This window comes from Pseudomonas sp. MF09156, assembly GCF_059862305.1.
Map to the genome: position 1 here is coordinate 518,686 of NZ_JCBCUR010000003.1, position 49,651 is coordinate 568,336.

General features: G+C 60.3%; 47 protein-coding genes and 1 tRNA gene (1 of these 48 cut by a window edge). 21 read left to right on the forward strand and 27 right to left on the reverse strand.

The window, feature by feature from the left end; all coding sequences use genetic code 11:
* From AC19YY_RS11380 to AC19YY_RS11425, 10 genes are all read right to left on the reverse strand, one after another.
* Positions 1–666 carry the 5' portion of an amino acid ABC transporter ATP-binding protein gene (locus AC19YY_RS11380; RefSeq protein WP_169953926.1) on the reverse strand. It extends 111 nt beyond the left edge of the window, so 666 of the gene's 777 nt are visible here — the first part of the coding sequence; its start codon is at positions 664–666; its stop codon lies beyond the left edge, outside the window.
* Positions 663–1,322 carry an amino acid ABC transporter permease gene (locus AC19YY_RS11385; RefSeq protein ID WP_076962043.1) on the reverse strand — a complete coding sequence of 220 codons (660 nt, stop codon included), beginning with the start codon at positions 1,320–1,322 and terminating at the stop codon, positions 663–665. Before AC19YY_RS11385 ends, AC19YY_RS11380 begins: the two co-directional genes overlap by 4 nt.
* Positions 1,303–1,968: an amino acid ABC transporter permease gene (locus AC19YY_RS11390; RefSeq protein WP_169953927.1), complete on the reverse strand. Its 666-nt coding sequence runs from the start codon at positions 1,966–1,968 to the stop codon at positions 1,303–1,305. The genes AC19YY_RS11385 and AC19YY_RS11390 overlap by 20 nt, the downstream gene beginning before the upstream one ends.
* Positions 1,969–2,441: 473 nt before the next feature.
* Entirely contained in the window at positions 2,442–3,224 is a 783-nt protein-coding gene (locus tag AC19YY_RS11395; RefSeq protein WP_170058185.1) for a MetQ/NlpA family ABC transporter substrate-binding protein, read from the reverse strand.
* A 149-nt stretch (positions 3,225–3,373) separates the two neighbouring features.
* Positions 3,374–4,300, reverse strand: a complete 927-nt coding sequence (locus AC19YY_RS11400) for a sigma 54-interacting transcriptional regulator (protein WP_169953929.1) — start codon at positions 4,298–4,300, stop codon at positions 3,374–3,376.
* Between the two features lie 49 nt (positions 4,301–4,349).
* Positions 4,350–4,931, reverse strand: a complete 582-nt coding sequence (locus AC19YY_RS11405) for an alpha/beta hydrolase (RefSeq protein ID WP_032856553.1) — start codon at positions 4,929–4,931, stop codon at positions 4,350–4,352.
* A 298-nt stretch (positions 4,932–5,229) separates the two neighbouring features.
* Entirely contained in the window at positions 5,230–5,631 is a 402-nt protein-coding gene (locus AC19YY_RS11410) for an ExbD/TolR family protein (RefSeq protein ID WP_029299521.1), read from the reverse strand.
* Position 5,632: 1 nt separating this feature from the next.
* Positions 5,633–6,358, reverse strand: a complete 726-nt coding sequence (locus tag AC19YY_RS11415; protein WP_169953930.1) for a MotA/TolQ/ExbB proton channel family protein — start codon at positions 6,356–6,358, stop codon at positions 5,633–5,635.
* A 42-nt stretch (positions 6,359–6,400) separates the two neighbouring features.
* Positions 6,401–7,210 carry an energy transducer TonB gene (locus AC19YY_RS11420; protein WP_169953931.1) on the reverse strand — a complete coding sequence of 270 codons (810 nt, stop codon included), beginning with the start codon at positions 7,208–7,210 and terminating at the stop codon, positions 6,401–6,403.
* Between the two features lie 238 nt (positions 7,211–7,448).
* Positions 7,449–8,300 (reverse strand): LysR family transcriptional regulator, encoded by an 852-nt coding sequence (locus AC19YY_RS11425; protein ID WP_170042320.1) that lies wholly within the window; start codon positions 8,298–8,300, stop codon positions 7,449–7,451.
* Positions 8,301–8,404: 104 nt separating this feature from the next.
* On the opposite strand from AC19YY_RS11425, the gene AC19YY_RS11430 reads away from it, so the two are divergent.
* Together AC19YY_RS11430 and AC19YY_RS11435 are read left to right on the forward strand one after the other, a co-directional pair.
* Positions 8,405–8,866 (forward strand): nucleoside deaminase, encoded by a 462-nt coding sequence (locus AC19YY_RS11430; protein WP_170058187.1) that lies wholly within the window; start codon positions 8,405–8,407, stop codon positions 8,864–8,866.
* Positions 8,853–10,037 carry a CynX/NimT family MFS transporter gene (locus tag AC19YY_RS11435; RefSeq protein WP_172312424.1) on the forward strand — a complete coding sequence of 395 codons (1,185 nt, stop codon included), beginning with the start codon at positions 8,853–8,855 and terminating at the stop codon, positions 10,035–10,037. The genes AC19YY_RS11430 and AC19YY_RS11435 overlap by 14 nt, the downstream gene beginning before the upstream one ends.
* Positions 10,038–10,130: 93 nt before the next feature.
* On the opposite strand, the gene AC19YY_RS11440 is transcribed toward AC19YY_RS11435, so the two are convergent.
* A complete protein-coding gene (locus AC19YY_RS11440) occupies positions 10,131–12,479 on the reverse strand; it encodes a TonB-dependent receptor (RefSeq protein ID WP_500604189.1) in 2,349 nt (782 codons plus the stop codon).
* Positions 12,480–12,634: 155 nt separating this feature from the next.
* Here AC19YY_RS11440 and AC19YY_RS11445 point away from each other — a divergent pair, with 155 nt between their 5' ends.
* Both AC19YY_RS11445 and AC19YY_RS11450 read left to right on the forward strand, forming a co-directional pair.
* Positions 12,635–13,579 (forward strand): LysR family transcriptional regulator, encoded by a 945-nt coding sequence (locus tag AC19YY_RS11445; protein ID WP_170059488.1) that lies wholly within the window; start codon positions 12,635–12,637, stop codon positions 13,577–13,579.
* Between the two features lie 159 nt (positions 13,580–13,738).
* On the forward strand, positions 13,739–15,343 hold the full coding sequence (locus AC19YY_RS11450; protein ID WP_500604190.1) for an alkaline phosphatase family protein: 1,605 nt from the start codon (positions 13,739–13,741) through the stop codon (positions 15,341–15,343).
* 151 nt (positions 15,344–15,494) lie between these two features.
* Here AC19YY_RS11450 and AC19YY_RS11455 read toward each other — a convergent pair whose 3' ends face one another.
* Positions 15,495–16,400: a TauD/TfdA dioxygenase family protein gene (locus AC19YY_RS11455; protein ID WP_169953937.1), complete on the reverse strand. Its 906-nt coding sequence runs from the start codon at positions 16,398–16,400 to the stop codon at positions 15,495–15,497.
* Between the two features lie 181 nt (positions 16,401–16,581).
* On the opposite strand from AC19YY_RS11455, the gene AC19YY_RS11460 reads away from it, so the two are divergent.
* Positions 16,582–17,502, forward strand: coding sequence for a LysR family transcriptional regulator (locus AC19YY_RS11460; protein WP_169953938.1), 921 nt, complete (start codon positions 16,582–16,584; stop codon positions 17,500–17,502).
* Positions 17,503–17,700: 198 nt separating this feature from the next.
* On the opposite strand, the gene AC19YY_RS11465 is transcribed toward AC19YY_RS11460, so the two are convergent.
* Positions 17,701–18,702 (reverse strand): ABC transporter substrate-binding protein, encoded by a 1,002-nt coding sequence (locus tag AC19YY_RS11465; RefSeq protein ID WP_170042314.1) that lies wholly within the window; start codon positions 18,700–18,702, stop codon positions 17,701–17,703.
* A 286-nt stretch (positions 18,703–18,988) separates the two neighbouring features.
* Between AC19YY_RS11465 and AC19YY_RS11470 the strand changes: the two genes are divergently transcribed.
* From AC19YY_RS11470 to AC19YY_RS11480, 3 genes are read left to right on the forward strand one after another with little or no spacing between them, the layout of a single operon-like run.
* On the forward strand, positions 18,989–20,587 hold the full coding sequence (locus tag AC19YY_RS11470; protein WP_492633957.1) for an ABC transporter permease: 1,599 nt from the start codon (positions 18,989–18,991) through the stop codon (positions 20,585–20,587).
* Positions 20,584–21,399 (forward strand): ABC transporter ATP-binding protein, encoded by an 816-nt coding sequence (locus AC19YY_RS11475; protein WP_169953941.1) that lies wholly within the window; start codon positions 20,584–20,586, stop codon positions 21,397–21,399. Before AC19YY_RS11470 ends, AC19YY_RS11475 begins: the two co-directional genes overlap by 4 nt.
* 15 nt (positions 21,400–21,414) lie before the next feature.
* Positions 21,415–23,025, forward strand: a complete 1,611-nt coding sequence (locus AC19YY_RS11480; RefSeq protein WP_500604191.1) for an arylsulfatase — start codon at positions 21,415–21,417, stop codon at positions 23,023–23,025.
* 128 nt (positions 23,026–23,153) lie between these two features.
* Here the strand turns inward: AC19YY_RS11480 and AC19YY_RS11485 are convergent, their stop codons facing one another.
* Complete coding sequence (locus tag AC19YY_RS11485) at positions 23,154–23,840, reverse strand: Crp/Fnr family transcriptional regulator (protein ID WP_170058191.1); 687 nt, start codon at positions 23,838–23,840, stop codon at positions 23,154–23,156.
* 83 nt (positions 23,841–23,923) lie between these two features.
* Between AC19YY_RS11485 and AC19YY_RS11490 the strand changes: the two genes are divergently transcribed.
* A complete protein-coding gene (locus AC19YY_RS11490) occupies positions 23,924–24,448 on the forward strand; it encodes an Mpo1 family 2-hydroxy fatty acid dioxygenase (protein ID WP_169953944.1) in 525 nt (174 codons plus the stop codon).
* Positions 24,449–24,551: 103 nt separating this feature from the next.
* Here the strand turns inward: AC19YY_RS11490 and AC19YY_RS11495 are convergent, their stop codons facing one another.
* The 6 genes from AC19YY_RS11495 to dibA all read right to left on the reverse strand — a co-directional run bounded on the left by AC19YY_RS11495 (position 24,552) and on the right by dibA (position 30,867).
* Positions 24,552–25,532, reverse strand: a complete 981-nt coding sequence (locus tag AC19YY_RS11495; RefSeq protein WP_169953945.1) for a sulfate/molybdate ABC transporter ATP-binding protein — start codon at positions 25,530–25,532, stop codon at positions 24,552–24,554.
* A gap of 3 nt (positions 25,533–25,535) precedes the next feature.
* On the reverse strand, positions 25,536–26,408 hold the full coding sequence (gene cysW, locus AC19YY_RS11500) for a sulfate ABC transporter permease subunit CysW (RefSeq protein ID WP_029299486.1): 873 nt from the start codon (positions 26,406–26,408) through the stop codon (positions 25,536–25,538).
* 13 nt (positions 26,409–26,421) lie between these two features.
* Positions 26,422–27,240, reverse strand: a complete 819-nt coding sequence (gene cysT, locus AC19YY_RS11505) for a sulfate ABC transporter permease subunit CysT (RefSeq protein WP_029299485.1) — start codon at positions 27,238–27,240, stop codon at positions 26,422–26,424.
* 163 nt (positions 27,241–27,403) lie between these two features.
* Complete coding sequence (locus tag AC19YY_RS11510) at positions 27,404–28,414, reverse strand: sulfate ABC transporter substrate-binding protein (RefSeq protein ID WP_500604192.1); 1,011 nt, start codon at positions 28,412–28,414, stop codon at positions 27,404–27,406.
* A 75-nt stretch (positions 28,415–28,489) separates the two neighbouring features.
* A complete protein-coding gene (gene oscA / locus AC19YY_RS11515) occupies positions 28,490–28,672 on the reverse strand; it encodes a sulfur starvation response protein OscA (RefSeq protein WP_029299482.1) in 183 nt (60 codons plus the stop codon).
* Positions 28,673–28,956: 284 nt separating this feature from the next.
* The gene (gene dibA, locus AC19YY_RS11520) at positions 28,957–30,867 is read right to left on the reverse strand and encodes a phosphodiesterase DibA (RefSeq protein WP_170042310.1); all 1,911 of its coding nucleotides are present in this window, start codon (positions 30,865–30,867) and stop codon (positions 28,957–28,959) included.
* A 165-nt stretch (positions 30,868–31,032) separates the two neighbouring features.
* Here dibA and desA point away from each other — a divergent pair, with 165 nt between their 5' ends.
* Together desA and AC19YY_RS11530 are read left to right on the forward strand one after the other, a co-directional pair.
* On the forward strand, positions 31,033–32,214 hold the full coding sequence (gene desA / locus AC19YY_RS11525; protein WP_169953948.1) for a delta-9 fatty acid desaturase DesA: 1,182 nt from the start codon (positions 31,033–31,035) through the stop codon (positions 32,212–32,214).
* Positions 32,215–32,481: 267 nt separating this feature from the next.
* A complete protein-coding gene (locus tag AC19YY_RS11530) occupies positions 32,482–33,489 on the forward strand; it encodes a sensor domain-containing diguanylate cyclase (protein ID WP_169953949.1) in 1,008 nt (335 codons plus the stop codon).
* A 239-nt stretch (positions 33,490–33,728) separates the two neighbouring features.
* Here the strand turns inward: AC19YY_RS11530 and AC19YY_RS11535 are convergent, their stop codons facing one another.
* The 3 genes from AC19YY_RS11535 to gabD form a co-directional block, all read right to left on the reverse strand.
* Positions 33,729–34,940 carry an HDOD domain-containing protein gene (locus AC19YY_RS11535; protein WP_169953950.1) on the reverse strand — a complete coding sequence of 404 codons (1,212 nt, stop codon included), beginning with the start codon at positions 34,938–34,940 and terminating at the stop codon, positions 33,729–33,731.
* A gap of 138 nt (positions 34,941–35,078) precedes the next feature.
* A complete protein-coding gene (gene gabT, locus AC19YY_RS11540) occupies positions 35,079–36,359 on the reverse strand; it encodes a 4-aminobutyrate--2-oxoglutarate transaminase (protein WP_169953951.1) in 1,281 nt (426 codons plus the stop codon).
* Between the two features lie 180 nt (positions 36,360–36,539).
* On the reverse strand, positions 36,540–37,982 hold the full coding sequence (gene gabD, locus AC19YY_RS11545) for an NADP-dependent succinate-semialdehyde dehydrogenase (RefSeq protein ID WP_099170293.1): 1,443 nt from the start codon (positions 37,980–37,982) through the stop codon (positions 36,540–36,542).
* Positions 37,983–38,351: 369 nt separating this feature from the next.
* Here gabD and AC19YY_RS11550 point away from each other — a divergent pair.
* The 10 genes from AC19YY_RS11550 (at position 38,352) to AC19YY_RS11595 (ending at position 46,407) form a co-directional block, all read left to right on the forward strand.
* A tRNA-Arg gene (locus AC19YY_RS11550) sits at positions 38,352–38,428 on the forward strand.
* 167 nt (positions 38,429–38,595) lie between these two features.
* Positions 38,596–39,831, forward strand: coding sequence for a tyrosine-type recombinase/integrase (locus AC19YY_RS11555; RefSeq protein ID WP_500604193.1), 1,236 nt, complete (start codon positions 38,596–38,598; stop codon positions 39,829–39,831).
* A gap of 486 nt (positions 39,832–40,317) precedes the next feature.
* Positions 40,318–40,569 (forward strand): helix-turn-helix domain-containing protein, encoded by a 252-nt coding sequence (locus AC19YY_RS11560; protein WP_500604194.1) that lies wholly within the window; start codon positions 40,318–40,320, stop codon positions 40,567–40,569.
* Positions 40,566–40,919 (forward strand): helix-turn-helix transcriptional regulator, encoded by a 354-nt coding sequence (locus tag AC19YY_RS11565; protein WP_500604195.1) that lies wholly within the window; start codon positions 40,566–40,568, stop codon positions 40,917–40,919. Before AC19YY_RS11560 ends, AC19YY_RS11565 begins: the two co-directional genes overlap by 4 nt.
* Positions 40,916–41,221, forward strand: coding sequence for a hypothetical protein (locus tag AC19YY_RS11570; protein WP_500604196.1), 306 nt, complete (start codon positions 40,916–40,918; stop codon positions 41,219–41,221). The genes AC19YY_RS11565 and AC19YY_RS11570 overlap by 4 nt, the downstream gene beginning before the upstream one ends.
* A gap of 530 nt (positions 41,222–41,751) precedes the next feature.
* On the forward strand, positions 41,752–42,036 hold the full coding sequence (locus tag AC19YY_RS11575) for a hypothetical protein (protein WP_017846196.1): 285 nt from the start codon (positions 41,752–41,754) through the stop codon (positions 42,034–42,036).
* A complete protein-coding gene (locus AC19YY_RS11580; RefSeq protein WP_216312722.1) occupies positions 42,033–42,305 on the forward strand; it encodes a DUF3077 domain-containing protein in 273 nt (90 codons plus the stop codon). Before AC19YY_RS11575 ends, AC19YY_RS11580 begins: the two co-directional genes overlap by 4 nt.
* Positions 42,302–45,190, forward strand: coding sequence for a DUF927 domain-containing protein (locus AC19YY_RS11585; RefSeq protein ID WP_500604197.1), 2,889 nt, complete (start codon positions 42,302–42,304; stop codon positions 45,188–45,190). The genes AC19YY_RS11580 and AC19YY_RS11585 overlap by 4 nt, the downstream gene beginning before the upstream one ends.
* Before the next feature lie 98 nt (positions 45,191–45,288).
* On the forward strand, positions 45,289–46,131 hold the full coding sequence (locus AC19YY_RS11590) for a chromosome segregation protein SMC (RefSeq protein WP_500604198.1): 843 nt from the start codon (positions 45,289–45,291) through the stop codon (positions 46,129–46,131).
* A gap of 93 nt (positions 46,132–46,224) precedes the next feature.
* On the forward strand, positions 46,225–46,407 hold the full coding sequence (locus AC19YY_RS11595) for a hypothetical protein (protein ID WP_500604209.1): 183 nt from the start codon (positions 46,225–46,227) through the stop codon (positions 46,405–46,407).
* Positions 46,408–46,689: 282 nt separating this feature from the next.
* Here AC19YY_RS11595 and AC19YY_RS11600 read toward each other — a convergent pair whose 3' ends face one another.
* From AC19YY_RS11600 to AC19YY_RS11615, 4 genes are all read right to left on the reverse strand, one after another.
* Positions 46,690–47,340, reverse strand: coding sequence for a hypothetical protein (locus AC19YY_RS11600; RefSeq protein WP_112196272.1), 651 nt, complete (start codon positions 47,338–47,340; stop codon positions 46,690–46,692).
* A 202-nt stretch (positions 47,341–47,542) separates the two neighbouring features.
* Positions 47,543–48,292, reverse strand: coding sequence for a hypothetical protein (locus tag AC19YY_RS11605; RefSeq protein ID WP_500604199.1), 750 nt, complete (start codon positions 48,290–48,292; stop codon positions 47,543–47,545).
* Positions 48,285–49,115 (reverse strand): DUF7946 domain-containing protein, encoded by an 831-nt coding sequence (locus tag AC19YY_RS11610; RefSeq protein ID WP_500604200.1) that lies wholly within the window; start codon positions 49,113–49,115, stop codon positions 48,285–48,287. The genes AC19YY_RS11605 and AC19YY_RS11610 overlap by 8 nt, the downstream gene beginning before the upstream one ends.
* Positions 49,116–49,554: 439 nt before the next feature.
* The coding region (locus AC19YY_RS11615; RefSeq protein WP_339493108.1) for a transposase domain-containing protein at positions 49,555–49,651 on the reverse strand (97 nt) is incomplete at its 5' end.

Sequence of the window (49,651 nt, forward strand, 5' to 3'; positions counted from 1 at the left end):
GGTGTTGTGTTCGAGGATGCGGCCAGCCTCCATAAACACCACGCGGTCGGCGACGGCGCGGGCAAAGGCCATTTCGTGGGTGACGATCAGCAGGGTCATGCCATCGCGGGCCAGGTCCTGGATCACTTCCAGCACCTCCTTGACCATTTCCGGGTCGAGGGCGGCGGTGACTTCGTCAAACAGCATGACCTGGGGGTTCATGCACAGCGAACGGACGATGGCGATACGTTGCTGCTGGCCGCCCGAGAGCTGGCGCGGGAACGCATCGCGCTTGTCGGCGAGCCCTACCCGCTCCAGCAGTTTTTGCGCCTGTTCACGGGCTTCGCGAGGCTCGCGCTTTTGCACTTTGAGTGGGCCCAGCAGGATGTTGTCGAGCACGCTCATATGGGGGAACAGGTGGTAACTCTGGAACACCATGCCTACGTCCTGGCGCACCTGGCGCCAGTCGGTGTGTTTATCCAGCAGCTCTTTGCCGGCCAGCCGCAGGCTGCCGCTGTGGGCCACTTCCAGGCCATTGAGGCAGCGCAGCAAGGTGCTTTTACCGCAGCCGCTGGGGCCGAGGATCACCACCACTTCGCCGCTTTGCACCCTCAGGTCGATGCCATTGAGCACCTGCTGTTCGCCGAAGAATTTATTGAAACCCTGGAACTCGATCAGTGCGCTCATGCTTGGGCCCAGCGCCGTTCCAGCACCTTGGAGGCGGCCGACAACGGGTAGCAGATAAAGAAGAAAAACAGGAACAGCGCGCCGTAGATCAATACCGACTCGTAAGTGCGCTCGATGATTTGCTGGCCGACCTTGATCACGTCCACCACGCCGATCAGCACCGCCAGGGAGCTGGTCTTGATGATCCGCGTGTAGACGTTGATGGTCGGCGGCGTCATGCGCTTGAGCGCCTGGGGCAACAGCACGTAGCCGTAGAGCTGCGGCGCCGACAAGCCAATCGACAGCCCCGCCTCCCGCTGCCCGCGCGGCAGCGAATGCAAGGCCCCGCGCACCACTTCGCCCACTTCACTGGCGCCCCACAGCGACAGCACCAGCACCGCGCACCAGAAACTGGGGATGCTCAGGCCGGTGAAAATCGGCAGGCCAAAAAACAGCAGATACAGCCACACCAGCACCGGAATCGCGCGGAACAATTCCAGGTAAATGCGCAGCAGCAGGTTGATCGCCCGCACATTCAAAGTGCGCAGCACCCCATACACCACCCCGCCAATGGTGCTGAAGGCGATGCTCAAAAACGAAATCGACAGGGTTTGTGCAGCGCCCTTGCCCAGTTGCGGCAACGACACCCACAACAATTCAAGACCCGAACTGGCCATGCTGGAGCCTCCTTTCCAGGCGGCTGAGCAGCAGCGACAGCGGCAAGAACAACAGCACGCAAATCAGCGTGAGCACGGCGAGCATCTCGTAAGTCTTGTAGTAGAGGGCGATGTAACTTTTGGTGGTGTAGAGAATCTCTGGCACCGCCACCGCCGACACCACGGTGGTTTCCTTGAGCAGGAAAATGAAATTGGCGAACAGCGCCGGCAGGCTGAGGATCCCGGCCTGGGGCAGGATCACATGGCGCAGCAACTGCCAGTCGGACAGGCCGATGGACTTGCCCGACTCGATCTGCGCCAGCGGCACCGCTTCCACACCGGCGCGCAGCACTTCGGTGAGGTAGGCGCCGCCCAAAAAGGTCATGGTGATGATCGCCGCCCAGAACCCGGAGATATTCAAACCCAGGGCCGGCAAGGCGAAGTACACGAAGAACAGCTGGATCAGCAGCGGCGTGTTGCGCGCCAGCTCCACATACAGCGCTACCAGGCGCGACAGGTAGGGCGTGCGGAACACCAGCAGGGCCGAGTTGATCAGCGCCACCAGCAGCGAGGTGCCGATGGCGATCAAGCCTACTTGCAGGGTCACCCCCACGGCCTTGAGAAACGCCGGCAGGGTGCTGAGGATAAACGCGTAGTCGAAGGTCATTTCAAGTCCTGGGCGCCGCAGGGGTAATGCGGCGTAAACGCAGTCCGGTCCAGCGTGGGTAACGCCGGGAAGCGCTGACTTTAAAGGTATAAAAACCAAAATTTAAATACCGAAATAGAATATTGATATCACCCAAAAAGCTAACCGGCGGATTCGCCGGGTTGCCGGGTGACAGCTATTGTTCTGGGGGGTGTAGGAAGGGTCTTTTTTTCAGCGCTGAACCACAGGGAAGGACAGCGCGTGCCCAGACTGAGGGCCATTTAACAGCGAGGGAATGCCAGATGAGCGAGACAAAACCGATTGACCCGCAGGACTTGGTGAAATGGCTGGTGGCGCTGCGGCGGGCGATCAACCGCCGGGATTTGTAGCGCAGTGTGGGAGCGGCTCCCACATTTTTGATCCTCGTTGCCCAACAAAAAACGCCGACGCTGTATCAGCCGTCGGCGTTCAAACCTTGAAGGGGGTTTGGCAAATCAGAACGCCGGCAACACCGCGCCGCTGTATTTCTTCTCGATGAAGGCTTTGACTTCAGGGCTGGTCAGGGCCTTGGAGAGTTTCTGGATGGCGGCGCTGTCCTTGTTGTCTGGGCGGGCTACCAGATAGTTCACGTACGGCGAGTCGGCGCCTTCAATGATCAACGCATCCTTGGCCGGGTTCAGGCCGGCTTCCAGGGCGTAGTTGGTGTTGATCATGTCCAGGTCAACCTGGTCCAGGACGCGCGGCAGCAGGGCCGATTCCAGTTCCTTGAACTTCAGGTTCTTCGGGTTGCTGGCGATGTCCTTTGGCGTGGACAGGGCGTTTTTCGGGTCCTTGAGGGTAATCAGGCCGGCCTTCTGCAGCAGCAACAGGGCGCGACCACTGTTGGAGCCTTCGTTGGGAATAGCCACGGTGGCGCCGTCTTTCAGGTCTTCAAGCTTGGTGACTTTCTTCGAGTAGCCGCCAAACGGTTCAACGTGCACGCCAATCACGGTGACCAGGTTGGTGCCTTTACCCTTGTTGAAGTTTTCCAGGTACGGCAGGGTCTGGAAGTAGTTGGCATCCAGGCGCTTCTCGGCCACTTGCACGTTCGGTTGCACGTAGTCGGTGAAGACCTTGATTTCCAGGTCCACGCCTTCTTTGGCCAGGGTCGGCTTGATCAGCTCAAGGATCTCGGCGTGCGGCACCGGCGTGGCCGCGACCACCAGTTTTTCGTTGGCTTGAGCGATACCGGCAGTCAGGGCCGCCGCCAGGGCGGTGAACAACAGAACCTTTTTCATGCAGTGTCCTTAATCGAAAATCCGGGACGTCGGTGACGGCCGCTTCTTATGGGGGTGCCAGCGATGTGCTATCGCGGCGTGGAATGGACAATACCGATATTTTTTATTCCCGAACAATACCTTTTATTCACTTTGATATTCCATTTTGCTCATACAGAGCCCAAGCCCTGAAACAGACGCGTCAACGCTGCGCGCTCGACTTCGCTGCCGCTGCTCAGGATCTGTCGCACCTGATGCTCAATCTGCGCCACCGACGCCACCGGCAGGTTCAGATGCTCCGGCAAGATCTCATCGCCGCTGCTGACCAGCAGCGCAAAGTGGATCACGTTCTCCAGCTCCCGCGTATTGCCCGGCCAACTGTGCTGCTCCAGCACCCGCTGCGCGTCCTCGCTGATCAACGGCACCGGCAGGTCCAGGCGCTGGCTGTAGATCCCCAGGAAGTACTCGGCCAGGGACAGGATGTCGCCTACGCGCTCGCGCAGCGCCGGCAGTTCCAACTGGCCTTCGCTGAGGTAATGGAACAGGCGCTCATGGAATTTACCCACGGCCACCGCCTGGGCCAGGTCGATGCTGGTGGCAGCGACCAGGCGCACGTCCACCGGGCTCGGCTGATGGGCGCCGACGCGAGTGACTTCGTGGTTTTCCAGGGCGGCGAGCAGCTTGATCTGGATCGGCAGCGGCAAGTCACCGATCTCATCGAGGTACAAGGTGCCGCCGTTGGCCGAGCCGAACCAACCGGCCCGGCTGCTGGCCGCGCCGCTGTGGCTGCCGGCGGCATAGCCGAACAGTTCGGCATCGGCGTAAGTGGGGCTGATCGCACCGCAGTTGACCGACACAAACAGGCCGCTGCGGTCACTGCCACGATGGATATGGCGCGCCAGCAGCTCTTTGCCGCTGCCGGTTTCGCCGCGAATCAGTACGGGCAAGGCACGCGGGGCCAGGCTTTGGAGGTCTTCGCGCAGTTGCCGGGAACGGGGGTCGACAAACACCAGCGCCTTGGCGCGGATGCTCAAGGGGCTTTTTTCGGCATCGGGGAAGGTCAGCAGTGGCTGGCCAAAGGTTTCATGCAGGCTCATGGCAGGCTCCCGCCCCAATTCCACTTAAGGGACGGGGCGTTGAAAAGTATTAGGCGCGGCGCCGGGAGTGATGCTCCAGACGGTTTTGCAGGCGATAGAGGTAGGCGAAACCCTGCTCCCAGCGCTGGTGGCCGGACTTCACGTTGATATGCCCGGCGCCTGCGAGAATTCCGGCTTCAGCCCCCCAGTTCCGCGCCAGCTCCAGGGCCCGAGGGGCGCTGACCGCACTGTCGTTGTCGGAGCTGACGACCTGGCTGGGAAACGGCAACAGGTCGCGCGGAATCGGTGCAAAGTTGCGCAACGCCGGCGCACACGCGGGGCGCTCGACATCCGCCGGGGCCACCAGCAAGGCCCCGCGCACCTGACGCAGGAACTGCAATGGCGCGCTGGCCGCCCAGTGCGCCACGGTGATGCAACCCAGGCTGTGGGCGATGAGAATCACCGGAGTGCTGTCGGCCGCAATGGCTTCAGCCAGGGCCGCCACCCAGTCTTCGCGGCGCGGGGTCAACCAGTCGGCCTGCTCCACGCGGGCGCTGTTGGGCAGGCTGTTCTGCCAATGGGTTTGCCAATGATCTTCTGGCGATCCTTGCCAGCCCGGCACGATCAGGTAACGGATCAACTCGCTGTGCATGGGTGTGCCCTCCTGCAGCGTTTAACGTTGCTGACCAGTATAGGGACGGGGCATATATTCGTTAAGGAATAAGAAGCTATTTATTAATAACCAAAAACACAAAACCATTTCGCTCAAAATGTAGGCGCTGGCTTGCCAGCGATTGCGCCGTGTCCGCCGAAACATTCATCGACTGACTCACCGCTATCGCTGGCAAGCCAGCTCCTACAGGGGTTGGGCAGACGGCTTAAATCACAGGCAAAAAAAAAGGCCGCACCCTGCCAAGGAGACGGCCAAAAAATTGTCGAGGCTGTTGACACTAACGCGCAGTAATCACCGACAGCTTGGTAATTCCCGCTCGCTCAATCGACGCCATGGCCCGAGCCACTTCGCCATAGTTCACACCATCGTCAGCCTGCAGTTGTACCCGCACCTCTGGGTCCTTCGCCTTGGCGGCCTGCAGGTTGAATTCCAGCAGGTCCGGCTGGATTTCATCCTTGTTGATAAACACTTTGCCGGCGCCGTCGATGCTCACCACCAACGGGTCTTTCTGCTCCACCGGGGCCACGGCCTCGGTCTTGGGCAGGTTGATCGGGATCGCATTGGTCAACAGCGGGGCGGTGACGATAAACACCACCAGCAGTACCAGCATCACGTCCACCAGGGGCGTGACGTTGATCTCACTCAGTACCTCGTCGCTGTCTTGGGTGGAGAAGGCCATATCAGGACGCCTCCTTCACTTTTTGCGCGCTGCCCTGGGCGGCGTTTTTGTGCAGCGCCGGGTGGACCAGCACGCGGAACGAATTTTTCTGCGCCAGGCTGTAGAAGTCATGGGCGAAGTCATCCAGGTCGGCAGCTGTCAGCTTCAGGCGACGCAGAAAATAGTTGTAGACCAGTACCGCCGGTACGGCGACGGCGATCCCCACGCCGGTCGCGACCAGCGCCGCACCGATGGGCCCGGCCACGGTTTCGAGGCTGGCGGAGCCCGCGGCGCTGATCCCTTTCAACGCTTCCATGATCCCCCACACGGTGCCGAACAGCCCGATAAAGGGCGAGGTGCTGCCAATACTCGCGACCACGGCCAGGCCGGTTTCCAGGGAGCGCCGCTCACGCACGATCTGCTGGCGCAGGGCACGTTCGAGGCGGTCCTGGTGGTTGATCGCCTGGCTCAAGTCAGCGGCGTGCGGCGCATCACCGACCTGGATCGCGGCATAACCGGCCTGGGCCACACGGGCGGCGGCGCCGGGGTGGGTTTCGCTCAGTTCGGCGGCCGAATCGAGACTCGACGCTGCCCAGAACTGTTTGTGGAACTTGCGATCCTGGGCCTTGAGGCGGCCGAACTGCACGCCCTTGAGCAGGGCCAGGCCCCAGGTGGCGACGGAAAAAACCACCAGCAGCCAGATCACCGCGCTTTCGATGGATTCAAGTGGAGATGCCAGTAACGTCATGATGCGGTCCTCGGTGTAAGCGATAGAGTGTCGAGCAAAGGCTCAATGAATCTTGAAATCGATAGGTACGCTGACCCAGCCATCCTGGGCCACGTCGCCCTGCTTGGCGGGCACGAAGCTCCAGCGCTTCACGGCGCTGAGTGCGGCGTCGTCGAGTTGCTGGCGACCGCTGCTCTTTTGCACCTGGATTTCACCGGGCTTGCCGCTGGCCAATACATGCACCCGCAACAACACCGTGCCTTCCCAGCCACGGCGCTGGGCCAGTGATGGGTACTCGGGCGCCGGGTTCTTCAGGTACGCAGCGTTGGCCGAAGCAGGCGTCACCGGTGCCGGCGCAGGCGCAGCTGGCGTGGGCGCGGGGGGTGCCGGCTGGGGTGGCGCAGGCGGCTGTTCGACGGCTTTGGGCACCGGCTTGGGTTCGGGCTTGGGCACAGGTTTTGGCTTGGGCTTGGGAACCGGCTTGGGTGGCGCCGGCTTGGCCGCCAACTCATCCACGACCGGTGGCGGTGGTTCTACAACTGGCGGCGGTGGCGGTACAGGCGGCGGCGGTTCCACCACCGGCGGCGCCGGCTGGGAAAACTCGATGGTCATCGGTGGAATTTCCGGCGGCACAATCGGCAGCACCGGCACCGGTTTCTGGCTGACCCAGTAGATCACCGCGCCATGCAGCGCCAGCGCCAACAGGCCCAATAAAATGCCTTCACGGCGGCTCAAGATCCCCTTGGGGGTTTTCTGCAAACGCAACTGCCCCAAGGGCGCACGATGCGGCCGGCCAAGGTCGACCAACTCACCACTCGGTGCCTGGCGCCACTGCGCCTCATGTGCACTGGCGGCGGTCTGGACATTGCCCATTGATTCACTCCCTGCTGTCTTCAGCGAAAAAACCGACGGGCCTGCGGGGCGACCGTCGAGAGCTGAATCATCGGGGGCAGACGCTTATCTCTTAAAGTAATCTTTAAAGTTATACATAGACCAAACAGGAATATGAAAAATCAGCGCTTGGCCCAAAGCCACGCCCCACGGGGCCTGGCGGCGAGAGGCAAAATCATGATGCTTTGCGGGCATGCAAAATATTCCTCAAAGGCATGGCTCAGCGCGGGCTGGCCTCGCATAAATCCCACAATTGCCCCTGCAGGCTCTGCCCCGCCGCCCCCATCCCATTGCGCCCATACAGCGCCAGCCGCACGCCCTGCACCGCGGGCAAACCACTGTCGGCGCCGAGCACCACATGCCCGGCCTGCACCACCCGCTCAGGCAGCAGGCTGATGCCCAACCCCGCCGCCACCGCCGAACACACACTGGCCAAGCTCGCGCTGGAATAGCCAATGCGCCAGCGCCAGCCACCGACTTCCAGGTGCTGGAGCATTTCATTGCGGTACAGGCCGCCCACCGGGAACGCCACCAAGGGCAATGGGTCGCGGCCCAGGGCCGGCATGTGGCGGCTATCGACCCAGCACAACGGCTCCGGCCAGGAGGCCAGGCAGTCGTCGCTGTCGCCCATCTGCTTGACCAGCAACACATCGAACTCACCGCCGCGATACTGACGCAACAGCGCCGGCCCCAGGCCGCTGGTGACCTCCAGGCGCACCCGTGGGTAGGCCACGACAAACGCCGACAGCAACGGCATCAAGCGCTCGGCGGCAAAATCCTCGGGCACGCCCAGGCGCAGCACACCGTCGCTCTGCTGGTTGATCAGCACATCGGCGGCTTCTTCGTTGAGTGCCAGGATGCGCCGCGCATAGGCCAGCAGGCGTTCACCCTCGACCGTTGCCACCACCCGGCGCTGATCACGGTCGAGCAAGCGGCAGCCGACACTGTCTTCCAGGCGGCGCAATTGCTGGCTGACCGTGGATTGGGTGAGGTGCAGGCGTTCGGCGGCGCGGGTGAAATTCGCACAATCGACAACGGCGACAAAACTGCGCAACAGCACGGGATCGAACATGAACACCACCATCGGGTTTGCCACTGGTTGGCATGGTTATATTTAATTTCAGAATACCCCAGGCGGTGGCCATACTTCGCGTTCACCGAGAGGGGAGATTTTCCATGACTGACGATCAGCGTCATCTGCAACGCGCCGTTGCCCTGGCGCAGGACAACGTGGCCCGTGGCGGACGGCCGTTTGGCGCCGTCCTGGTCAAGCACGGCGAGGTGTTGGTGGAAGCGGTCAACCAGATCCACCTCGACCAGGACCCCACTGCCCATGCCGAGATGCTCGCCATTCGCCGCGCCAGCGAGCAACTGGGCCCACGCCTTGAAGGCTGTGTGATCTACGCCAGCGGCCAGCCGTGCCCGATGTGCCTGGGCGCGATGTATATGTGCGGCGTATCCCGCGTGGTGTTTGCCGCGAGCAATGAAATGGCCGCGCCTTTTGGCCTGTCGACCGCAGCGATTTACCAGCAGATGGGCCTGGCACTGAGCGCACAGCCCTTGCCCCTCGAGCACTTGCCTGTGCCGGCCATGCAAGCCCTTTACCGTCAATGGAAAACCCTGCATGACCCTGAATAAATCCCTCGCCGGCTGGGGCCTGCTGGTCGTACTGGGCCTCAACCTGCGGCCGATCCTCAGCTCTATCAGCCCGTTGCTCGGGGAAATCCGCCTGGCCACCGGCCTGAGTTTCCAGAGCAGTGCCTTGCTCACCAGCCTGCCGGTGGTGTGCATGGGGCTGGTGGCGCTAGTGGGCATCCGTGTCGAGGCGCAGCTGGGCGAACGACGCGGGATTGCCCTGGGCTTGATGATGATCCTGCTGGCGTGCCTGGCGCGCTGGCTGCTGGGCCAGGCACCGGCACTGCTGGCCACGGCGTTGCTGGGCGGCGCCGGGGTGGCGCTGATCCAGGCGCTGGTGCCGGCGATGATCAAGCGCCAGTTCCACCACCGGGTGCCACTGGCGATGGGGGTGTACTCAGCCTCGTTGATGGGTGGCGGTGGCTTGGCGGCGCTGCTCAGCCCGCTGGTGGCCAGCCATTTCCAGCACTGGCAGGCTGGCCTCGGCATCTGGCTGCTGCCGGCGCTCGGCGCGTTGCTGCTGTGGGCGTGGCTGCCGTTGGGCGCGGCGAAAAACCTGCAGGTGAGCGCGCCGCTCCAGGGCCTGCGCAATCGTCGCGCCTGGTTACTGGCGCTGTATTTCGGCCTGGTGAACTGCGGGTACATGAGCATGGTGGCGTGGCTGCCGGCGTACTACCAGCAACTGGGTTGGGGCGTGCTGCCCAGCGGCTCGCTGCTGGCGTTCATGACGATTTTCCAGGTAATTGCCGCGCTGTTGATGCCGGCGCTGGCGCAACGCGGTATCGACCGCCGGCCCTTGCTGACCATCAGCCTGCTGGCCCAGACCGTGGGCTACCTCGGCCTGCTGCTGGCGCCGCTGCAATACCCGCACCTGTGGGTGGCGCTGATCGGCTTCGGCCTGGGGGCATGTTTTGCCCTGAGCCTGCTGTTGACCCTGGACCATCGCCGCGACCCACGGGAAGCCGGGCAACTGGCGGCATTCGTGCAGGGCGTGGGTTTTCTGATCAATGCCGTGTCGCCGTGGATGACCGGCTGGCTGCGCGAACTCACCGGCAGTTTTGTCAGCGCCTGGGTGGTGCTGACCGTGACGGTGATCGCAATGCTGGTGGTGACCCGGGTCTTCAGCCCGGCCACCTACCGCACAGAGCCTGCGCGCGAAGCCGCCCTGCTGTAGGAGCCGGCTTGCCGGCGATGGCGGTGGGTCAGATATCGATCCGGTGACCGATAGACCGCTATCGCCGGCAAGCCGGCTCCTACGGATGGGGGGCTAGAAGTCGTAGCGCCCGGTCACCCCCAGCGTGCGCGGGGTGCCCAGCAGCCCTTCATAGCCACCGTTGCCGCCTGTCCACAGGGTGGTGTAGTAGGTCTTGTCGAAGGCGTTTTTCAGCCATAGCGACACGTCCCACTGACCCTGCTGGAAATCGCCGCGCAGGCCGGTGGACAGGTTGACCACCGCATAACCCGGGATCTGCCCGTAATCCGAATCCTCCACCGTACCCACCGCCTTGGAGCGGTAGGCATAGCTTGCGGTGACGTAGGGCTCCAAACCGTTATCCAGGTTCCACTTGTATTCGCCGTTGGCGTTGGCAATCCACTTCGAGGCGCCCACCACCGGGTGCCCGCTGAGATCGCACGAGGCCGGTGCACCCGGGCGCAGGCTGACTTCCGGTGGGCATGGCGCATCTTTGTACGACAGGTAGCGCACATCGTTGAACGAGCCATTGATGTTCAGCGTCAGGCCACGCATCGGCACCAGGGTGCTTTCCAGCTCCACCCCACGCGAGCGCACGGAGCCGGCGTTGGTCAGGTACTGCACGCGGTTGCCATAGTCGTACGCGTTGGTCTGGTAGCCGTTGACCTGGGTCCAGAACAGGTTGGCGTTGAGTTGCAGGCGACGGTCCCACAGCGTGCTCTTAAAGCCCAACTCGGCGTTGTTGGCGCGCTCGGTGCCGATCAACAGCGAGTCTGCGCCAGCGGTCGGGGCAGAGCCCACTGCCAGGTTGACCCCGCCGGATTTCTCACCGTGGGACAAGGTCGCATAGCCGAGCAAGTCATCGCTGAAACGGTAGCTGAGGTTGAGCAGGCCAGAAGGGCTGGTGCTGTACTGGTTGAGATCGCCCGAATCGTAGGCTCCGGCACGGCCACGGCGTGCGGTGGCTGCCGCGCCCGTCACCGTTGCGCCACCCAGCGGCGCGTTGCGGCTGACCGAGGCGCTTTTTTCTTCATAGGTGCCGCGCAGGCCGGCAGTGAAATCCAGGCGTTCGGTAAGGTGCCAGGTGCCCTGGGCGAACAGGGCAAAACTGTCGGTGCGGATATGCCCGTTGCCGACGCTGCTGACATTGCTCAAGGCCCCAGCAGGCGTGCCGTTCCAGATATCGGCCTGGGGCCCGTAGTAAGCGAAGGATTTGTTGTCCAGGTCGGAGCCAAAGTAGTAAGCGCCCACCACGTAATCGAAGAACCCACCGGTAGGCGAGGCCAGGCGAAACTCCTGGGACCACTGTTTATCTTCCACCGATACGCCAGCGTTATACGAGGCCGGCACGTTAAGGCCGTCGTCGTTGCGCGGGGTGAAATTCCACCAGCGGTAGGCGCTGACCGAGGTCAGGGTGAAGTCGCTGGGCAGGGTCCAGTTGGCCTCAAGGGACGTGCCACCCTGGAACACCGTGACGCGCTGGTCGTTGTCCAGGTTGACCTTGCGGTGGGAGCCGTTGACCAGGGTCGCCCCGGCCGCATCGGCCCGCGATTGGTAGAGGTTGGTGCCGTTGATGGTCGGGCCGGTGCTGTACAGCACGCGGGTGCCGGCGCTGGAGTCCTCTTCGTTGTAGTCGCCGATCCAGCGCAGGTTGAACGCCTCGCTGGGTTTGTACAGCAGTTGCCCGCGAAAGCCCTGGCGTGAACCGCCGTTGAGGTCGTGGCCGTTGTATTGGTTCTGGATATCGCCGTCGCTGCGGGTGCGATAGGCCGAAAAGCGCCCGGCCAGCTCATCGTTGAGCGGCCCGGAAATCGTGCCCTTGGTCTGGAAATAACCGTCTTCGCCCACCGAGGTCTCGATGCTGCGCTCCGGGGTGAAGCTCGGCGCGCGGGTGCTGATATTGATCACCCCGGCCGTGGTGTTCTTGCCAAACAGCGTGCCTTGCGGGCCGCGCAAGACCTCAAGCTGCTCGATGTCCATCAGGTCGAATACCGCCATGCCCGGGCGCCCGAGGTACACGTTATCGATATACAGCCCGACACTGCCTTCCAGGCCATCGCTGGCCGGGTTGTTGCCCAGGCCGCGAATCGACACGCTGGACTGGCGCGCATGCATGTAGGCGACGTTGACGCTGGGCACCAGTTGCTGCAAATCCTGGATCCGATAGACCCGCTGGCTTTCCAGCGCCTGGCCACCGATCACACTCATGGGCGTGGGTACTTCCTGGGCGCTTTCGGTGCGGCGGCGGGCCGTCACGGTGACCGTTTCCAGTTGCCCGCTGGCGCTCTCGCCCTTGCGCGCGGGGGCGGGTGTTTCGGCGGCCTGGCTCGGCAACCAACTGGCACTGCCCGCCAGCAACAGCGCCAGGGGCAGGCGCTTGAGCCGCCAGGGGGAAGACGGTACAGCGGGCTTCGACACACTCATAAGCGGCTCCGGAATCGCGGAATATGCACAGTTACATATTCTATAAAGTTATTTATTTATGTTTTTACAAACATTTACTGCATAAGAGATAGCCTTTATAAGGAGTCGACCTAATGCATAGCCAATGCATTTCCCCGATATTTTTAATGTGAAAAATGCATATCGACTTGCGCCAGCTCCGTCACTTCATCGCCCTCGCCGAACAGCGCAGCTTTGTCGCGGCCGCGACCACCGTGAACCTGTCGCAATCGGCCTTCAGCCGTAGCATCCAGGCCCTGGAGCACAGCGCCGGCTGCCAACTGGTGGATCGCGGGCGCAAGGACCTGGCCCCGACCAAGCAAGGCCAGGTGCTGCTGGAACATGCACGGCGCCTGGTCAGCGGCGCGCAGCAGTTGGCCAACGAGATCAGCCAGTTCAACGGCCTGGAAGCCGGCGAGCTGCGCTTTGGCTGCGGCCCGGCCCCGGCGGCCGGGTTGATCCCGCGCGCGATCGGCAGCTTTATCGGGCGCTACCCCAAGGCTCGCGTGCAGTTCCAGGTGGATGACTGGCAAAGCCTGGGCAAGCGCCTGCTCAGCGAAGAGTTCGAATTCTTCGTCGCCGACACCCGCCACTTCGAAGCCAACCCCGACTACCAGACCCACCGCCTGCGCCCGCGCAAATGGCACTTTTGCTGCCGCAGCGGGCACCCGTTGGCCCAGCGCGAAAGTGTCAGCGCCGCCGAGCTGATGAGTTATCCCCTGGCCGTGACCATCCGCCCGCCGAACCTGCGCAAGGTCATCGTCGACCTCAGCGGCCGGCCGGACTACACGCCCAATGTCGAATGCGAGAACGGCTACAGCCTGCTGGGGGTGGTGCTGCGTTCCGACGCCATCGGTATCGTCAGCGCCAACAGCGACGTGCTGCACATGGCCCGGGGCGACTTGGTGTGCTTGAAGATCGACGGCCTGGCCGAGGACCTGGAGGAGCGTTACACCCGCTATGGCATCGTCAGCCGGGCGGGGTATCGGTTGTCACCGCTGGCGGAGGCGATGATCGAGCAGATCAAGGAGGTGGATGAGCAGGATGAGCAGGTGTGTGCGCTGGAGAATCTTGCGGTCTGAACGACCGCTATCGCGGGCAAGCCTGCTCCCACAGGTTGATCGCACTCCAATGTGGGCTGACCATGCACCCACTGCATAAAACCCATTCCCCAAATGCACTTGCCTCAGCCCCGCTTCACCGGCGAAAAACACCGCCTGTTCCCCGTTCGGTAAACCCTCATGTCCCCTGTGCGCAACGTGCTCTACATCATGTGCGACCAACTGCGTCGCGATTACCTTTCCTGCTACGGCCACGCCCACCTGCACACGCCCAATATCGATCGCCTGGCCGCCGCCGGCGTGCGTTTCAGCCGCGCCTACACCCAGGGCACGATCTGCGGGCCGTCGCGCATGTCGGCCTATACCGGGCGCTACGTCAGCAGCCATCAAGTGGCATGGAACGCCGTGCCGCTGCCCCTGGAAGAGCTGACCATCGGCGACTACCTGCGCCCCCACGGCATCCGCACCGCGCTGGTGGGCAAGACCCACGCCACGCCCAATCTCGACGCCTTGCAACGCCTGGAGATCGACCCCGACAGCGCGCAAGCGCAGCCACTCAACGAGGTCGGATTCGAGGCGTACTTTCGCCATGACGGGATCTTCCCCGACAGCCCGCTGTTCGAAAGCAAGCGCGAGTCCGCGCCCTACACCCACTACCTGCGCGAACAGGGTTATGCCGGCGCCAACCCCTGGCATGAATGGGCCAACGCCGCCGCCGGCGATGACGGGGAAGTGCTGAGTGGCTGGCACATGCGCAACGCCCACTTGCCGGCGCGGGTGGACGAGGCGCATTCGGAGACGGTCTACACCACCGACCGCGCCATCGACTTTATCCACGAACAAGGCGAGCAGCCCTGGTGCCTGCACCTGTCGTACATCAAGCCGCACTGGCCCTATATCGCGCCTGCGCCGTATCACGCGTTGTATGGCGTCGATCAGGTGCAGGCGCCCATCCGCGCCGAGCCCGGGCAGGCCAGCGATCACCCGGTGTACCAGGCCTTCCGCCAACACCAGGAAAGCCTGAATTTTTCCCGCGACGAGGTACGGCTACGGGTGATTCCCACCTACATGGGCCTGATCAAGCAGGTCGATGACCAGCTCGGCCGGCTGTTCGATGTGCTGCACAGCACTGGCCGCTGGGATGACACGCTGATTGTGTTCACCAGCGACCATGGCGACTTCCTCGGCGACCACCACCTGGGCGAAAAAGAGTTTTTGCTGGAGCCGGCGGTGGGGGTTCCGCTGATTGTCCGCGACCCGCGTGCCGCTGCCGATATCAGTCGGGGTACGGTGGACGCGCGCCTGGTGGAAACCATCGATGCCCTGCCCACGTTCCTTGAGGCCCTGGGCCTGCCCAACGCCGAGCATCGCCTGGAAGGCCGCTCGCTGATCGCGCTGCTGCATGGCCTGGAAACCGACTGGCGCCGCTACGCCATTGCCGAGTACGACTACGCCTTCCAGGCCCCGGCCCGCGAACGCCTGGCGCAACCGATCGACCGTTGCCGCATGACCATGGTGCGCAGCGAACGCTGGAAATACCTGGCCTATGACGGCTTTCGCGCGCAGCTGTTCGACCTCGAAAACGATCCCCAGGAACTGCACGATTTGGGCGCTGACCCGGCGTATGCCCCGGTGCGCGAAGAGCATCAGGGCTATCTGTTCGAATGGCTGCGGGGTTTGAAGCGGCGCACCACCATCAGCCACGCGGAGATTGACCTGCGTGGCCAACGGTTTCGTTATGGGGAGCCAGAAGCGGAAAAGGTGGTGCAGATTGGGGTTTGGTAACCCCCCAAATCCCCTGTGGGACGCGGGCTAGTGTGGGAGCGGGCTTGCTCGCGAAAGCGGTGGATCAGCCAACACAGTTGTTAACTGACATACCGCTATCGCGGGCAAGCCCGCTCCCACAGTTGATCTCCCACAGTTGATCTGCGCTGGGCTACACGCCCTTGATGGTCTGGCTCCGCTGCCCCTGTACCCCGACCGGCACATCACCCTTGAGGGTCACGCGGCGCACGATGCGTTCCTGGGTGCCGTAGTCATCCACTGCGTAATGCTGGGTGGCGCGGTTGTCCCAGATCGCTACGTCGCCGGTGTTCCAACGCCAGCGCACGGTGTTTTCCAGGCGGGTGACGTGGCTTTGCAGCAAGTTGAACAAGTGCGCGGAATCGGCCTGCGAGTAGCCCTTCAGGCGCTTGACGAAATGCCCCAGCAGCAAGGTCTTCTCGCCGCTGACCGGGTGTACGCGCACCACCGGGTGCTCGGTCTCGTACACCGTCGAGGTGAAGATCTTGCGGTATTCCTCGAGCTTTTCAGGCGCCACATCCGGCTTGCGCGCGGCGTAGTCGTATTCGTTGCTGTGTACCGCCCACAGGGTGTCGGCCAGCGCGCGCACTTCGGGCGTCAAGTCGTTGTAGGCGCTGGAAGTGTTGGCCCAGACCGTGTCGCCACCCGATGGCGGCGCCAGCACCGAACGCAGGATCGAGGCCTTGGGGTACGCATCGACGAAGGTCACATCGGTGTGCCAGGAGTTGGCACGATGACCACGGGCGCCATCGAGTTCCAGCAAAAACCGCGTGCCATCGCGCACCGGCACCGTGGGGTGGGCAATCGGCTCGCCGAGCAAGTGGGCAAACGCTTCCTGGCTCTGGTCATCGAGGTGAGTCTGCTGCCGAAAGAAGATCACCTTGTACTGCACCAGCGCTTGCTGGATGGCGTCGACGGTGGCGGCGTCGAGGTCGCCGGACAGTTTGATGCCCCGGATCTCGGCGCCGATACGCCCGGCGACCGGGTGGATATCCAGCGCCAGGGCGACGGGTTGAACAGCGAGTGCGGCATTGCTCATTGGATGACCCTCATGTGTCTGCTTACGGTTGGGTGACGCTGTGCCAACGCTCTATTCATATGCAATTTAGGTCTAGCAAATGAACACATGCTTCGTTGACGGAATAAGAGCTTGCATTTAAAACCTCAGCTCCCCTGGTCGCAAATGCCTTCGACCTATTTTTAAAATGCCGGGAAAGCATATGGATCTTCGCCAACTGCGCTACTTCATCGCCCTCAACGAACACCGCAGTTTTGTGCGCGCGGCCGACGCCATGGGCATCACGCAACCGGCGTTCAGCCGCAGCATCCAGGGCCTGGAACAGGAATTTGGCTGCGTGCTGGTGGACCGTGGCCACAAGGATCTGCGCCCCACCCCGGAGGGCCAGGTGGTGCTGCAACATGCCCTGAGCCTGGTGCACGGCGCCGCGCTGCTGAGCAGTGAAGTGACGCGCATGACCAAGCTCGATGCGGGCGAACTGCGCTTCGGTTGCGGCCCGGCGCCAGCGGTGAAGCTGGTGCCGGACGCGGTGGCGCGCTTCGTCAACGCCCACCCGAAAATCCGCACGCGGTTCCAGGTGGATAACTGGGAAACCCTGAGCCGCAGCCTGAGCCGGGAAGAGATCGAATTCTTTATCGCCGACATCCGCCAGTTCGAAGCCGATCCGAATTTTCAGACCCAGGCGCTTTCGCCCAAACGCGGGGTATTTTTTTGCAGGCCTGGCCACCCACTGCTGGCCAAGGACAGCCTTTCGACCAACGACATGTTCGACTACCCGCTGGCGTCGCCGCTGATCTCCCAGGGCATTCGCAAACTGCTGGCGAACCTCAGCGGGCGCATGGACTTTTCACCGAGCATCCAGACCGAACACTTCCCGGCGCTGGTGAAGATCGTGTTGCAGTCCAACGCCATTGGCGTGGGCACCGAGGAAGCCTTTGCCGAGGACATCGCCCGCGGCGCCCTGGTGCTGCTGCACTGGCGCAACCTGCCACAGAACATGGAGACCATGAGCGCGCGGTGCGGGATCGTCAGCCGCACCGGCTCGCGCTTGTCGCCTGCGGCAAAAGCGATGATCGAGACGTTGGTGGCGGTGGATCGGCAGGAGGTGGATGTGGCGGTCTGAAAGACGCCATCGCGGGCAAGCCCGCTCCCACATTTGACCGCACTCCCATGTGGGGGCTGGCTTGCCTGCGATGAGGCCCGTTCATGCACTGTAGATTTCACTTCGCGGTCTAGCAGGCCCCTGTAGGAGCCGGCTTGCCGGCGAAAAACCTGAGCACACTGCGGGGCACCAGGCACCCCGCGTTATCGTTGAAGGCTCCTACAGTTGCGCCGCCGCCAACCCCGGCACCACCCAATCACTGACCTGGAACGACTTGCGAATCAGCCGCTCCTTCGAGGCCAGATCCACCGCGTCCTGCAGTTTGCCCAGGAACACCGGATCCAACGTCGACGGGAAAATCTCACTGAGTTTCTGGTCCTTCAGATCATTGGTCAGAATCACCGGCGGATAACTCGCCAGCCCCGACACCAAATCGATATACGCCTGCTTGTTGTTGTCATCGGTCAACCACTGCACCGCCTGCTGCTGCGCCTTGAGCAGCTTGGCCACCACCTCGGGATGGGCGTCGACAAACGTGCCGCTGCCCACCAGCACCGCCTGGATGCTGCCTGCGTCGCCAAGGTCCTTGGTGGTCAGGGGGATTTCGGCCAGGCCCTTGGCCTGCAATGAACTGAGATTCGACCCGCCCCAGGTCGCATCGATCTGCTTGGCGGCCAGGGCGGCCACGGCGGCGTTGAAATCCAGGTTGATGATCTTCAGGTCCTTTTCACTCAAGCCCTGGCTGGCCAGGGCGCCGTTGAGGGACAACTGGGTGGCCGTGCCGCGAAACACCGCCACGCGCTTGCCCTTAAGGTCCTGCAAGGTCTTGATCCCCGAGCCCGGCACCACGCCCAGGTATTGCTTCACCCCGCGAGCGGTGGCGCTCAACAGGCGGGTGTCGAGGCCATTGGAACGGCCGATGATCGCTGCCAGGTCGCCCAGGTAAGCCAGGTCCACCTGGCCGTTGGCAAAGGCTTCATTGATCACGGGGCCGGCGCCCTTGAAGTAATTCCACTGGATCTTGATGCCCTGGTCGGCGAAGGCTTTTTCAAAGATCTGCTGGCTCCTCAGCACATCCGTCAAGCCACCACCGCTGTTCTGGGTACCGGCGCTCAGGTCGGGCACGGCGATGCGGATTTCCTTGAGGTCGGCGGCATGCACCAGCCCGGCGAGCGCGGTGCCGGCGACCAGGGTGATCAAGCGTTTAAAGGGCAGTTTCATAGCGGTGCTCCTGTGGGCGACGGTGGCCTTTGGAGCAGAAAGTACGCACAACACGATCAAAACTTTAAATACTATAAATTCACAATTTAATAGCTTTTTGGACTATGCAGCCGCAGACGCCGGTTCCAGAGGGTTATGCATCAACAGCATGGAAAATATTCTCCAAATGCATTGGATGCGTGTCGGGCAGAGGCTTTAAATGGTTTTTCTTATCCCTAAATAATCTTGATTGTTTATTTATAAGATCAAAATCACATAACGCACTCGCCGACCACGGAGGTCTTCCATGGCCCGAATCTCACTGTTGAGCCTGCCGCTCGCCGCCCCTGCCAAGGCCGGGCGGGCACATTGGCCGAACCTGAGTGAACGCCTGCTGCCATGGCTGCTGCCACTCACGCTGTTTGCGCTGTGGTGGCTGGCCAGCCGTCAGCACTGGATGAGCGAGCAGATATTGCCCGCCCCCGCGCTGGTCTGGAGCAGCGCCGTGGAACTGGCCGGCGGCGAGTTGTGGAGCCATTTGGCGATCAGCCTGCAACGGCTGTTCTGGGGATTGCTCGCAGGGGTCGGCGCCGGGGCGTTGCTGGGTGCGCTGCTGGGCTTGAGTGCCCGCGCCGAGCGCCTGGTGTTCCCCACCTTCAGCGCCCTGTCGCAAGTCCCGACCCTGGCCTGGATCCCGCTGTTCATGGTGTTTTTCGGGATCGGCGAAACCCTCAAGCTGGTGGTGCTGGTCAAGGCGATTGTGGTGCCCGTGACCCTGCACACCCTGGTCGGCGTGCGCGACGCCCAGCCCGGTTTACGCGAGGCCGCGCGGGTGCTGCGCTTACCCACGCACCTGCTGATCCGCCGGCTGATCCTGCCCGCCGCACTGCCCGCCTTCATGGCAGGTGTACGCCTGGCCCTGGCCGCCGGCTGGACCTCGTTGCTGGCCGTGGAATTGCTGGCCTCCAGCGAAGGCATCGGCTACCTGATGGTGTGGGCACGGCAGCTGTTCATGCTCGATATCGTATTTGTATGCATCGTGGTCATTGGCGTGCTGGGCGTGGCGATGGATCGCGGCATTGGCTGGCTGGATCGCAAGTGGGTGCACTGGCCCCATCCGGCGACCGCGCAGATCCGCCGTGGCCCGCACTACCAGGGCTGGCAACGCCTGCAACCGTGGTTGCTGCCCTTGAGCCTGTTGGCGCTGTGGCAGTCGGCGACAGCCCTGGACTGGGTCGATCCCAATATCCTGGTCAGCCCGTGGACCGTGTTGTACACCACCGCCAGCGGCATATTCGATGGCAGCCTGCTCAGCGCCCTGGGCAAAAGCCTGGGACGCACCTTGAGTGGCTTGCTCCTTGGCGGCGGGCTGGGTTTTGCCCTTGGCCTACTGTTGGGCCTGTCGCGCCGCAGTGAGCGGGTATTGGGCCCGACCCTGGCGGCGCTGCGCCAGATCGCGATTTTTGCCTGGGTACCGCTGCTTACCGCCTGGTTCGGCCTGGGGGAGTTGGCCAAGTCGGTGTTTATCGCCCTTGCCGCGTTTTTCCCGCTGTTTATCGCCACCCAACGCAGCGTGCTCAACCTCTCGCCGCAGCTCAATGAAGCCGCCCAGGTGCTGCGCCTGAGCCTGGCCCTGCGCCTGCGCCGCCTGGTGCTGCCGGGGGCGGCGGCGGGCATTTTTGCCGGGCTGCGCCTGAGCCTGATCTACGCCTGGCTGGGCACCATCGGCGCGGAATATTTCATGCCGTCCAATGGCGGCATCGGCAGCCTGATGATCGGCGCCCAACAGCTGCTGCGCATGGACCTGATCATGAGCGGCATGCTCCTGGTCGGCCTCACGGGCGCGGCACTCAACCTTATCGGCCAACGCATCGAAACCCGCGCCACGCGCTGGAGACACGCATGACTGCACCTATCGTCAGCTTCAACCATGTGGGCAAGACCTTCGACGTCGATGGCTTCGAGCTGGAGGCCATCCGCGAATTCAACCTGGACATTGCCGAGGGCGAGTTCGTCGCGATTGTCGGTTCCAGCGGCTGCGGCAAATCCACCTTGCTGCGCCTGCTGATCGGCCTGGATACGCAGTTTCGCGGCGAAATCCGCGTCGATGGCAAGGCAGTGCAAGGCATCGGCGGCGAGCGCGGCATCGTGTTCCAGGAACACCGTTTGTTCCCGTGGCTGACGGTGGCAGAAAACATCGGCCTGGGCCTGGTCAACGAGCCTTTGAGCGAGGCCCAGCGCCAACAGCGCATCAGCGATTTTATCGAGCTGGTGGGCCTCACCGATTTCACCCGCGCCTACCCACACCAATTGTCCGGCGGCATGGCGCAACGGGTGGCAATCGCCCGCGGCCTGGTGGCCAGCCCGCGCATCCTGTTGCTGGACGAGCCCTTCGGCGCCCTCGACGCCCTGACCCGCCAGCAGATGCAGGATGAACTGCTGGCGATCCGCGCCCGCGCCAGGATCACCACGGTGCTGGTGACCCACGATGTGGAAGAAGCGATTTTTCTTGCCGACCGCGTGGTGGTGATGGAGCCCCGGCCCGGGCGGATCAAGCAGGTGGTGGACATCGCCCTGCCCCATCCGCGCCAGCGCAGCAGTTTCGACTTCCACCAATTGCGCGAAGAACTGCTGCACGAGCTGATCAGCGACGACCATTACCAGCCGCCGCTGCGTGAACAGATCCGTGACCTGCCCCTGGCGTTTATTGCCTGCTGAATGAGGAGTGTCTTGATGTCGCAACGTCCCAACTTTCTAGTGATCCTGGCCGATGACATGGGCTTCTCCGACCTCGGGGCCTTTGGCGGGGAGATCTTTACGCCGCACCTGGACGCCCTGGCGCTCAACGGCCTGCGCCTGACCGATTTTCACACCGCGCCCACCTGCTCGCCGACCCGCTCGATGCTGCTCACCGGCACTGACCACCATATCGCCGGGATCGGCACCATGGCCGAGGCGCTGACCCCGGAGCTGATCGGCAAGCCGGGCTATGAGGGCTACCTCAACGACAAGGTGGTGGCCCTGCCCGAACTGCTGCGCGACGCCGGTTACCAGACCATGATGAGCGGCAAATGGCACCTGGGGCTGACCGCTGAGCTGGCGCCCCACGCCCGGGGTTTCGAGCGCTCGTTTTCGCTGCTGCCGGGGGCGGCCAACCACTATGGTTTCGAGCCGCCCTACGACGACACCACCCCTGGCCTGCTCAAATCCACCCCGGCGCTGTATATCGAGGACGACCGCTTCGTCGAGCAATTGCCCGAAGGTTTCTATTCCTCGGATGCCTTTGGCGACAAGCTTTTGCAGTACCTCAAGGACCGCGACCAGGCCCGGCCGTTCTTCGCCTACCTGCCGTTTTCCGCCCCGCACTGGCCGTTGCAGGCGCCGGTAGAGATCGTCGACAAATACCGTGGCCGCTACGACGCCGGCCCCGAGGTGCTGCGCCTGGAGCGCCTGGAAAAACTCAAGGCCCTGGGGCTGATCGATGCCGAGGTCGAGCCCCATCCGCTGATCGAACTGAACACCCAGTGGGCGGCCCTGAGCGATGAACAACGCCAGGTCTCGGCGCGGGCCATGGAAGTGTATGCGGCGATGGTCGAGCGCATGGACTGGAACATCGGCCGGGTGGTGGAGTACCTGCGCCAGCAGGGGCAACTGGACAATACCTTCATCCTGTTTATGTCCGACAACGGCGCCGAGGGCGCGCTGCTGGAAGCCTTCCCCAAATTCGGGCCTGAGCTGCTGACTTACCTCAACCAGCATTACGACAACAGCCTGGGCAACATCGGCCGCGCCAACTCCTATGTCTGGTATGGACCGTCCTGGGCCCAGGTGGCGACCGCGCCGTCGCGCCTGTTCAAGGCCTTCACCACCGAAGGCGGGATCCGCGTGCCGGCGCTGGTGCATTACCCGCAGCTGGCACTCAAGGGTCGGATCAGCCATGGCTTTGGCACGGTGATGGATATCACCCCGACCATTCTCGACCTGGCCGGCGTGCGCCACCCCGGTAAACAGTGGCGCGGCAAGCCGATTGCGCCGCTGCGGGGCAAGTCGTGGCTGGGCTTTTTATCTGGGGAAACCGCGCAGGTGCACGACGAACATACCGTCACCGGCTGGGAGCTGTTCGGCCGCCGGGCGATTCGCCAGGGGCAGTGGAAGGCGGTGTACATCCCAGGGCCCGTGGGGCCGGCGACCTGGCAGCTGTATGACTTGGGCAGGGATCCTGGAGAGATCCATGACCTAGCGTTGAGCCAGCCGGAAAAGCTGGCGACCTTGATTGGCCATTGGCAGCAGTATGTGGAGGAGACCGGGGTGGTGCTGAGTGCTTCGCCGTTTCAGCCGGACTGAGGTTTTTCAGTGTCTGGGCTGGCCCCATCGCGGGCAAGCCCGCTCCCACATTTGACCGAGTACATTCTTTGGAATGTGGTCGGATGTGGGAGCGGGCTTGCTCGCGAAAGGGCCGCTACAGGCACCGCCTACCCCTGCGCCATCTCCCGCAACCGCAGGGCATCAAGTATCTCAATCTCCCCATACCCCAACCGCACAACGCCCTGCTCTTGCAACGCCTTGAGCAGCGCATTGATCGTCTGGCGCGACACCCCCAGCATCGCCGCCAAATCTTCCTGCGCCAGTTGCACCACGCGCCGCGAGCCGTCGATCTCGCCATAACCCTCGGCAATCATCCACAACCGATGGGCCACCCGCACCGACGCCGGCGCAAGGCTCAACTGCTCGATATTGATAAAGGTCAGCCGCAACTTCTGGCTCATCAACAACGCCATGTCCCGCCAATAGGCCGGGCTTTGCGCAAGCAAGTGCAGGATCGCCGACTGCGGCACCTGCAACAGCGTGCAAGGCCCGACCGCACAAGCGTCATGGGTGCGTGGCAGGCCGTCGAACACGGCGATTTCGCCAAACCAGAAGGGCGCTTGCGCCAGGCTCAACAACGCCTCCTTGCCCTGGGCGCTCACTGCGCTGATCCGCAGGCTGCCATCGAGCACCGCATACAAGCCGCACGGTGGGTCACCGCGCTTGAACAGCACCTGCCCCGCCGCCAGCTGCCGCACGCGGGCGTGGGCCAGCAAGCTATGCTGCAAGGGAGCAGGCAGATGGCGGTACCAGTGACCGCTGGACAGGCGCCCATGCCAAGACTCTGCGTCCATGAGAACTCCAAAGATTGTCGCCCAGTTGACAGTTTGTCGCAGTCCTACAGGGCATGATCAAGCATCCTACAGGAGGAATAACAATGAAAAGCCTCGTCGACCACCTCAGCCAATACGCCGCCTACCACCGCGACCCGCGCAACATCGCCAGCCACTTTATCGGCATCCCCATGATAGTGGTGGCCGTCGCCGTGCTGCTGTCACGCCCCGAATGGCAGGTGGCCGGCCTGTGGCTATCACCGGCGGTGCTGCTGGCGCTGTTTTCTGCAGGGTTCTACCTGCGCCTGGAACTGGCGCTGGGGGTGTTGATGAGTGTGCTGATGGGCCTGTCGGTCTGGGCTGGGCATGTGCTGGCGGCGCAAAGCACGCTGGTGTGGCTCAGCAGCGGCATCGGCCTGTTTGTGCTGGGCTGGGTGATCCAGTTTGTCGGCCATTACTACGAGGGGCGCAAGCCGGCCTTTGTCGATGACGTGTCCGGGCTGATCGTGGGGCCGCTGTTTGTGGTGGCGGAGTTGGCGTTTTTGCTGGGGTTGCGCCATGAGCTCAAGCGGCAGATTGAAGAGCGGTCGGGGCCGGTGCGCGCGCTCGCTCGACACACACCTGTGTAGGCGCTGGCTTGCCTGCGATAGCATCACTGCGGTGTGACTGATACACCGAGGTGTCTGCATCGCAGGCAAGCCAGCTCCTACAGGTGATTGGCAGGCCAGAGACTTAGGCTTTTTGCCAGACCTTGGGTTTGAAGAACAACGTCTCGCCCCGCTCCAGCCCGGTCAGGCTGTCGTGATCCTTCACCACTTCCGCTTCGATCAGTTCGCTCTGGCCTTCGACCTTCAGCGTGACCCGCGTGGTAGCGCCCAGCGGGCGGATGTCGCGCACTTGCGCAGCATGGTGGTCTTCCAGTTCATGGCGTGACAACGACACTTCGTGCGGGCGGAACAGCAGGTGCTGGTCTTCGCCCAGGTGCAGGCGGTTGGAGTCGCCGAGGAAGTGGTAGACGAAATCGCTGGCCGGGTTTTCGTAGACGTCGCCCGGCGAGCCGATCTGCTCGATCACGCCTTTGTTCATCACCACGATCCGGTCGGCAACTTCCATGGCTTCTTCCTGATCGTGGGTCACGAACACCGAGGTCAGGTTGATGTCCTCGTGCAGGCGGGCCAGCCAGCGGCGCAGCTCTTTACGGACCTTGGCGTCCAGGGCGCCGAAGGGTTCGTCGAGCAGCAGCACCTTGGGCTCCACCGCCAGGGCGCGGGCCAGGGCGATCCGCTGGCGCTGGCCGCCGGAGAGTTGTTCCGGGTAGCGATCCGACAACCAGTCCAGTTGCACCATGTTCAGCAGTTCGTGGACCTTGGCGGCGATCTGGGTTTCGTTCGGGCGCTGGCTCTTAGGTTTCATGCGCAGGCCGAACGCGACGTTGTCGAACACGGTCATGTGGCGGAACAGCGCGTAGTGCTGGAACACAAAACCGACGTTGCGATCACGCACATCGTGGCCGGACACGTCTTCGCCGTGGAACACGATGCTCCCGGCATCCGGGGTTTCCAGGCCGGCAATGATGCGCAGCAAGGTGGTCTTGCCGCAGCCGGAGGGGCCAAGCAATGCCACCAGCTCGCCACTCTGGATATCCAGATTGATGCTGTCCAGGGCCTTGAAGGCGTTGAAGTTCTTGCTGACGTTACGGACTTCGATCGACATGACTTATTCCTCAGCCGCACCGGCGCGCAGGCGGTTAATACGGTTCTCGCTCCACTGCTTGAGCAGCAGGATGAAGAGCGCCAGGATCAGCAACAGACTCGCCACCGCAAACGCGGCGACGTGGTTGTATTCGTTGTAGAGAATCTCGACGTGCAGCGGCAAGGTGTTGGTCACGCCGCGAATGTGGCCGGACACCACCGACACCGCGCCGAACTCACCCATTGCCCGCGCAGTACACAGCACCACGCCGTAGATCAGGCCCCACTTGATGTTGGGCACGGTGACATGCCAGAACATCTGCCAGCCATTGGCGCCCAGCAGGCGCGCGGCTTCTTCTTCCTGGGTGCCCTGCTCCTGCATCAGCGGGATCAGCTCACGGGCCACGAACGGCACGGTGACGAAGATCGTCGCCAGCACGATGCCCGGCAAGGCGAAGACGATCTGGATATCGTGATCCTGCAACCACGGCCCAAAGAAGCCCTGGGCACCGAACATCAGCACGTAGACCAGGCCGGCGATCACCGGCGAGACCGAGAACGGCAGGTCGATCAGGGTCACCAGCATGCTCTTGCCACGGAACGAGTACTTGCTCACGCACCAGGCCGCACTGACGCCGAATACCAGGTTGAGCGGCACCGAGATCAGCACGGCAATCACCGTCAGCTTCAAGGCCGACAGCGCGTCGGGCTCAAAGATCGCGGCAAAGAACGCACCCAGGCCGAGCTTGAGGCCCTGGGACACCACGATAAACAGCGGCAACAGCAAAAACAGGGCGAAGATCAGCCAGCCAAGGCCGATCAGGATACGGCGCGAAACCGCACTGCCACGGCGGGCAGCGTTGGCCGAAGACGCGGCGGAAATAGACGATTGGGACATGTTCCGCGCCTCCTTATGGGTGTTCGATGCGCCGCTGCAACAAGTTGATCAGCAGCAGCAGGACAAAGGAAACCACCAGCATCAGCACGCCGATGGAGGTAGCGCCGGTGTAGTCGTATTGGTCGAGCTTGACCATGATCAGCAGCGGCAGGATCTCGGTTTTCATCGGCATGTTGCCGGCAATGAAAATCACCGAGCCGTACTCACCCACGCCACGGGCAAACGCCAGGGCAAACCCGGTCAACCAGGCTGGCAGCAGCGCCGGCACGAGGATGTAGCGGAACACCTGCAAGGGCTTGGCGCCCAGGCAGGCGGCGGCTTCTTCGATTTCCCGGGGGATATCGGCCAATACCGGCTGCACGGTGCGCACCACAAAGGGCAGGGTGACGAAGGTCAGGGCCAGGGTGATGCCCAAAGGGGTGTAGGCGATCTTGAAGCCCATGTCGGTGGCGAACTGGCCGACCAGGCCGGACGGCGCGTACAGCGCGGTCAACGCAATACCGGCCACGGCGGTGGGCAGGGCGAACGGCAGGTCGATCATCGCGTCGATAATCTTGCGCCCGGGGAAGGTGTAGCGCACCAGCACCCACGCCAGCAACGTACCGATCACGCCGTTGATCAGCGCGGCGTACAGGGCGGTACTGAAGCTCAACTTCAAGGCTGCCCAGACCCGCGGCGCCGAGATGATGGCCCAGAACTGATCCCAGGTGAGTTGGGCGGCATGGACGAACATGGCCGCCAGCGGTATGAGCACAATCAGGCTGAGGTACACCAAGGTGTAGCCCAGCGTCAGCCCGAAGCCGGGTATGACGGGGGAGATACGACGCGACATAAAAGTCCTTGGTTAGCGGGTAGATACCCCTGCCGGAGCAAGCCTTTGTGGGAGCCGGGCTTGCCCGCGATGCAGGCACCTCGGTGTATCAGTTACACCGCGGTGATGCTATCGCGGGCAAGCCCGGCTCCCACACAAAGCTCGTACCTAGCAGTAGTGTGGCTTACTGCGCCGTGTAGATCTGGTCGAACACGCCACCGTCGTTGAAGAATTTCGGTTGGGCAGTTTTCCAGCCGCCGAAGTCTTTGTCGATAGTCACCAGGTCCAGTTTCGGGAACTGCTGGGCGTATTTGGCGGCCACATCCTTGTCACGCGGGCGGTAGAAGTTCTTCGCCGCGATCTCCTGGCCAGCCGGGCTGTACAGGTGGTTGAGGTACGCCGTGGCAATTTCGGTGTTGCCCTTTTTCTCGGCATTCTTGTCGACCACGGCCACGGGTGGCTCGGCGAGGATCGACAGGGACGGCACGATGATGTCGAACTTGTCAGCGCCGCCATCTTCCTTGAGGGCCAGGAACGCTTCGTTTTCCCAGGCCAGCAACACGTCACCCTGACCGTTGTTGACGAAGGTGATGGTCGAACCGCGAGCACCGGTGTCGAGGATCGGCACGTGCTTGAACAGCTCTTTCACGTATTCCTGGGCCTTGGCTTCGCTGCCACCGGCCTTGAGGCCATAAGCCCAGGCCGCGAGGAAGTTCCAGCGGGCGCCGCCGGAAGTTTTCGGGTTTGGCGTGATCACCGATACGTCCGACTTGATCAGGTCGCCCCAGTCCTTGATGCCCTTGGGGTTGCCCTTGCGCACCAGGAACACGATGGTCGAGGTGTATGGCGTGCTGGCTTCAGGCAGGCGGGTCTGCCAGTTCTCTGGCAGGGTCTTGCCCAGCTTGGCGATTTCGTCGATGTCGCCGGCCAGGGCCAGGGTCACCACGTCGGCGCGCAGGCCGTCGATCACCGCCCGGCCTTGCTTGCCCGAACCACCGTGGGACTGCTGGATCTTCACGTTGTCGCCAGGGTGTGCCTTCTTCCAGAAAGCCGTGAATTCAGCGTTGTAGTCCTGGTACAGCTCACGGGTCGGATCGTAGGAAACGTTGAGCAGCTCGTAATCCTTGGCCACTGCGGAACCGGCAAACACGGCGCTGGCCAGGGCGGCCAGGGCATAACGGCGAATCGACGACATAGACAAGCTCCTGAAATTCTTGGGTGTTGGCTTTTCTTATTAGTACGGGTCCCGCAATCGAAGCGCCGTGTTGCCTCAGCTCGGTTTGTTGCCCGGGCTCTGCAAGCGGAATTTCTCTTTGCGTTCGATCTGCACCACTTGGGCGTTGTGTACGGTGATTTCCACTGCGCCAAAACGCAGGTCACGCAATGCGCTTTGGATCTCGCGCAAAATGGCTGCTTCGTCCTGGCCGTCAACGCTGCGTAGAGATGCGCTCATGGTCGTGCTCCTGAAATGAGAAGTGCCTGGCAGTGGCGGCACTGCTTGCGGCGTGAGAGCGATAGTAGATAAGCGCGGATATTCTTAAAAATACTATTTAAGAATGTTTATATAACCAGAAAGAATTTTCAGGCAGGACACGACGTTAAGGCGTACGCAGATGCAAATGTGGGAGCGGGCTTGCCCGCGATAGCGGTGTATCAGTGCCAGATTTACTGGCTGACACTCCGTCATCGCGGGCAAGCCCGCTCCCACATTTACTGTATTTCAACCCCAGATAGAGGTCAGTGGATGGCGGGTGCCCTGGCCCAATCGATGTCAGCCGCCAGCATCGGCCGGCCAAACCAGTAGCCCTGGCCAAGATCGCACTGGTGATTCAACAGGAACCGCGCCTGTTCCATCTGCTCGATGCCTTCGGCGTGTACTTGCATGCCCATGCTCTGCGCCAGGGCGATGACCACCCGTACAATCGCCGCATCGTCTTCATCCCACGGCAGGCCGGCGACGAAGCCCTGGTCGATTTTCAGCTTCTGCACCGGCAACCGCTTGAGACGCAGCAGTGACGAATAGCCCGTGCCGAAGTCATCGATCGCCAGGCTCAGGCCCAGCTCGCGCAGGCGGTGCAGTTGCTCCAGGGCCACTTCCGGGTCGTCCATCACCGCGCTTTCGGTGACTTCCAGCTCCAGCTTCGCCGGGTCCAGGCCGGTTTCATGTAGCACCTTGGCCACTTGCTCGTACAGTTCGTGGCGGGCAAACAGGCGGCTGGAGATATTCACCGCCAGGAAGGACAGGCCCCGGCCCTCAGCCAGCCACCGGCACATCTGCCGGCAGGCCTGGTCCATGACCCAGGCATCGATCTCGGCGATCAGCCCGGTGCGCTCGGCAATCGGGATAAATTCTGCTGGCGGCACCAGGCCGCGCAATGGGTGCTGCCAGCGCACCAGGGCTTCCACGCCAATCATCTGGCTGGTTTGCAGGTCGTGGACCGGCTGGTAGTAGACCCGCAGCTCTTGCTGATCGAGGGCGCGGCGCAGCTCATTGCCGATCTCGATCCTGTGCTGAGCGTGGGCGGTCAGCTCCTCGGTGTACAAGGCGTAGCCTTCGCGCCCGGAGCTCTTGGCCTTGAACAACGCGGAGTCTGCGTTGCGCAGCAATTGTTCGGCACTCAAGGCGTCGCTGGGGAACAGGCTGATGCCAATACTGACGCTGACAAACAACTGGTGACCATCGAACACAAACGGCTGCTTCATGCCGTCGATGATGCGCTGGGCCAAGGCGGCCGCCTGGACCACCTGTGGACAACTTTCCGCCAGCACCGCGAATTCATCGCCGCCCAGGCGCGCCAGGGTCACGCCCGGGCCGAACAGGCCCTGCAGGCGCTCGCCCACGGCCTTGAGTAACTGGTCGCCGACATTGTGGCCAAGGCTGTCGTTGATGATCTTGAAGTGGTCCAGGTCCAGCATCAGCAGCGCGCAGCCACGCTTGTGGATCTGCGCCGAGGCCAGCGCCTGTTCGGCGCGGTCGGTGAACAGCAGGCGGTTGGGCAGGTCGGTCAACGGGTCGTGGTGGGCCAGGTGGGCCAGTTCGTGCTCGGAATGCTTGATGGCACTGATGTCGGAAAACACCGCCACGTAATGGCTGACCTGGCCCTGGTCATCATGGATGACGCGGATGGTTTGCCACTGTGGATAAATTTCCCCGCTTTTACGTCGGTTCCAGATCTCGCCGCTCCATTCCCCGTCTTGATTGAGGGTGCGAAACATCTGCTCATAAAAAGCCGGCGAATGGCGGCCGGACTTGAACAGGCTCGGCTGACGCCCCATTACGTCATCCACCTGGTAACCGGTGATTTCGATAAAGGCGCGGTTGACGTGGACAATCCGCCCGCGTGCGTCGGTGACCAACACCCCTTCGCGGGTGCAATCGAACACCGCCGCCGCCTGGCGCAGGCGTTCGCGGTTTTCCTTCAAGGGTTGCTGGATGCGATGAACGCGGGCGCTGCGGGCGCACAACAGGAAAATAAACAGGGCGCTGAGGGTCACCCACAGGTAGCCACGCAGCATCTGCCAGTGGACCATTTCCGTCGGTTCATCGATGAAATTGATAAATACCTGCTGGCTGAGCTGGATCCACAGGACGGAAAGCAGCAAGTACACCAGCCCTGCACGTAGGGCACCTCGGTATGAAAGCAGCATATAACTAGTAATCCTTACTAAAAAACAGAATCGCCCTACAAAGGCTGCGGATTATAGAATAAGTAACATCTCGTCACTCCTATTCAAAAGGGCGACTGGTTTTATCTGTAGGCTTAGTGATAATGCGTCAGCTGTTCTTTTCTTTATCTGAGGGCCATACAGCCTATGTGGTACAACGGTTTTCTTGACTTGTCAGCCTGGCAACTGGTGGCAGTCACTCTGTTGATGACCCACGTGACCATTATCGGCGTCACGGTCTATCTACACCGCTATTCAGCCCACCGCTCCCTGGAGCTCAATGCCGGCCTGAAACACTTCTTCCGCTTCTGGCTGTGGCTGACCACGGCGCAGAACACCCGCGAGTGGACCGCTATCCACCGCAAGCACCACGCCAAGTGCGAAACCGTCGACGACCCCCATAGCCCGGTGATCAAGGGCCTGTCCACGGTCCTGCGCAAAGGTGCCGAACTGTACCGCGCCGAGGCGGAAAACCCCGAGACCCTGCGCATCTACGGCAAGAACTGCCCGGACGACTGGATCGAACGCAAGCTCTACACCCGTTATCCGCTGCTGGGCGTGGCCCTCATGGGCGTCATCGACGTGCTGCTGTTCGGCACCATCGGCATCACCATCTGGGCGATCCAGATGATGTGGATCCCGTTCTGGGCCGCCGGCGTGATCAACGGCCTGGGCCATGCCATCGGCTATCGCAACTTCGAATGCCGCGACGCGGCGACCAACCTGGTGCCGTGGGGCATCATCGTCGGTGGCGAAGAGCTGCATAACAACCATCACACCTACCCCAACTCCGCCAAGCTGTCGGTGAAGAAGTGGGAATTCGACCTGGGCTGGGCCTGGATCAAGGTGTTCAGCTTCCTGCGCCTGGCCAAGGTGCAACGCGTCGCACCGATTGCCCACCGGGTCGAAGGCAAGGGCCATCTGGACATGGACACTGCCATGGCGATCCTCAACAACCGTTTCCAGATCATGGCCCAGTACCGCAAGCTGGTGATCGCGCCCCTGGTCAAGCAGGAGCTGGAGAAGGTCGATCATTCGGTACGCCACCAGTTCCACCGGGCCAAGCGCCTGCTGTCACGGGAAACCAGCTTGCTGGATGAGCGCCACCATCTGCGCATCCAGGGCATGCTGGAACACAGCCAGGCCTTGAAAGTGATCTACGAAAAGCGCCTGGCGCTGCAACAGATCTGGCTCAAGACCAGCAGCAACGGGCATGACATGCTCGCCGCCATCAAGGAATGGGTGCATGAGGCCGAGGCCAGCGGGATCCAGTCCCTGCGCGACTTTGCCCACCAGTTGAAAACCTACTCCCTACGCCCCAGCGCCTGACACGGTAGGAGCCGGCTTGCCGGCGATGAGGCCTAGTTTCAAGGCCGCCATCGCTGGCAAGCCAGTTCCTACAAGGCCCAGGTACATTTCAAGCCAGCCCCACAGTTTTTTGGCGCCATTTCACAGTCACCGAACATTCCGTCTCAATCGCGACTGATAACGGAACTTAGCTGCAATTCCCCTCTCTCAAACAACACTTCGCCATCCTGGCGGGCCTTGTTTTGACTGCTGTTCAATGCTGCGGCATGTCCAGAGAGAATTGTGCCGATGGTCCACGAAACGGACTCCCCTACCTCCACCACACCTGATTCGACGGATACGTCGCGACCGGCAGCTGCCGCGACCCTACTGGCGTTGATGCACGCCCAGGGCGAAGTGGAGCGCCTGAGCGAGCGCGAACAGTTGTTGAGCTCACTGCTGGTGAGTGTCAACGCCGTGCTCTGGGCCATCGAGTGGGAAACCCGGCGCGTGCTGTACGTCAGCCCCGCCTATGAGCGCATCTTCGGGCGCTCGGCCAGCCTGCTGTTGGCCGAGCACCGCGGCTGGCGCGACAGCATCCACCCCGAAGACCAGCAGTACGCCGAGCACAGCCTGGCCCAGGTGCTGGAGCTGGGTGCAGTGGAGGATCGCCAGTACCGCATCATCACTGCAGACGGGCAGATCCGCTGGCTCAGCGACAAGTGTTTTACCAACCAGCAGGCCACGCCGGGAAAGCCGCTGATTGTGGTGGGCATCGCTGAAGACATCACCGAAAAAAAGCACCTGGAGCTCGAACTGCAACGCCTGGCCACCACCGACGTGCTGACCCGCAGCAGCAACCGTCGCCACTTCTTCGAGTGCGCCCATCACGAATTCGAACGCGCTTGTGCCCAAGGCCTGCCGCTGGCCTTCCTGCTGCTCGACATCGATGATTTCAAGGCCATCAACGACACCTACGGCCACTTGGAGGGCGATCAGGTGTTGCTGCGTATCGCCGAGAGCGGTCGCGGGGTGTTGCGCCGTGGGGACCTGTTCGGGCGCATTGGCGGCGAAGAATTTGCCGCGGTACTGCCCGGATGCGCCCCGGAAAGGGCCATGCAAGTCGCCGAACGCCTGGGCCAGGAAGTGCGGCAACTGGGCTTCAGCCATGAAGGCCAACCCTATAGCGTGACCGTCAGCCAGGGCCTGGCCAGCCTCAGCGCCGAAGATGCAACCCTGGACAGCCTGTTCGCCCGGGCCGATGCAGCCATGTATGAAGCCAAGCGCCAGGGCAAGAACCGGGTGATTGCCGGCTGAGTGCCTGCCCTTTCAAGGCACTAAAAATAGCGCCTGGAACACCGCCATCGCGGGCAAGCCCGCTCCCACAGGGGACCTCGACCAGGCGAGAAATTCTGGATACCCCGCCAAACCAATGTGGGATCTCGACCAGGCCGGAAATTTTGGACGCACCACAAAACCAATGTGGGAGTTGTCGAGCTTCAGCGAGGCTACGATGGCGGCGGCACATTCAGCATTGTGGCAGCCTGACACAACGCCTACCCAGGCTTGCGGATGCGCGTGAGCTCTGAAAACCCCACCTTGAGCAACCGCGCCGTCTTGCCCTTGGCCAGCACCTCGACCCCTTCATGCTCGGTCAGCCCCGCCAGTTGCGCCGCCATATTCATCACCAGCGCTTCGCGGGAATACACCCCGCCTTCCAGGGAGTAGATCGCCGCGACCAGTTGGCGCAGCTCCAGGGGCAAGCGCCAGCGCGTACGCAGCGCCGAGCCATAACTGGCGCCAAAGGTGGACAACGACTCGCCAATCAACTCATCGTCCAGTTCGCCACCGCCCTGGCGCCACTCCTGCAAACTGCGCAGCAGGGCCAGGTCGCCCAGGCGATGGAGAATACCGGCGCTGTAGCAGCGCTCGTGATCCAGGTCGAGCATGCGCGCCAAGGCGCGGGCGTATTGCGCAGTCTGCTGGGACAGTTGCCAATGGCGTTCGGCATACTCCATCAAGACTGCATCGCTGAGGATCACGTTGTGCTTGAGGGCCAGGCCAAGGATCAGGTTCATGCTCTGCCCGGCCGCCAGCTTATGCAGCGCCATAGACAGCGTCTGCACCGGCGTGCCGTGCTGGCCGGCGCTGTTGGCGGCGGCGATCAGCACGGCGGTGATCTGTGGATCAACCTTGACCTGTTCTTCCAGCTGCTTGAGGTCCAGCCCCTGCGGCGCGAGGCTGCGTTGCACGGCGGCTTTTACGTCAACCCGCAGCGGCGCGCCGTCCGACAGCTCGCGACGCTGCTCCAGGAACACCGGTAAGGACATGCCCGCCGCCAGGGCCGGGATTTCGCAATACACCGTCTGGCCTTCGTTGAGCAGCAAGTCCTGCAGGCGTTGCGTAAGGCCTTCCATGTTCAAAGGTTTGGTCAGGTAGGCGGTGGGCGCCAGCGGCAATGCTTCGCGCACGCTGGCGCCGTCATTGCGCGCACTCAGCAGGATAAACGGCAACGCCGGCACCCGCCGACGCTGACGCACACTGCGCAACAGGCTCAGGCCATCAACGCCCGGCAGCTCCCAATCGGCAATGATCAAATCGTAAGGTTTATCTCGCAACAACTCGGCGGCTTGCTGCCCGTCGGCGCACACATCCAGCCGCGCGTCGCAGCGCACATTCAACAACACCTGCTTGAGCAGATCCCGCGACCAGGGGTCGGTCTCGGCAATCAGCACTCGGGGTACAGCAGGTAAATCAACAGCAGTCATGCAGCACGCTCCATCGGCAATCCTTGCACATTAGACAAAGGAAGCGCCTGCGTACAATGAACAAGGCCTGAATAGCTGCACAGCCCACAAAAAAACCCGCCGAAGCGGGTTTTTTCTGTCGATCAGGTCAGCCTGCGCCTACAGCTCAGAGAAGCACTCTTCGATGATCGCCAAGCCTTTGTCCAACTGCTCATCCGGCGAGGTCAGCGGGACCAGCACGCGCAACACGTTGCCGTAGGTGCCGCACGACAGCAGGATCAGGCCCTTGTCACGCGCCTTGGCCACTACCGAGGCAACCGCCGCAGCGTTTGGCTTGTGGCTGTCGCCATCCTCGAACAGCTCGACCGCGATCATCGCGCCCAGGGCACGTACTTCACCGATCACCGGGTACTTGGCCTGGATAGCCTTGAGGCCGGTGACCAGACGCTCGCCAACCGCCTTGCAGCGGTCCAGCAGGTGCTCTTCTTCGAACACTTCCATCACGGCCAGGGCCGCGGCGCAAGCGATCGGGCTACCCGCATAGGTGCCGCCCAGGCCACCCGGGGCGATGGCGTCCATGTATTCGGCCTTGCCGCACACACCGGCCAGCGGGAAGCCGCCCGCGATGGATTTGGCGAAGGTGGTCAGGTCGGCGGCGACGCCCATCTGCTCCATGGCAAAGAAGGTCCCGGTACGGCCGGCACCGGTTTGCACTTCGTCGGCGATCAGCAGGATGCCGTGCTTGTCGCACAGTTCGCGCAGGCGCTTCATGAAGGCTTTAGGCGCGACGTAGAAACCGCCTTCGCCCTGCACCGGCTCGATGATGATGGCAGCGATGTCACGCGGCTCGGCATCGTTTTTGAAGATGCGTTCGATGCTGGCGATGGAGTCGTCGATGCTCACGCCGTGCAACTCGTTCGGGTACAGCGCACGGAAGATGCCACCGGGCATCAGGCCCATGCCAGCGGAGTACGGCACGACCTTGCCGGTCAGGCCCAGGGTCATCATGGTGCGGCCGTGGTAGGCACCGGTGAAGGCGATCACACCGGCACGGCCAGTCGCGGCACGCGCAATTTTCACGGCGTTTTCAACGGCTTCGGAACCGGTGGTGACCAGCAGGGTTTTCTTGGCGAAATCACCTGGGACCTTGGCGTTAACTTTTTCGCACAGCTCCACGTACGGCTCGTAGGCCAGGACCTGGAAGCAGGTGTGGGTCAGCTTGTTCAGCTGTTCGGTCACGGCCGCGATGATTTTCGGGTGCAGGTGACCGGTGTTCAGCACGGCGATGCCGCCGGCGAAGTCGATGAACTCGCGACCTTCAACGTCAGTCACGGTGGCGTTCTTCGCGGATTCGGCGAAGATCGGGTGAATCTGGCCAACACCGCGCGGTACAGCGGCTTCGCGGCGTTTCATCAAGGAAGCGTTGGTCTTGTTGCTCATAAAGTCCTCATTCGCCACTCATCGGGTGGCGTGGTCCAAGGATTACGTGGCGGGGAGGCAACTACGGCAGCATGCGATGATCGACTGCCACAGCTTTCCCGGCCACTTCGAATAACGGTGTGAAACACGCAAAGGGACAGCGCTCTCGTGCCCTTTGCGTTTGCAGCGATACCTTGCCGGTTAGATGCCCAGGCAGAGGTATTTGATTTCCAGGTAGTCCTCGATGCCGTACTTGGAGCCTTCACGGCCCAGGCCCGACGCCTTGATACCGCCGAACGGCGCCACTTCGTTGGAGATCAGCCCGGTGTTGACGCCGACCATACCGTATTCCAGAGCCTCGGCCACACGGAACACACGACCCAGGTCGCGGGCATAGAAGTAGGAGGCCAGGCCGAACTCGGTGTCGTTGGACATCGCGATCACTTCGGCTTCGTCTTTGAAGCGGAACAGCGGCGCCAGCGGGCCGAAGGTTTCTTCCTTGGCCACGGCAGCGTTTTTCGGCACGTTGGTGAGGATGGTCGGCTCGAAGAAGTTGCCTTGCATGACCTTGCCGCCAGCCAACAGCGTCGCGCCTTTACTCAGGGCATCGGCGATGTGTTCCTGGACCTTGGCCACGGCTTTTTCATCGATCAGGGGACCGGTGGTGGTGCCTTCTTCCAGACCATTGCCGATCTTCAACTTGGCCACGGCCACCTTGAGTTTTTCAGCGAACGCGTCATACACCGAATCCTGGATGTACAGGCGGTTGGCGCAGACGCACGTCTGGCCGTTGTTGCGGTACTTGGAGATGATCGCGCCTTCGACGGCCTTATCCAGGTCGGCGTCGTCAAACACGATGAACGGCGCGTTGCCGCCCAGCTCCAGGGAAACTTTCTTGATGTCCTTGGCGCATTCGGCCATCAACTGGCGGCCGATTTCGGTCGAGCCGGTGAAGGACAATTTACGCACGGTCGGGTTGCTGGTCAGCTCGCTGCCGATATCGCCAGCGCTGCCGGAGACCACGCTGAATACGCCGTTTGGAATCCCGGCACGCTGGGCTAGCTCAGCCAGGGCGAACGCCGAGAACGGGGTTTGCGACGCAGGCTTGAGGACCATGGTGCAACCGGCGGCCAGGGCCGGGCCGGCTTTACGGGTGATCATCGCGGCCGGGAAGTTCCACGGCGTGATGGCGGCGGTGACGCCGATCGGCTGCTTGATCACGATCAGGCGCTTGTCCGGCTGGTGGCCAGGGATCACGTCACCGTAGATACGCTTGGCCTCTTCGGCGAACCACTCGATGAACGAAGCGGCGTAGACAATTTCGCCCTTGGCTTCGGCCAGCGGCTTGCCCTGCTCCAGGGTCATCAGGCGCGCCAGGTCATCCTGGTTCTCGATAATCAGCTCAAACCAGCGACGCAGCTTGTTCGCACGGTCCTTGGCGGTCAGTGCGCGCCAGGCCGGCAAGGCCTTGTCGGCAGCTTCGATGGCACGACGGGTTTCGGCGGCGCCCATCTTCGGCACGGTGCCCAGGATCTCGCCAGTCGCGGGGTTGTTGACCTTGATCGTTTGACCGTTGTCCGCATCGACCCAAGCGCCATCAATAAAGGCTTGCTGGCGGAACAACTGGGTGTCTTTAAGCTGCATGTCGGCTTTCCTTAACAGCACCGCGCGCGCGCGGGGCAAATTAGAGTTGTTGAAAGGCGCCTCGAAGGCTGCCGTCAGGGAAATCAGTCACTGGGCGCAAGCTGAAACATCGCGCACGGGAGACAGAGCGTTTGAAATCTCAAACGAATCCTAGGATCAATGGGGGGGCAGGGCAATAGTCTGTTCGAAAAAAAGAACGAAAACGGCGCATTAGCCAGACTATTCTGACAGGCGTAACGGAGCCGAATTGCGCATCACCGGCATACACCGCCCGGTACAGAGCCTCGCTGCACCAGAATCCTACCGGCAGACGGCCAAAAACCAGCATGGACGCCCAAGGTCGACATGGGTATGATGGCGCCCGCACAAGCATCCGTAGCTCAGCTGGATAGAGTACTGCCCTCCGAAGGCAGGGGTCGTGGGTTCGAATCCCGCCGGGTGCACCATATAGCAGTCTCGGGCTGTCTCAGACAGTCTACGAAACACCCCAAGAAGCCCGCCCCATGCGGGCTTTCTTGTTTCTGGCTATCCATCCCTGTCCACCCCTATAACTTCCCGCCGTGTATGCCCACGTGTATGCTTTGAGATTCCTATAACTGGAGGCATACAGGAAGTGAAGCGCTCTGAAATCAAACGCCGCCCCTTAGCAGATACCACGCTTGCAGGCCTGGAGCCTGAGCACGCTACATATCGGGAGCAGGACGGGAATGGCCTGTACTTCCGGGTCAAACCTAACGGTCAAAAATCGTGGGAGCTGCGCTACAAAAAGCCAGACGGGAAATGGTCTTGGCTGGGTCTCGGAGGCTACCCGGAAATCAGTGGCTCTTTGGCGAGACAGAAAGCAGCTCAACTGCGGGAAGACGCATCGACCGGCAAAAATCCATTGGTGAGCAAGCAAGCTCGCAAGGTTGCAGACCAGGTGGCTGCCAACAACACCTTTGAAGCATTAGGCCGTGAGTGGTTTGAGGCCAGACGCAAAAGCTGGGAGTCAGGTACGTCTCGACGAGTGCTTGGCGCACTGGAGCTTCACGTGTTCCCCGTGTTCGGCAAACGCGTATACACGGAAATACTGCCCCTGGAATGGATGGAGTTTCTACGCGGCATGGAGCAGAAGGGGATCATTGAACAAATGGGCCGAGTTCGTGCCTTTTGCAAAGAGATCTATGACCTGGCCCGCGTAACAGGACGAGCCGTCCACAACCCCCTTGAAGGTCTCAGCAAATTCCTGCAATCACGTAGCGCTGAAAACTATGCACACGTTTCGATTGAAGAACTGCCTGCGCTACTTCGAGCGATCAACTCCTACCCTCACGCAAAGGACGTTCGTATAGGGCTTCGCTTGCTGTCCTTATTAGCATCGCGTCCGAGCGAGATCCGAGAAGCACGCTGGTCAGAAATCGATCTCTCCAAAAAGCTATGGACGATCCCGGCCGAGCGAATGAAACGTCGTCGCGAACATGTGGTGCCTCTCTCTCGACAGGCAATCGAGGCGCTCACTGAGTTACGAACACTGACAGGTGCGTACCCTCTCCTATTTCCAGGCAGGAAGGACAGGACAATCCCCCGTAGCAACACCGTCTTTCTAATGGCGCTCCGCAGACTGGGATATGCCGGTCGGCAAACTGGCCACGGCTTTCGTCACATCGCGAGCACCATACTCAATGAGCAGGGTTTCGATGAGAATCACATTGAGGCCCAGCTCTCTCATGCAAAGGAGGGAATTGCAGGGGTGTACAACAAAGCGGTGTACCTGCCTCAGCGCAGAGTGATGATGCAGTGGTATGCCGATCATCTTGATGAGTTGGCGCAAGGCAACATTGTTCAAGGTCATTTCGGAAAGGCCGTATGAACATACCAACCCCATCAGAAATCGGTGTTACTGGTGTTACGCTCGTTACGTACAAACCCAACATATTGATTTTATTGGACATAATTGACGTAACACGCGCAGAAAGACATCCCTACACCACGTGTTACGGATCAAATGCGTGTTACGCCTAAGTAGCCCAAAACTTCTGGCGGCCATCTCTTATTAGCTGCCCCACACTCATGAGACGCCGCTGTCATCACCTCCACCCAAAGGGGCTCGGGGCACTACCGCTCATCCGAAAGGTCTCTGTTTTTCATTTTTTTCTATCGATTTTTTAACTGTATAGAAAACCAGTAGGACGAGGTAGGACAACCTCAGTAAAAACAGAAACTTTGCTGCGATCTTGCTGGCTTAAACTGCCTTATCCAACAAAATTCATCGAAAACCATCGAAAATAAAACTTTTAAAAAATAGAAAATCGTTTACATAGCTGGGGCCTGCACGAACTACGACAGGAAGCGCGCTATGAAGCCCCATGACACTTTAGACCCCTCGACTACCTCACTCGTCTCTGCTTGTTTGCTCACCACCGACCAAGTCGCTACTGCGCTAGGTCTGTCCAGTCGAACGCTTGCCGCGTGGCGAAGTTCGCGTAGCAATTCACTTCCCTACGTCAAAACCGGATCTCGGGTTCGTTACCGCTCTCAAGATGTTGCCGCATGGCTTGAAAGCCGAGTGTGCTCCAACGCTAAGACTGCGGAGGAAGGTGCCCAATGAGCAGCCCCAAGCAGCCCGCAAAAATCGTGGACATTGCTCCATCGACACCAAGCGCTCCTTACAAGAAAAACCATGCAGGATTCGCATGCTTGCCACTCACCGGATCTGATACGGAAGTGGGACGGTTCGACCCGGCTGCCACGCTGATACGCATCAATCAAGTCATGGCCTTGACAGGTATCGGCCGAGCAACCGTCTACAAACTCATGAGCCAGTCCGAGAGCGGTTTTCCGCAAGCCGTGAAACTCACCGACAGCAACGCACGTGGAGCTCCGGTTGCCTGGGTATTGGCCGAAATATTGGATTGGACACGCGCACGTATCGCCGCCCGCAACAAGGTGGCGGCATGACGAGCCATGTAGCTAACAAGGCCATCGTGCGGCCCTTCTCTGCACTCAGAAAAGTCGGTTTTTCATCGCACTGGATGCAGCGCTTTGAGCGCCACAGAGCACAACAAAAACGCCTCAATCGAGTAATTGTCGTCATGCATTGGGCGGACGGCACCTGGTGCGCGCTCTCGATACCCAGCGAAGCACCGCGCGCTGCGATCTTAGATGAAGACCAACAAATCGACGCTTACGAAGATGCACGTTCTTGCCTCGACGCCGACTTCCTCCCACTGCTTTCCCTGCGCTGGGAAATCAATGCCTGAAACGAAAACGCCCCCGGCGGCAACCGGAGGCGTTGAGGTAAATCTACATGCATGATCAATTTATGCCGCATCAAAAAAATCCGCAAGCCATCTGCACAGTTGCACTTTCAAAAAACGGACGTTACTCTCTGGCTGTCGCTGCAAATTCAGCGACCGGGTTTGGCGACCCGACCTACAATAGGCGCACAGGCGCCCCCATTACGATTGCAGGCGCTTTTTTTGTGCCCGCATTCACGCGTTATGGCGGCTGTGCGTGGGAGACCTTCGGGTCTGCCGGGTTCCTATTGTCCCGGTTCGCCAACCTGCGCACAGCTGCCACCCTAATTCGTTTGGCGACGAAGTGTGGCAGCTCCTCAACAATAGGAGTTTCGCCCCATGCACGCCCTCAATCCGTTCGGAATTCGCGCCGCTGCTCATCGAGCAATGGCTCTCGCCGCTTTACATGCCAACTCCAGCCTCGCTACACGCCTCTCCCGTTACAACGCCCATATGTCCAGGGCTCGCGCCCTGGAAGTCGCAGGGGGTGCCCAATGAGCATGCTCCCAGGCTTTGCACTCCCCGAAGATCTACTCTGCGTCAGCCAGGACGCCGAAGCCGGTCTGCCTATCGACGCCATCACCTGTGCGCTCGACCGTGCCGATTCAGTTCTCATGCTGTTGGAAGATCACTTAGACGGCGATAAACCCCTACTTTCCAACCGCGTGCTGTCGTCCGTTATTTGGGACGTGCGCGGCACCTTGGGCTTGATCAAAACACTCACCATGTACGGTGATGCCTCCTCTGTGCCAATGGGCCAGAAAGGCGGTGCGCTGTGACCCACTCCAGCACGCTTGGACGCTCCGAGTTTTCCCCTGCCAACGGTAACGGCCAAAACCTGTTTCGGGTGAATGCCGGTATCCCGATGGAGGACGCACTTGAAGCCGTCTCCCAGATTCTGCACCACGCCAATCAACTGATCCTCGACGCCGCCATCAGCGATGCAGGCGAGCGTTTTAGTTGGCCCGCGTTCTACCTCGGCGAGATGGCTAAGGCACTGATCGACGACGTGAACGAGGCGTTGCTTGAGTCGAGGAGCGCACCATGACTCAGCGCACCGGCAACACCTCAAAACGCCCGAGCTTCGCTGATGTAAAAAGCGCTGCCCTAAAGAACATCGACCGTGTGCTTGCGCACTGGCTGCCGAACGGCAAACGTGTTGATGGCGGCAAGGAATACACCGCACCGAATCCCACACGCACGGACAAACGTGCGGGCTCACTCAAGGTCAGTTTGAGCAAAGGCACCTGGGCGGATTTTGCCACTGGCGATAAGGGCGGCGACCTGATCGACCTGGTGCGTTACATCGACGGCGGCACGGACGTTGAGGCCTGCAAAAAGCTGGCAGATCTGCTCAGCGTTTCCGCAGGATCTGCAACCACCAAAAGCACACCGACGAAAAGCGAAGTGCCTGAGTGGATCGCGACTCAACCGATCCCAGTCGAGGCCATGAACAAGTGTCCAGCCAAACACCGGCAACACGGCGTTCCTTCCAAGGTGTGGATCTATCGCGATGCGCAGGGCCAACCGATCATGGCGCTGTATCGCTTCGATCTGAGCCCAGATGAAGACGGCAAGCCGCGAAAAGTCTTTGCGCCTTTGACCTGGTGCAAGCGCTCCGATGGACAAACCACACAATGGCGCTGGCAAGGATTGCCCGAGCCTCGCCCCTTGCTACGCCTGGATGTACTGGCACAACGCACCGATGCACCTGTGGTGTTGTGTGAAGGCGAAAAGGCCGCTGATGCCGCTGCTGAACTACTGCCCGACTACGTCGCCACCTGCTGGCTGAACGGATCCAACTCCTGGCACAAGGCCGACCTGACGCCACTCAAAGGGCGCTCTGTGGTGCTGTGGCCGGATAACGACGCCAGCGGCAAGACCTGCATGGAAGCCATCGAGCTTAAGCTGATTGAGCTGGGCGCCGCTTCAGTGCAACGAATCTCGCTCGACGTGTTCAAGCTCAAGCCCAGCAGCAAAGGTGGCAAGCCGACATTGATCAAGGGTGGTAAATGGGAGGATGGCGATGATGCAGCGGACGCGATAGCCAAAGGTTGGACCGCTGACCACGTGACCGAGCTGGTGCGTAACGGCGTATTTTTCGGCACTCTCGCTGAGCCCACTGAGCCCCAAGAACCGAAGGCTAAGGCACCTGCAAAACGCCCCGCGAAATCGAAAAATGACCTATTGCCGGGCGGCTTTCGCCTGACGCCTGAAGGGGTGTTCTTTTCCGGCGATGATGGCGAGGCGCGTCCTGTGTGTTCGCCTCTCGAAATCATCGCTCGCACTCGCGACGACAAGGGCCACAACTGGGGTTTATTGGTCGAGTTCGACGACCCGGACGGCGCCAAAAAGCGCTGGAATATCCCGGCCCGGACCATGACCGGCGACTTCGGCAAGGACGTACTCGGCCCATTGGTAGACATGGGCCTGCGCCTAGCAGGAAGCCGATCAGGGCGAAACGCACGCAATGACCTGCAGAGTTACCTCGGCGGCTTCGATAGCGCCCAGCGCGCACGTTTGGTAACGCGCTTGGGTTGGCACGACAAGGCCTTCCTTCTGCCCGAACAACAGATAGGCTCGCACGCCGAGCATCTGCATTTTTATGAGGCCGGTGCCCAGCTGCCACCGATCAGCGAGGCGGGTTCTCTGGAGCAGTGGCAGCAGCAAATCGGCGCGCTGTGCGTTGGCAACCACCGCTTAGCGTTTGTCGTCTCTGTGGCCTTTGCAGGCCCACTGTTGAACATGCTCGGACATGAGTCGGGCGGCTTCCACCTGTACGGCGACAGCTCCGGTGGCAAGACCACTCACCTGCAAGTCGCCGCCTCGGTTTATGGCGGGCCGCGCCTAGTGCGTTCGTGGCGTTCCACGGATAACGCCCTGGAGTCCATTGCCGCCGCCCACTCAGACGGTCTCCTGGTGCTGGATGAAATCGGCATGTGTGACCCACGAATCATTGGGGAAACGGTGTACATGCTCGGCAATGGCACCGGCAAAGCCCGGGCGAATGATCGAGGACAAGCGGGCCGACAGGTGCAGGAGTGGCGCTTGCTGTTTCTCTCGACCGGCGAGAAGACGTTGGCGCAGCACATGGCGGATGCAAACAAGGAGCTGAAAGCGGGCATGGAGGTGCGCATGCTTGCGGTGCCAGCGGATGCCAGCAAGGGCCTCGGCATGTTCGATGTGCTGAACGGTTTTGAAGACGCAGCCGCCCTCTCCGATGCGCTCAAGGCCCGCGTTGCCAAATACTACGGCACACCCCTCACCGCCTTCCTGCACGCACTGTGCGCGCCTGGAGAAATGCTCAGGTGGTCGGTGATCGTTCGCCGCACAGTAGAACAGTTCATCACCCAAAACCTGCCCACCTCAGCCAGTGGACAGGCCCCGCGTGCAGCCCTTCGCTTTGGCCTCGCAGCAGCGGCCGGAGAGTTAGCCACCGCCTTCGGCGTCACCGGCTGGCCTGACGGCACAGCCACGACTGCCGCGCGCGTGTGTCTGCATGCGTGGCTGGCCGAACGCGGCGGCGCCGGTAATTTCGAGGGCGATGCGATTTTGGCGCGGCTGAGACAGGTCATCGAGCGCTTTGGAGAAAGCCGCTTTACCCGCTGGGAATCTGCCGCCGCCAAGATCGATGAGCACGGGCCGCGCACGATTGATCGGTTGGGCTTTCGCAAGACGATGGAACACGGCATGGGCGACGCCCTGCATACCACTAACACCTACTACGTTCTGCCTGAAGCCTGGAGGGCCGAGATCTTCAAAGGCATGAACATCAGTGCGGTGAACAAGGAGTTGCTGCAACGCGGCGTGCTTGAGCCGGGTAGTGACGGCAAAGCGTACAGCTTGATTCGCCTACCCGGGTTAGGGCCTCAACGCTGCTATGTGGTGAAGACAGTTCCTGGAACGGATGAAAGCGAGGCCAAGGCCGCCTGACGGCATGCCTGCTGATCGAGGTAGCGCCGGCTCATTACCGGCCTCGCCAGCCGTTCGACAACCATCCCTATCAACCGCAATACCCAGAGACAATACGAATGAACACTATCCAAGAATTGAAAGACCGCCGCGACCAACTGACACTCGAAGTTGAGAGCATTCAGGGTGACCTTGCTCCCTTCGAAGAGGCGCTGGAAACCCCAGAGGTCATCCAGCAGGGCCGTCAACGAGCCGTGCAGGATGAAATCAACGATCACAAAAGACGCATCGACTCGCGAAAACTGGAGATCAGCAACCTGAATCAAAAGATTCATCGCCTTGAGACATTGGCAAACCGTGAGAGCTTGGCTGCGGGCTATCTCAGAGATATGGCGAACTGGAAAGCCGACGAGATGGAACTCAACGAAAAGCGCAGCAGCATCGAGACCCGGTTGCAGCAGGTCTGCCAGAGCGATCAGGAAGACATGGCAAAAGCTCGACAAGCTGAAACGGACGCAGCCACCGCTTATGCACAGGCTGTCGCCTGGGGCGATGTAGAGGGCGAGAAAGCGGCTAATGCAGGAGCTCAAAAGGCAGCAAAAAACCTCACGGCTGCGGCTGAGCATCACCGCCGCCAACAACTGCTCATCACCGCCCTGGAGCAGGAGCTGGTGACGATTGATCTGCATATCACAGAGGCACAAAAAGAACGCGCCAAGATCGAGAACCAAGCGGCACATCTGGCGAACACAGTACTAGAAGAAAAGTGGAACGAGGCTGCGAAAGAGCTGCTGGAAACCGGCGGCAAGCTGTGGGCAGCACGCAACCTGATTAGCCGTGACCCTGTTGCACTGATGAAACTGGATATCCCTGAACAGGGGGAGCACTTTGGAAGCTGGACTTGGCGAGAACTCATAGATCGCTCGCGCCAACACAGTCTCATTGACCTACTGGCGGCCTAACCTGAACCCTCCCCGAAGCAACCGGCGAGGGTCGGGTGCTTCGGGCCAACCATCGGTCTAACCATGAATAAACCACCACAGAACAGCGCACAGATGCCTGATTACCTAAAGGCCCGCAAGCTGCATTTGAACGGAATAATTGCCGGCATGGCTGGAGTGAATAAGCTCAACGCAAGAGCAAACAAAGACACCAAGGTTGAAACGCTCACGATTGATGCAATCAAGGCAGAGCTTGATTTCATTGACCTTCAGCTCAAAAGAAAGAGCAGTTGGTGAAGAAGCGGAAGCTTAAGCAGCTTCCGCTTCACCAGATTCTCCCATTAAAAGCAGGCTTCAGATTTTTCGGCTCTCAGTTTGTGGCGGCTGTGGGCTTATTACCGCTTTCGGCCAAAAACAGATATTCAGACGAGGGCCACCTCTAGGCAATAACCGTCATTGTAGAGATCTTTAATCTACCCACTCCTTTCCGCCGAAGAGGCTGCAAAACCAGTGGTGATTAGCTTTATGAAGAACCAGCGTACAGCCACCGCTAAGCGACTGCCCTACAACGTGCTAGCTCTAAACTAGGAAATATTGCGTAAATATAGCTTTTAACCAAGGAAAATAGTCATCATCAGTCATTACTTTTGTAATGCTCTCGCCTTTTTGGCCAATCGTGAAAGAATCTAGGCTGCCGCTGTTCATTTTAAAGGTAAAATTATCCGGCAACTCCAACGTCGGATCATAATACTCATCTTGCATCAGAGAAAAATCGATCTCGTATGGAAATCTATCGAGGATTTGCCCGACCGCGAAGATGAATAGCTCCACAATATCGAGATAGTCCTCCACCTGCTCTGTAGTAGGGACAATGTATTCGTGCTCGACACGATTTCGTGTCTTATTTAATCTAGACAAGATGCGAGGTGACAATATCCCGCATTTCGAAAGGTACTCCAGCCGCTTATCAAACCCTAGCTTCTTATTTTTGTAGGCAACTTTCCATCCTAGGGCATCGCACAGTGTTTCTGTCTGCAGATGAAAAGCTCTTTTAGCGTTTCCAACAGCGTTAATTAAAGCCCGCTCCCCATTCTGCTCGTCAAAGTCTTGCCTTGCGTATTCCAAATAAGCTGATGGCAAGATTTTTGCCTGATGACTCACCCAACTATAAGTGCCTCCATCATTGATATAGTTGGAAATGTACTCCGGCTTTAAGTTCTTAACGTTCATTCACAGTTCCCAAATACCAGTAAAATTCATATCTATAGTAAACAGACGCTCGACAGTAATGAATCGCGCCGGGCTCCCTAGACACATCTGAATGACCGATTTTGGTCGATAGCGGCCGCTTTCTACCAGAAGGAGTCAGTCGAACGTGCTCAGTAAATCAGAGGCGATACAGGGCAGGATAAAGAGTTTAAACCGATGAACATTAGTATAATGAGTATCCAAGTGACATGTCATTTAAAACCGAGCCGAACTCCAAGTTTTTCTTTAAATACTCGACCGAATGGTAATCCATAAATTGAACAGAAATCATTATGAGTCGAAGGAGAGCAAAGTCACTGAAGTTTATTAGCGTCACATAATGAGCAGCACGATCACTTTTCTCAAAGCCATTACCATCACTTAGTTTGTCAGTGATTAGCTTGACTATATTATAGAAAATACGAGTAACACCAAAGATTTTATCCGTGGCGTCCACTTGCTCCAGAAATTCGCGTATACGATCATCACCAAGCTGATCCAGATCAAATTCTTTTCTAATTCTTATGATCTCACCCTCTATTGCTATAACCGCATCCGCACCAAATTTTTCAATGTCTTCGCCATTCAAAGAGATTTCCAAGCGCAAGGAATCAAACAATGATCGCTGAGATTCGATCATGTGAAACAGCTGCGCTTCGAAGGACCGAAGCCTTTCAGTTTTTCTAGTGTTTCGAATCTCATCTCTAAGATCACTATTGGCATCATTTTGCAGTGCAAGTGACTTGATCAATAAAACAATCGATACGAAACTGAGCAATGGGTTTAGGACTCCGCCGACGTAATCTCCCAACTGCCCCCAAGCTTCAGGACTGTCCGAAACCACATACCCTAGGCGGAAATAGAAATTCCCTAGATAAAGCATACTAACCAGCGCAATCAACCCGGCAGCAATGCTTATGTATCTATTACTCATCGTGAAAGCCCAATACAATGTACTTCACGATTTTCTCATCTTGAAGTTTCACTGGGGCCGCGATTATCTCCAAATACTTCCAGTGCTCAATATCAATGCCATTATTGTAGTCCAGGTTTTCTGAGAACTTTTTCTTGGTCGCCAGCCTTACGTCTCGATACATTGTAGAAAAACCAAATGCGACTGTTTCCTCACCGCCTTTCACTTGAAGTCGGCCGTTTCCCGTATTGGTATTAAGTCTTCGAATACTTGCCAGCAGGGTGACCCTTTCATCAGTTTTTTTTGCATCCAACACTAGAGATGTTTCTTTGTCAAACTGGACAAGTACTTCTCTGTTGTGGGCGCTACTCCGGCGATTCAACAGTACTTTGTAACCGAATTTCTTAGGAACCTCGTGAATGTTGCGAAGTGGTGATTCTCGCAATTGCTCTATCAGTTTTTCAGTATTTTCGCCAAGAGCCTCAAGAGTTTTTTGAGCTTTTTCTGATAGCGAATCCACGTCTACATCTATATGCAACGCTTCTTTAGTAAAGTATGACATAAGTTCTGAAAAAGTAGCGGAACCAATTTTTCGGTACTGCTTTTTAAGTTCTTCACTCATTAAGTCTAAACTGAATATGTGACCGTACGATCCCGGGAAGGTTTTTTTAAGAGTTGTTCTCACATCGCTTTTGTAGCTGATACGTTGCGGTACCTTTTGAGTCAACAACGTCTCACCAATAATTCGGGTCGCGTCTGAAATCCCTTGGAGGGTATCCAGTCCAGCCTTCATATCTACTTCGTATTCAGGTGTTTCAATAACCACATCAAAATTTATTGCCATTGCTCCCTGCACTCCAATCGTACTTATTGTATCTCTTTTGGTCTGTCAATGCTGCGGGAGAAAACTCCCCAACCTCGACTCGACCCTCCTAGACGCCTAAAGTAGCACAGTGCCACCCTTTGGACTGTTTATCAATCTGGCTTGGAGGAGATGTGCATCTACCGCTCAGCGGCGCTTGTGTCGTGGTCTACTAACATGGGTACTGACGAATGTTTCTTTCTGGACGTCCGCGGCTGCTTGCGAACGTCCGCTACTGGCCGATTCTGTTGAAAAAGTCGGCTTCGAATTCCACGCCAGAAAAGTACGCGTCTGAGATTGAAATCTGAATTTTTGGCAGAAGGTTCAGGACTCGGATTTCACGTAGCAGCGTGCAACAGAGGTGTTTTCATCCATCAATATTCGAGTGTTTGTATGCGTCCGGGCATCACGCCTTGCGTGATTAAACCGGCTGCCACTTATGCGGAAGCAACTGATCGATTTCACTCGCCCGCTGCGTCGGCAGGCGCGTGAGGACGTCCTTCAAATAAGCATATGGA

Excerpts from the sequence above, each read along its gene's own strand:
- AC19YY_RS11385 (WP_076962043.1), bottom strand. The coding sequence starts at position 1,322 with ATGGCCAGTTCGGGTCTTGAATTGTTGTGGGTGTCGTTGCCGCAACTG.
- AC19YY_RS11390 (WP_169953927.1), bottom strand. The coding sequence starts at position 1,968 with ATGACCTTCGACTACGCGTTTATCCTCAGCACCCTGCCGGCGTTTCTC.
- AC19YY_RS11395 (WP_170058185.1), bottom strand. The coding sequence starts at position 3,224 with ATGAAAAAGGTTCTGTTGTTCACCGCCCTGGCGGCGGCCCTGACTGCC.
- AC19YY_RS11400 (WP_169953929.1), bottom strand. The coding sequence starts at position 4,300 with ATGAGCCTGCATGAAACCTTTGGCCAGCCACTGCTGACCTTCCCCGAT.
- AC19YY_RS11405 (WP_032856553.1), bottom strand. The coding sequence starts at position 4,931 with ATGCACAGCGAGTTGATCCGTTACCTGATCGTGCCGGGCTGGCAAGGA.
- AC19YY_RS11410 (WP_029299521.1), bottom strand. The coding sequence starts at position 5,631 with ATGGCCTTCTCCACCCAAGACAGCGACGAGGTACTGAGTGAGATCAAC.
- AC19YY_RS11415 (WP_169953930.1), bottom strand. The coding sequence starts at position 6,358 with ATGACGTTACTGGCATCTCCACTTGAATCCATCGAAAGCGCGGTGATC.
- AC19YY_RS11420 (WP_169953931.1), bottom strand. The coding sequence starts at position 7,210 with ATGGGCAATGTCCAGACCGCCGCCAGTGCACATGAGGCGCAGTGGCGC.
- AC19YY_RS11425 (WP_170042320.1), bottom strand. The coding sequence starts at position 8,300 with ATGTTCGATCCCGTGCTGTTGCGCAGTTTTGTCGCCGTTGTCGATTGT.
- AC19YY_RS11430 (WP_170058187.1), top strand. The coding sequence starts at position 8,405 with ATGACTGACGATCAGCGTCATCTGCAACGCGCCGTTGCCCTGGCGCAG.
- AC19YY_RS11435 (WP_172312424.1), top strand. The coding sequence starts at position 8,853 with ATGACCCTGAATAAATCCCTCGCCGGCTGGGGCCTGCTGGTCGTACTG.
- AC19YY_RS11440 (WP_500604189.1), bottom strand. The coding sequence starts at position 12,479 with ATGAGTGTGTCGAAGCCCGCTGTACCGTCTTCCCCCTGGCGGCTCAAG.
- AC19YY_RS11445 (WP_170059488.1), top strand. The coding sequence starts at position 12,635 with ATGCATATCGACTTGCGCCAGCTCCGTCACTTCATCGCCCTCGCCGAA.
- AC19YY_RS11450 (WP_500604190.1), top strand. The coding sequence starts at position 13,739 with ATGTCCCCTGTGCGCAACGTGCTCTACATCATGTGCGACCAACTGCGT.
- AC19YY_RS11455 (WP_169953937.1), bottom strand. The coding sequence starts at position 16,400 with ATGAGCAATGCCGCACTCGCTGTTCAACCCGTCGCCCTGGCGCTGGAT.
- AC19YY_RS11460 (WP_169953938.1), top strand. The coding sequence starts at position 16,582 with ATGGATCTTCGCCAACTGCGCTACTTCATCGCCCTCAACGAACACCGC.
- AC19YY_RS11465 (WP_170042314.1), bottom strand. The coding sequence starts at position 18,702 with ATGAAACTGCCCTTTAAACGCTTGATCACCCTGGTCGCCGGCACCGCG.
- AC19YY_RS11470 (WP_492633957.1), top strand. The coding sequence starts at position 18,989 with ATGGCCCGAATCTCACTGTTGAGCCTGCCGCTCGCCGCCCCTGCCAAG.
- AC19YY_RS11475 (WP_169953941.1), top strand. The coding sequence starts at position 20,584 with ATGACTGCACCTATCGTCAGCTTCAACCATGTGGGCAAGACCTTCGAC.
- AC19YY_RS11480 (WP_500604191.1), top strand. The coding sequence starts at position 21,415 with ATGTCGCAACGTCCCAACTTTCTAGTGATCCTGGCCGATGACATGGGC.
- AC19YY_RS11485 (WP_170058191.1), bottom strand. The coding sequence starts at position 23,840 with ATGGACGCAGAGTCTTGGCATGGGCGCCTGTCCAGCGGTCACTGGTAC.
- AC19YY_RS11490 (WP_169953944.1), top strand. The coding sequence starts at position 23,924 with ATGAAAAGCCTCGTCGACCACCTCAGCCAATACGCCGCCTACCACCGC.
- AC19YY_RS11495 (WP_169953945.1), bottom strand. The coding sequence starts at position 25,532 with ATGTCGATCGAAGTCCGTAACGTCAGCAAGAACTTCAACGCCTTCAAG.
- cysW (WP_029299486.1), bottom strand. The coding sequence starts at position 26,408 with ATGTCCCAATCGTCTATTTCCGCCGCGTCTTCGGCCAACGCTGCCCGC.
- cysT (WP_029299485.1), bottom strand. The coding sequence starts at position 27,240 with ATGTCGCGTCGTATCTCCCCCGTCATACCCGGCTTCGGGCTGACGCTG.
- AC19YY_RS11510 (WP_500604192.1), bottom strand. The coding sequence starts at position 28,414 with ATGTCGTCGATTCGCCGTTATGCCCTGGCCGCCCTGGCCAGCGCCGTG.
- oscA (WP_029299482.1), bottom strand. The coding sequence starts at position 28,672 with ATGAGCGCATCTCTACGCAGCGTTGACGGCCAGGACGAAGCAGCCATT.
- dibA (WP_170042310.1), bottom strand. The coding sequence starts at position 30,867 with ATGCTGCTTTCATACCGAGGTGCCCTACGTGCAGGGCTGGTGTACTTG.
- desA (WP_169953948.1), top strand. The coding sequence starts at position 31,033 with ATGTGGTACAACGGTTTTCTTGACTTGTCAGCCTGGCAACTGGTGGCA.
- AC19YY_RS11530 (WP_169953949.1), top strand. The coding sequence starts at position 32,482 with ATGGTCCACGAAACGGACTCCCCTACCTCCACCACACCTGATTCGACG.
- AC19YY_RS11535 (WP_169953950.1), bottom strand. The coding sequence starts at position 34,940 with ATGACTGCTGTTGATTTACCTGCTGTACCCCGAGTGCTGATTGCCGAG.
- gabT (WP_169953951.1), bottom strand. The coding sequence starts at position 36,359 with ATGAGCAACAAGACCAACGCTTCCTTGATGAAACGCCGCGAAGCCGCT.
- gabD (WP_099170293.1), bottom strand. The coding sequence starts at position 37,982 with ATGCAGCTTAAAGACACCCAGTTGTTCCGCCAGCAAGCCTTTATTGAT.
- AC19YY_RS11560 (WP_500604194.1), top strand. The coding sequence starts at position 40,318 with ATGAAGCCCCATGACACTTTAGACCCCTCGACTACCTCACTCGTCTCT.
- AC19YY_RS11565 (WP_500604195.1), top strand. The coding sequence starts at position 40,566 with ATGAGCAGCCCCAAGCAGCCCGCAAAAATCGTGGACATTGCTCCATCG.
- AC19YY_RS11570 (WP_500604196.1), top strand. The coding sequence starts at position 40,916 with ATGACGAGCCATGTAGCTAACAAGGCCATCGTGCGGCCCTTCTCTGCA.
- AC19YY_RS11575 (WP_017846196.1), top strand. The coding sequence starts at position 41,752 with ATGAGCATGCTCCCAGGCTTTGCACTCCCCGAAGATCTACTCTGCGTC.
- AC19YY_RS11585 (WP_500604197.1), top strand. The coding sequence starts at position 42,302 with ATGACTCAGCGCACCGGCAACACCTCAAAACGCCCGAGCTTCGCTGAT.
- AC19YY_RS11590 (WP_500604198.1), top strand. The coding sequence starts at position 45,289 with ATGAACACTATCCAAGAATTGAAAGACCGCCGCGACCAACTGACACTC.
- AC19YY_RS11595 (WP_500604209.1), top strand. The coding sequence starts at position 46,225 with ATGCCTGATTACCTAAAGGCCCGCAAGCTGCATTTGAACGGAATAATT.
- AC19YY_RS11600 (WP_112196272.1), bottom strand. The coding sequence starts at position 47,340 with ATGAACGTTAAGAACTTAAAGCCGGAGTACATTTCCAACTATATCAAT.
- AC19YY_RS11605 (WP_500604199.1), bottom strand. The coding sequence starts at position 48,292 with ATGAGTAATAGATACATAAGCATTGCTGCCGGGTTGATTGCGCTGGTT.
- AC19YY_RS11610 (WP_500604200.1), bottom strand. The coding sequence starts at position 49,115 with ATGGCAATAAATTTTGATGTGGTTATTGAAACACCTGAATACGAAGTA.